The sequence below is a fragment of the Bacillus sp. FSL R5-0416 genome (genome assembly GCF_037975425.1).
Taxonomy (GTDB): Bacteria; Bacillota; Bacilli; order Bacillales; family Bacillaceae; genus Bacillus; species Bacillus subtilis.
The window spans coordinates 1,965,589-2,019,929 of sequence record NZ_CP150252.1; the positions used below are offsets into that span (position 1 = coordinate 1,965,589).

At 34.7% G+C, this 54,341-nt stretch carries 89 protein-coding genes and 4 pseudogenes (1 of these 93 running past the window's edge); 87 read left to right on the forward strand and 6 right to left on the reverse strand.

All coding sequences use genetic code 11. The features are described 5' to 3' along the window. On the forward strand, window positions 1-97 hold the final stretch of the coding sequence (locus tag NYE20_RS10185) for an SLOG family protein (protein ID WP_163136393.1). It extends 527 nt beyond the left edge of the window; only the last 97 of its 624 coding nucleotides appear in the window; its start codon lies off the left edge, out of view; its stop codon occupies window positions 95-97. 411 nt (window positions 98-508) lie between these two features. Beyond that, window positions 509-724, forward strand: a complete 216-nt coding sequence (locus tag NYE20_RS10190; RefSeq protein WP_163136391.1) for a hypothetical protein — start codon at window positions 509-511, stop codon at window positions 722-724. 18 nt (window positions 725-742) lie between these two features. Here NYE20_RS10190 and NYE20_RS10195 read toward each other — a convergent pair whose 3' ends face one another. After that, entirely contained in the window at window positions 743-1,117 is a 375-nt protein-coding gene (locus tag NYE20_RS10195; protein ID WP_163136388.1) for a YoqO family protein, read from the reverse strand. A gap of 117 nt (window positions 1,118-1,234) precedes the next feature. Between NYE20_RS10195 and NYE20_RS10200 the strand changes: the two genes are divergently transcribed. From NYE20_RS10200 to NYE20_RS10215, 4 genes are read left to right on the forward strand one after another with little or no spacing between them, the layout of a single operon-like run. Beyond that, a complete protein-coding gene (locus NYE20_RS10200) occupies window positions 1,235-1,450 on the forward strand; it encodes a hypothetical protein (protein WP_163136386.1) in 216 nt (71 codons plus the stop codon). A 46-nt stretch (window positions 1,451-1,496) separates the two neighbouring features. Continuing rightward, window positions 1,497-2,015 (forward strand): hypothetical protein, encoded by a 519-nt coding sequence (locus NYE20_RS10205; RefSeq protein ID WP_163136384.1) that lies wholly within the window; start codon window positions 1,497-1,499, stop codon window positions 2,013-2,015. A 21-nt stretch (window positions 2,016-2,036) separates the two neighbouring features. Next, entirely contained in the window at window positions 2,037-2,327 is a 291-nt protein-coding gene (locus NYE20_RS10210) for a hypothetical protein (RefSeq protein WP_151262240.1), read from the forward strand. Between the two features lie 51 nt (window positions 2,328-2,378). Beyond that, window positions 2,379-3,131 (forward strand): Rha family transcriptional regulator, encoded by a 753-nt coding sequence (locus NYE20_RS10215; protein ID WP_163136382.1) that lies wholly within the window; start codon window positions 2,379-2,381, stop codon window positions 3,129-3,131. A gap of 255 nt (window positions 3,132-3,386) precedes the next feature. Here NYE20_RS10215 and NYE20_RS10220 read toward each other — a convergent pair whose 3' ends face one another. Continuing rightward, window positions 3,387-4,199: an ATP-dependent DNA ligase gene (locus tag NYE20_RS10220; RefSeq protein ID WP_163136380.1), complete on the reverse strand. Its 813-nt coding sequence runs from the start codon at window positions 4,197-4,199 to the stop codon at window positions 3,387-3,389. A gap of 69 nt (window positions 4,200-4,268) precedes the next feature. After that, window positions 4,269-4,943 carry an SOS response-associated peptidase gene (locus NYE20_RS10225; protein ID WP_128751190.1) on the reverse strand — a complete coding sequence of 225 codons (675 nt, stop codon included), beginning with the start codon at window positions 4,941-4,943 and terminating at the stop codon, window positions 4,269-4,271. 71 nt (window positions 4,944-5,014) lie between these two features. Here NYE20_RS10225 and NYE20_RS10230 point away from each other — a divergent pair, with 71 nt between their 5' ends. The 54 genes and pseudogenes from NYE20_RS10230 to NYE20_RS10495 all read left to right on the forward strand — a co-directional run bounded on the left by NYE20_RS10230 (window position 5,015) and on the right by NYE20_RS10495 (window position 38,958). After that, on the forward strand, window positions 5,015-5,236 hold the full coding sequence (locus NYE20_RS10230) for a hypothetical protein (protein ID WP_163136378.1): 222 nt from the start codon (window positions 5,015-5,017) through the stop codon (window positions 5,234-5,236). A 64-nt stretch (window positions 5,237-5,300) separates the two neighbouring features. Further along, a complete protein-coding gene (locus NYE20_RS10235; protein ID WP_163136376.1) occupies window positions 5,301-6,188 on the forward strand; it encodes a hypothetical protein in 888 nt (295 codons plus the stop codon). Further along, window positions 6,178-6,450, forward strand: coding sequence for a hypothetical protein (locus tag NYE20_RS10240; RefSeq protein WP_032721745.1), 273 nt, complete (start codon window positions 6,178-6,180; stop codon window positions 6,448-6,450). The genes NYE20_RS10235 and NYE20_RS10240 overlap by 11 nt, the downstream gene beginning before the upstream one ends. Window positions 6,451-6,472: 22 nt before the next feature. Next, window positions 6,473-6,619: a hypothetical protein gene (locus NYE20_RS10245; RefSeq protein ID WP_014721243.1), complete on the forward strand. Its 147-nt coding sequence runs from the start codon at window positions 6,473-6,475 to the stop codon at window positions 6,617-6,619. Between the two features lie 5 nt (window positions 6,620-6,624). Continuing rightward, window positions 6,625-7,095: a YopX family protein gene (locus NYE20_RS10250; RefSeq protein ID WP_163136374.1), complete on the forward strand. Its 471-nt coding sequence runs from the start codon at window positions 6,625-6,627 to the stop codon at window positions 7,093-7,095. Between the two features lie 35 nt (window positions 7,096-7,130). Next, the gene (locus NYE20_RS10255; protein ID WP_077722306.1) at window positions 7,131-7,508 is read left to right on the forward strand and encodes a hypothetical protein; all 378 of its coding nucleotides are present in this window, start codon (window positions 7,131-7,133) and stop codon (window positions 7,506-7,508) included. Between the two features lie 98 nt (window positions 7,509-7,606). Next, window positions 7,607-8,433, forward strand: a pseudogene (pghZ, locus tag NYE20_RS10260) (gamma-polyglutamate hydrolase PghZ). Then, entirely contained in the window at window positions 8,430-10,190 is a 1,761-nt protein-coding gene (locus NYE20_RS10265; RefSeq protein WP_160245153.1) for a right-handed parallel beta-helix repeat-containing protein, read from the forward strand. The pseudogene pghZ and the gene NYE20_RS10265 overlap by 4 nt, the downstream one beginning before the upstream one ends. Window positions 10,191-10,275: 85 nt before the next feature. After that, the gene (locus tag NYE20_RS10270; protein ID WP_113712893.1) at window positions 10,276-10,572 is read left to right on the forward strand and encodes a hypothetical protein; all 297 of its coding nucleotides are present in this window, start codon (window positions 10,276-10,278) and stop codon (window positions 10,570-10,572) included. A gap of 62 nt (window positions 10,573-10,634) precedes the next feature. Continuing rightward, a complete protein-coding gene (locus NYE20_RS10275; RefSeq protein WP_019712321.1) occupies window positions 10,635-11,015 on the forward strand; it encodes a hypothetical protein in 381 nt (126 codons plus the stop codon). Window positions 11,016-11,329: 314 nt separating this feature from the next. Continuing rightward, window positions 11,330-11,701: a hypothetical protein gene (locus NYE20_RS10280; RefSeq protein ID WP_072692915.1), complete on the forward strand. Its 372-nt coding sequence runs from the start codon at window positions 11,330-11,332 to the stop codon at window positions 11,699-11,701. Between the two features lie 21 nt (window positions 11,702-11,722). Further along, complete coding sequence (locus NYE20_RS10285; RefSeq protein ID WP_072692914.1) at window positions 11,723-12,637, forward strand: hypothetical protein; 915 nt, start codon at window positions 11,723-11,725, stop codon at window positions 12,635-12,637. Between the two features lie 82 nt (window positions 12,638-12,719). After that, window positions 12,720-13,691 carry an ATP-binding protein gene (locus NYE20_RS10290; RefSeq protein WP_004399537.1) on the forward strand — a complete coding sequence of 324 codons (972 nt, stop codon included), beginning with the start codon at window positions 12,720-12,722 and terminating at the stop codon, window positions 13,689-13,691. 42 nt (window positions 13,692-13,733) lie between these two features. Continuing rightward, a complete protein-coding gene (locus NYE20_RS10295; RefSeq protein ID WP_163136372.1) occupies window positions 13,734-14,204 on the forward strand; it encodes a hypothetical protein in 471 nt (156 codons plus the stop codon). A gap of 14 nt (window positions 14,205-14,218) precedes the next feature. Beyond that, a complete protein-coding gene (locus NYE20_RS10300) occupies window positions 14,219-15,733 on the forward strand; it encodes a replicative DNA helicase (RefSeq protein WP_068947553.1) in 1,515 nt (504 codons plus the stop codon). A gap of 15 nt (window positions 15,734-15,748) precedes the next feature. After that, window positions 15,749-16,885 (forward strand): hypothetical protein, encoded by a 1,137-nt coding sequence (locus NYE20_RS10305; protein WP_068947554.1) that lies wholly within the window; start codon window positions 15,749-15,751, stop codon window positions 16,883-16,885. Beyond that, window positions 16,885-18,615, forward strand: a complete 1,731-nt coding sequence (recJ, locus tag NYE20_RS10310; protein ID WP_163136370.1) for a single-stranded-DNA-specific exonuclease RecJ — start codon at window positions 16,885-16,887, stop codon at window positions 18,613-18,615. The genes NYE20_RS10305 and recJ overlap by 1 nt, the downstream gene beginning before the upstream one ends. 12 nt (window positions 18,616-18,627) lie before the next feature. Beyond that, window positions 18,628-22,557 carry a DNA polymerase III subunit alpha gene (locus NYE20_RS10315; RefSeq protein WP_163136368.1) on the forward strand — a complete coding sequence of 1,310 codons (3,930 nt, stop codon included), beginning with the start codon at window positions 18,628-18,630 and terminating at the stop codon, window positions 22,555-22,557. Window positions 22,558-22,585: 28 nt separating this feature from the next. Continuing rightward, a complete protein-coding gene (locus tag NYE20_RS10320) occupies window positions 22,586-23,302 on the forward strand; it encodes a 3D domain-containing protein (protein ID WP_163136459.1) in 717 nt (238 codons plus the stop codon). 108 nt (window positions 23,303-23,410) lie between these two features. Further along, window positions 23,411-23,569, forward strand: a complete 159-nt coding sequence (locus NYE20_RS10325; RefSeq protein WP_160245158.1) for a hypothetical protein — start codon at window positions 23,411-23,413, stop codon at window positions 23,567-23,569. Window positions 23,570-23,605: 36 nt separating this feature from the next. After that, a complete protein-coding gene (locus NYE20_RS10330; RefSeq protein ID WP_041336515.1) occupies window positions 23,606-23,803 on the forward strand; it encodes a hypothetical protein in 198 nt (65 codons plus the stop codon). 32 nt (window positions 23,804-23,835) lie between these two features. Next, the gene (locus tag NYE20_RS10335; RefSeq protein WP_019712328.1) at window positions 23,836-24,051 is read left to right on the forward strand and encodes a YorP family protein; all 216 of its coding nucleotides are present in this window, start codon (window positions 23,836-23,838) and stop codon (window positions 24,049-24,051) included. Further along, the gene (locus NYE20_RS10340; RefSeq protein ID WP_041338484.1) at window positions 24,044-24,199 is read left to right on the forward strand and encodes a hypothetical protein; all 156 of its coding nucleotides are present in this window, start codon (window positions 24,044-24,046) and stop codon (window positions 24,197-24,199) included. Before NYE20_RS10335 ends, NYE20_RS10340 begins: the two co-directional genes overlap by 8 nt. Then, the gene (locus NYE20_RS10345; protein WP_160245159.1) at window positions 24,199-24,696 is read left to right on the forward strand and encodes a deoxynucleoside kinase; all 498 of its coding nucleotides are present in this window, start codon (window positions 24,199-24,201) and stop codon (window positions 24,694-24,696) included. The genes NYE20_RS10340 and NYE20_RS10345 overlap by 1 nt, the downstream gene beginning before the upstream one ends. A 28-nt stretch (window positions 24,697-24,724) precedes the next feature. Then, the gene (locus NYE20_RS10350; RefSeq protein ID WP_072692910.1) at window positions 24,725-24,952 is read left to right on the forward strand and encodes a hypothetical protein; all 228 of its coding nucleotides are present in this window, start codon (window positions 24,725-24,727) and stop codon (window positions 24,950-24,952) included. 52 nt (window positions 24,953-25,004) lie between these two features. Next, window positions 25,005-25,652 carry an HNH endonuclease gene (locus NYE20_RS10355; protein WP_052475786.1) on the forward strand — a complete coding sequence of 216 codons (648 nt, stop codon included), beginning with the start codon at window positions 25,005-25,007 and terminating at the stop codon, window positions 25,650-25,652. Window positions 25,653-25,704: 52 nt separating this feature from the next. Further along, complete coding sequence (gene dcm, locus NYE20_RS10360) at window positions 25,705-27,216, forward strand: DNA (cytosine-5-)-methyltransferase (RefSeq protein ID WP_250621124.1); 1,512 nt, start codon at window positions 25,705-25,707, stop codon at window positions 27,214-27,216. 43 nt (window positions 27,217-27,259) lie between these two features. Further along, window positions 27,260-27,478 carry a hypothetical protein gene (locus NYE20_RS10365; protein ID WP_114523514.1) on the forward strand — a complete coding sequence of 73 codons (219 nt, stop codon included), beginning with the start codon at window positions 27,260-27,262 and terminating at the stop codon, window positions 27,476-27,478. 2 nt (window positions 27,479-27,480) lie between these two features. Next, a complete protein-coding gene (locus NYE20_RS10370; protein ID WP_032721780.1) occupies window positions 27,481-27,846 on the forward strand; it encodes a hypothetical protein in 366 nt (121 codons plus the stop codon). 39 nt (window positions 27,847-27,885) lie between these two features. Continuing rightward, window positions 27,886-28,113: a hypothetical protein gene (locus tag NYE20_RS10375; RefSeq protein ID WP_163136366.1), complete on the forward strand. Its 228-nt coding sequence runs from the start codon at window positions 27,886-27,888 to the stop codon at window positions 28,111-28,113. Window positions 28,114-28,125: 12 nt separating this feature from the next. Next, the gene (locus NYE20_RS10380; RefSeq protein WP_050496381.1) at window positions 28,126-28,308 is read left to right on the forward strand and encodes a hypothetical protein; all 183 of its coding nucleotides are present in this window, start codon (window positions 28,126-28,128) and stop codon (window positions 28,306-28,308) included. Between the two features lie 66 nt (window positions 28,309-28,374). Next, the gene (locus NYE20_RS10385; protein ID WP_128751171.1) at window positions 28,375-28,572 is read left to right on the forward strand and encodes a hypothetical protein; all 198 of its coding nucleotides are present in this window, start codon (window positions 28,375-28,377) and stop codon (window positions 28,570-28,572) included. A 178-nt stretch (window positions 28,573-28,750) separates the two neighbouring features. Further along, window positions 28,751-28,885: a hypothetical protein gene (locus NYE20_RS10390; RefSeq protein WP_284690861.1), complete on the forward strand. Its 135-nt coding sequence runs from the start codon at window positions 28,751-28,753 to the stop codon at window positions 28,883-28,885. Between the two features lie 24 nt (window positions 28,886-28,909). Next, window positions 28,910-29,377, forward strand: coding sequence for a metallophosphoesterase (locus NYE20_RS10395; RefSeq protein WP_163136364.1), 468 nt, complete (start codon window positions 28,910-28,912; stop codon window positions 29,375-29,377). 142 nt (window positions 29,378-29,519) lie between these two features. Continuing rightward, complete coding sequence (locus tag NYE20_RS10400; RefSeq protein WP_163136363.1) at window positions 29,520-29,699, forward strand: hypothetical protein; 180 nt, start codon at window positions 29,520-29,522, stop codon at window positions 29,697-29,699. Window positions 29,700-29,736: 37 nt separating this feature from the next. Next, a complete protein-coding gene (locus NYE20_RS10405; protein ID WP_017697092.1) occupies window positions 29,737-29,859 on the forward strand; it encodes a hypothetical protein in 123 nt (40 codons plus the stop codon). After that, window positions 29,859-30,179 carry a hypothetical protein gene (locus NYE20_RS10410; protein WP_003231106.1) on the forward strand — a complete coding sequence of 107 codons (321 nt, stop codon included), beginning with the start codon at window positions 29,859-29,861 and terminating at the stop codon, window positions 30,177-30,179. Before NYE20_RS10405 ends, NYE20_RS10410 begins: the two co-directional genes overlap by 1 nt. Before the next feature lie 12 nt (window positions 30,180-30,191). Next, window positions 30,192-30,614, forward strand: a complete 423-nt coding sequence (locus NYE20_RS10415) for a hypothetical protein (protein WP_069322657.1) — start codon at window positions 30,192-30,194, stop codon at window positions 30,612-30,614. 44 nt (window positions 30,615-30,658) lie between these two features. Continuing rightward, window positions 30,659-30,943, forward strand: coding sequence for a hypothetical protein (locus NYE20_RS10420; protein ID WP_163136361.1), 285 nt, complete (start codon window positions 30,659-30,661; stop codon window positions 30,941-30,943). A gap of 7 nt (window positions 30,944-30,950) precedes the next feature. Continuing rightward, window positions 30,951-31,193 (forward strand): DUF1653 domain-containing protein, encoded by a 243-nt coding sequence (locus NYE20_RS10425; protein ID WP_250621123.1) that lies wholly within the window; start codon window positions 30,951-30,953, stop codon window positions 31,191-31,193. 16 nt (window positions 31,194-31,209) lie between these two features. Then, window positions 31,210-31,476 carry a hypothetical protein gene (locus NYE20_RS10430; protein WP_041338464.1) on the forward strand — a complete coding sequence of 89 codons (267 nt, stop codon included), beginning with the start codon at window positions 31,210-31,212 and terminating at the stop codon, window positions 31,474-31,476. Window positions 31,477-31,507: 31 nt separating this feature from the next. Next, window positions 31,508-31,642, forward strand: coding sequence for a hypothetical protein (locus tag NYE20_RS10435; protein ID WP_163136359.1), 135 nt, complete (start codon window positions 31,508-31,510; stop codon window positions 31,640-31,642). A gap of 20 nt (window positions 31,643-31,662) precedes the next feature. Continuing rightward, the gene (locus tag NYE20_RS10440; RefSeq protein WP_004399360.1) at window positions 31,663-31,857 is read left to right on the forward strand and encodes a hypothetical protein; all 195 of its coding nucleotides are present in this window, start codon (window positions 31,663-31,665) and stop codon (window positions 31,855-31,857) included. A gap of 44 nt (window positions 31,858-31,901) precedes the next feature. After that, on the forward strand, window positions 31,902-32,102 hold the full coding sequence (locus tag NYE20_RS10445; RefSeq protein WP_009967463.1) for a hypothetical protein: 201 nt from the start codon (window positions 31,902-31,904) through the stop codon (window positions 32,100-32,102). A 91-nt stretch (window positions 32,103-32,193) separates the two neighbouring features. After that, the gene (locus NYE20_RS10450; protein WP_032721808.1) at window positions 32,194-32,541 is read left to right on the forward strand and encodes a hypothetical protein; all 348 of its coding nucleotides are present in this window, start codon (window positions 32,194-32,196) and stop codon (window positions 32,539-32,541) included. Further along, window positions 32,541-32,936 carry a class Ib ribonucleoside-diphosphate reductase assembly flavoprotein NrdI gene (gene nrdI / locus NYE20_RS10455; protein WP_163136357.1) on the forward strand — a complete coding sequence of 132 codons (396 nt, stop codon included), beginning with the start codon at window positions 32,541-32,543 and terminating at the stop codon, window positions 32,934-32,936. Before NYE20_RS10450 ends, nrdI begins: the two co-directional genes overlap by 1 nt. Next, window positions 32,899-34,998 carry a class 1b ribonucleoside-diphosphate reductase subunit alpha gene (gene nrdE, locus NYE20_RS10460; RefSeq protein WP_163136355.1) on the forward strand — a complete coding sequence of 700 codons (2,100 nt, stop codon included), beginning with the start codon at window positions 32,899-32,901 and terminating at the stop codon, window positions 34,996-34,998. The genes nrdI and nrdE overlap by 38 nt, the downstream gene beginning before the upstream one ends. Window positions 34,999-35,284: 286 nt before the next feature. Next, window positions 35,285-35,893: pseudogene (locus tag NYE20_RS10465) on the forward strand (ribonucleotide-diphosphate reductase subunit beta); the annotation flags it as partial. A 125-nt stretch (window positions 35,894-36,018) separates the two neighbouring features. After that, window positions 36,019-36,657: a GIY-YIG nuclease family protein gene (locus NYE20_RS10470; RefSeq protein WP_061891156.1), complete on the forward strand. Its 639-nt coding sequence runs from the start codon at window positions 36,019-36,021 to the stop codon at window positions 36,655-36,657. 179 nt (window positions 36,658-36,836) lie between these two features. Next, a pseudogene (locus NYE20_RS10475) lies at window positions 36,837-37,271 on the forward strand (ribonucleotide-diphosphate reductase subunit beta); the annotation flags it as partial. Then, on the forward strand, window positions 37,268-37,510 hold the full coding sequence (locus tag NYE20_RS10480) for a thioredoxin family protein (RefSeq protein ID WP_163136353.1): 243 nt from the start codon (window positions 37,268-37,270) through the stop codon (window positions 37,508-37,510). The pseudogene NYE20_RS10475 and the gene NYE20_RS10480, both read left to right, overlap by 4 nt. A 42-nt stretch (window positions 37,511-37,552) precedes the next feature. Beyond that, window positions 37,553-37,915: a hypothetical protein gene (locus tag NYE20_RS10485; RefSeq protein WP_144483839.1), complete on the forward strand. Its 363-nt coding sequence runs from the start codon at window positions 37,553-37,555 to the stop codon at window positions 37,913-37,915. A gap of 70 nt (window positions 37,916-37,985) precedes the next feature. Further along, window positions 37,986-38,414, forward strand: a complete 429-nt coding sequence (gene dutB, locus NYE20_RS10490; RefSeq protein ID WP_163136351.1) for a dUTP diphosphatase DutB — start codon at window positions 37,986-37,988, stop codon at window positions 38,412-38,414. Window positions 38,415-38,508: 94 nt separating this feature from the next. Next, complete coding sequence (locus NYE20_RS10495; RefSeq protein ID WP_163136349.1) at window positions 38,509-38,958, forward strand: GyrI-like domain-containing protein; 450 nt, start codon at window positions 38,509-38,511, stop codon at window positions 38,956-38,958. Between the two features lie 39 nt (window positions 38,959-38,997). Here the strand turns inward: NYE20_RS10495 and NYE20_RS10500 are convergent, their stop codons facing one another. After that, window positions 38,998-39,243 carry a hypothetical protein gene (locus tag NYE20_RS10500; protein ID WP_009967458.1) on the reverse strand — a complete coding sequence of 82 codons (246 nt, stop codon included), beginning with the start codon at window positions 39,241-39,243 and terminating at the stop codon, window positions 38,998-39,000. Between the two features lie 152 nt (window positions 39,244-39,395). Here NYE20_RS10500 and NYE20_RS10505 point away from each other — a divergent pair, with 152 nt between their 5' ends. The 9 genes from NYE20_RS10505 (at window position 39,396) to NYE20_RS10545 (ending at window position 43,863) form a co-directional block, all read left to right on the forward strand. Continuing rightward, on the forward strand, window positions 39,396-39,551 hold the full coding sequence (locus NYE20_RS10505; RefSeq protein WP_041336532.1) for a hypothetical protein: 156 nt from the start codon (window positions 39,396-39,398) through the stop codon (window positions 39,549-39,551). A gap of 17 nt (window positions 39,552-39,568) precedes the next feature. Further along, window positions 39,569-39,862 (forward strand): hypothetical protein, encoded by a 294-nt coding sequence (locus NYE20_RS10510; RefSeq protein ID WP_106021355.1) that lies wholly within the window; start codon window positions 39,569-39,571, stop codon window positions 39,860-39,862. A 142-nt stretch (window positions 39,863-40,004) separates the two neighbouring features. After that, entirely contained in the window at window positions 40,005-40,349 is a 345-nt protein-coding gene (locus tag NYE20_RS10515) for a hypothetical protein (RefSeq protein ID WP_042976089.1), read from the forward strand. A 56-nt stretch (window positions 40,350-40,405) separates the two neighbouring features. After that, complete coding sequence (locus tag NYE20_RS10520) at window positions 40,406-41,245, forward strand: thymidylate synthase (RefSeq protein ID WP_326154144.1); 840 nt, start codon at window positions 40,406-40,408, stop codon at window positions 41,243-41,245. Further along, complete coding sequence (locus tag NYE20_RS10525; protein ID WP_163136924.1) at window positions 41,245-41,766, forward strand: dihydrofolate reductase; 522 nt, start codon at window positions 41,245-41,247, stop codon at window positions 41,764-41,766. Before NYE20_RS10520 ends, NYE20_RS10525 begins: the two co-directional genes overlap by 1 nt. 124 nt (window positions 41,767-41,890) lie before the next feature. Continuing rightward, complete coding sequence (locus tag NYE20_RS10530) at window positions 41,891-42,244, forward strand: hypothetical protein (protein WP_163136922.1); 354 nt, start codon at window positions 41,891-41,893, stop codon at window positions 42,242-42,244. Window positions 42,245-42,256: 12 nt separating this feature from the next. Further along, window positions 42,257-42,997, forward strand: a complete 741-nt coding sequence (locus tag NYE20_RS10535; RefSeq protein ID WP_204267229.1) for a hypothetical protein — start codon at window positions 42,257-42,259, stop codon at window positions 42,995-42,997. Next, complete coding sequence (locus tag NYE20_RS10540) at window positions 42,994-43,173, forward strand: hypothetical protein (RefSeq protein WP_163136921.1); 180 nt, start codon at window positions 42,994-42,996, stop codon at window positions 43,171-43,173. The genes NYE20_RS10535 and NYE20_RS10540 overlap by 4 nt, the downstream gene beginning before the upstream one ends. Before the next feature lie 111 nt (window positions 43,174-43,284). Beyond that, window positions 43,285-43,863 carry a DUF559 domain-containing protein gene (locus tag NYE20_RS10545; RefSeq protein ID WP_041353124.1) on the forward strand — a complete coding sequence of 193 codons (579 nt, stop codon included), beginning with the start codon at window positions 43,285-43,287 and terminating at the stop codon, window positions 43,861-43,863. Window positions 43,864-43,865: 2 nt separating this feature from the next. Here NYE20_RS10545 and NYE20_RS10550 read toward each other — a convergent pair whose 3' ends face one another. Then, window positions 43,866-44,078: an alpha/beta-type small acid-soluble spore protein gene (locus NYE20_RS10550; RefSeq protein ID WP_163136920.1), complete on the reverse strand. Its 213-nt coding sequence runs from the start codon at window positions 44,076-44,078 to the stop codon at window positions 43,866-43,868. 159 nt (window positions 44,079-44,237) lie between these two features. On the opposite strand from NYE20_RS10550, the gene NYE20_RS10555 reads away from it, so the two are divergent. The 14 genes from NYE20_RS10555 (at window position 44,238) to NYE20_RS10620 (ending at window position 51,077) form a co-directional block, all read left to right on the forward strand. Then, window positions 44,238-45,065, forward strand: a complete 828-nt coding sequence (locus NYE20_RS10555; RefSeq protein ID WP_163136919.1) for a metallophosphoesterase — start codon at window positions 44,238-44,240, stop codon at window positions 45,063-45,065. Window positions 45,066-45,074: 9 nt separating this feature from the next. Beyond that, on the forward strand, window positions 45,075-45,296 hold the full coding sequence (locus NYE20_RS10560; RefSeq protein WP_163136918.1) for a hypothetical protein: 222 nt from the start codon (window positions 45,075-45,077) through the stop codon (window positions 45,294-45,296). A 50-nt stretch (window positions 45,297-45,346) separates the two neighbouring features. Next, window positions 45,347-45,652 (forward strand): hypothetical protein, encoded by a 306-nt coding sequence (locus tag NYE20_RS10565; protein ID WP_163136917.1) that lies wholly within the window; start codon window positions 45,347-45,349, stop codon window positions 45,650-45,652. A 38-nt stretch (window positions 45,653-45,690) separates the two neighbouring features. Further along, complete coding sequence (locus NYE20_RS10570; RefSeq protein WP_151262259.1) at window positions 45,691-46,047, forward strand: hypothetical protein; 357 nt, start codon at window positions 45,691-45,693, stop codon at window positions 46,045-46,047. 35 nt (window positions 46,048-46,082) lie between these two features. Continuing rightward, window positions 46,083-46,424: a hypothetical protein gene (locus NYE20_RS10575; protein ID WP_151262260.1), complete on the forward strand. Its 342-nt coding sequence runs from the start codon at window positions 46,083-46,085 to the stop codon at window positions 46,422-46,424. Further along, window positions 46,425-46,844, forward strand: coding sequence for a hypothetical protein (locus NYE20_RS10580; RefSeq protein ID WP_163136916.1), 420 nt, complete (start codon window positions 46,425-46,427; stop codon window positions 46,842-46,844). Then, on the forward strand, window positions 46,834-47,256 hold the full coding sequence (locus NYE20_RS10585; RefSeq protein ID WP_250621133.1) for a hypothetical protein: 423 nt from the start codon (window positions 46,834-46,836) through the stop codon (window positions 47,254-47,256). Before NYE20_RS10580 ends, NYE20_RS10585 begins: the two co-directional genes overlap by 11 nt. Beyond that, a complete protein-coding gene (locus tag NYE20_RS10590) occupies window positions 47,237-47,785 on the forward strand; it encodes a hypothetical protein (RefSeq protein WP_160214986.1) in 549 nt (182 codons plus the stop codon). The genes NYE20_RS10585 and NYE20_RS10590 overlap by 20 nt, the downstream gene beginning before the upstream one ends. After that, a complete protein-coding gene (locus NYE20_RS10595; protein WP_129137703.1) occupies window positions 47,786-47,959 on the forward strand; it encodes a hypothetical protein in 174 nt (57 codons plus the stop codon). After that, window positions 47,956-48,135, forward strand: a complete 180-nt coding sequence (locus NYE20_RS10600; protein ID WP_129137702.1) for a hypothetical protein — start codon at window positions 47,956-47,958, stop codon at window positions 48,133-48,135. Before NYE20_RS10595 ends, NYE20_RS10600 begins: the two co-directional genes overlap by 4 nt. Further along, window positions 48,132-48,347 (forward strand): hypothetical protein, encoded by a 216-nt coding sequence (locus NYE20_RS10605; RefSeq protein WP_129137701.1) that lies wholly within the window; start codon window positions 48,132-48,134, stop codon window positions 48,345-48,347. The genes NYE20_RS10600 and NYE20_RS10605 overlap by 4 nt, the downstream gene beginning before the upstream one ends. A 59-nt stretch (window positions 48,348-48,406) precedes the next feature. Beyond that, entirely contained in the window at window positions 48,407-50,674 is a 2,268-nt protein-coding gene (locus tag NYE20_RS10610; protein ID WP_163136914.1) for a hypothetical protein, read from the forward strand. Continuing rightward, window positions 50,671-50,796: a hypothetical protein gene (locus NYE20_RS10615; protein WP_282281313.1), complete on the forward strand. Its 126-nt coding sequence runs from the start codon at window positions 50,671-50,673 to the stop codon at window positions 50,794-50,796. The genes NYE20_RS10610 and NYE20_RS10615 overlap by 4 nt, the downstream gene beginning before the upstream one ends. 95 nt (window positions 50,797-50,891) lie before the next feature. Next, on the forward strand, window positions 50,892-51,077 hold the full coding sequence (locus tag NYE20_RS10620) for a hypothetical protein (RefSeq protein WP_080333410.1): 186 nt from the start codon (window positions 50,892-50,894) through the stop codon (window positions 51,075-51,077). 1 nt (window position 51,078) lies between these two features. Here the strand turns inward: NYE20_RS10620 and NYE20_RS10625 are convergent, their stop codons facing one another. Then, window positions 51,079-51,321: a helix-turn-helix transcriptional regulator gene (locus NYE20_RS10625; RefSeq protein WP_124058308.1), complete on the reverse strand. Its 243-nt coding sequence runs from the start codon at window positions 51,319-51,321 to the stop codon at window positions 51,079-51,081. A gap of 74 nt (window positions 51,322-51,395) precedes the next feature. Between NYE20_RS10625 and NYE20_RS10630 the strand changes: the two genes are divergently transcribed. From NYE20_RS10630 to NYE20_RS10645, 4 genes and pseudogenes are all read left to right on the forward strand, one after another. After that, the gene (locus NYE20_RS10630) at window positions 51,396-51,995 is read left to right on the forward strand and encodes a Holliday junction resolvase RecU (protein WP_163136912.1); all 600 of its coding nucleotides are present in this window, start codon (window positions 51,396-51,398) and stop codon (window positions 51,993-51,995) included. After that, window positions 51,992-52,138 carry a hypothetical protein gene (locus NYE20_RS10635; protein ID WP_160171069.1) on the forward strand — a complete coding sequence of 49 codons (147 nt, stop codon included), beginning with the start codon at window positions 51,992-51,994 and terminating at the stop codon, window positions 52,136-52,138. Before NYE20_RS10630 ends, NYE20_RS10635 begins: the two co-directional genes overlap by 4 nt. Before the next feature lie 88 nt (window positions 52,139-52,226). After that, window positions 52,227-53,927, forward strand: a complete 1,701-nt coding sequence (locus NYE20_RS10640) for a recombinase family protein (RefSeq protein ID WP_163136910.1) — start codon at window positions 52,227-52,229, stop codon at window positions 53,925-53,927. Beyond that, window positions 53,893-54,318: pseudogene (locus tag NYE20_RS10645) on the forward strand (stage V sporulation protein K); the annotation flags it as partial. The gene NYE20_RS10640 and the pseudogene NYE20_RS10645, both read left to right, overlap by 35 nt. Between the last annotated feature and the right edge of the window lie 23 nt (window positions 54,319-54,341).

Sequence of the window (54,341 nt, forward strand, 5' to 3'; positions counted from 1 at the left end):
CTGTCTAAATTACGCTAGGAAAACATATTTAGGACATCAACTATGGAGACTTCATCCAAAATGTGATTTTGAATTAGATATATCATATACACCTTAATAACCCAGCGGGAGGTAATAAAGCATTGAATCCTTTTAACTACAGATCCGAACAGAGAGGATATGAGCAAGAATACTATGGGGGTTATTGTAATCAAGTGAGAAACCTTGGTTTAAAACCTATCCCATTTCACAGGTTTCAGGACTTTTTAAGGGAAAGCTACAATTTAACAAGAACAAAGAAGGAAAGGATGAGATTTCTAATTAAGATCACAGAATCTCAATAAAAGGATTATTTCATTGTAAGGAGGAAGGCACATAGGTTATTTAAAGCACATAATTAATACAGCCTGGTTTAACTTAGTTTGGTTTAGATGGCATCTTGGAGCTGACATAAGCGTATTTGATGGCTGCGGATGGAATACATATAAATATTTAAAGAGTAAAAATAAAATTAGTGGAGGTTATTTAAGTGATAAAGAGGAATCTGCTTAGCAACCACGTTGATGAGATTATTGGTGAATATTACGCTACTAAAGGATATTCAGTCCATAGCATTGACCACCAGGAAAATGGACAACTGATTGTTGTTACAGAGCGAGTAGCAGAGGAGAAGGAGCCAGCAAAAGTTGATATCGCATTTGATTTCATACATAAAAGATCGCACAGGAAGAAGCGTTTAGCATAAAAAAAGGGCAAAGAGGGATTAACACTCTTTACCGTTAGGTTTCTTTTTTAGACGATCACAGATAAATTTCATTATACTGATAGCTATTGCAACAGATCCAATTATTAATGTGATTTGAAGGATGAATATTACTCCGAAATTTATATTCACATTGTCAAATAAGTCACTGGAAAAGGAAAGAAGCTTATGAATACTCAAGGCAAGTATGAAAAAGGAAAGGCATATTACGACAAGGGATGTTTTGGAATAATCTTTAGCATGGTCAAAATTATAAACTGCTATTGATACAAATAATAAACCCGTAGCGATCTTATGAGATAGCGAATCATTCGCCGAAAATGATTGCGCTACTATGCTGATGATAAATCCAGCAATACCGATTGTTTTACTCAAGGAATCACCCACTCTTATGCAAGTTAGGTATGAGTTTACCAGTTAAAGGGGATTTTCTCAAGGTGATCCACATTAAAGTTAAATTAAAATAACAGATTTTTTAGGAGGTAAAATTAATTGATCGTATACACTACACTAGGTTATTTCCCTGTGCTGAGAAGAAAATTATCCAAAGAATTTAAACGATTAGGTTTAAATAGCCTGAAAGAAAAGCGTTGGTTTTTAGCTAAGGTCTTAGGATATGCACCAAATTTCAAAGAAATGTCTATTGCTGAAATGGAAAGAGTGCTTGATGAGCTTACTAAATACGAAAACTTAAATGAAATTACATAACTAAATCTAAATAAAATCGTGATTTTAAACAGATAGGAGGAAACGGATGAATCAAGATATTCAGTTTTTGAAAGAACTTCAAAATGAATTGAAAACACAGGATCATGACTCTCAAGCTGAGCCTCGCTTTTGGGCAGTTGGGGATTTTAAATGGATCCGGACATCGGAGGATGATGCGGAACGTTATTCTGTTTACATCCCTGAAGATGGCGAATCGTATGAATTGGAAAGTTATCTAAAGGACATTAAGGAGAATAAAGAATTGTCCTCAGAAGCGTTAGAGGCGATGGAAGATATAGAGTGTGAAGTTTCCGCTTTAGAATGGATACATGAGTATGTAGACAGTGGCGCTAATCTAATTCCAGAAACAGAGGTTCATTACATTTGTCAAAATACAATGTTTCTAACTAAAGCGGAGGCAAAACAGCACATCAAACAAAATCATTATCACTATACGAAAAAGGTTCACACGTACGCAATGACAGCTTGGAGGGCACCGAAAGTTGAGCGGCTTTTTAATATACTTGAAACGTTTAATTGGGATTCCATTATAGACAGTCAATAGAATCTACAAGGGAGTGGCAAAATGAATACATACGTAGTCGACAACAGTAAATATAAATGCATTTATGCGGGAATTAACAAAGAAGCTGCTTTTAATAATGAATTTGAAAACGGAACCAGAGTAAGGGTTTGGTTTGAAGGCCACCACATAAAAACGTTTGAGAAAGAACGAAGAGAAGTCTGTGGAGTAGGAGAATGGATCCTTAAGTATGATGCTGCTACTGAATTGCAAAAGGAAGTAAATCGTTTGGAAAAGACATATTTCAAAAAGAAAGAATTGTTAGACACTATTAGACAAGCTGATGAAATCTAAAATAAAAGATAGTTTTTAAAGAAAATAAAAATGAATGGAGAGGAATTTTATTTGAATAATAACTTAACTGTAATTGAGCGAGATGGACAACTTTTAGTGGATAGTCGTGAAGTGAAGGATATGATTGGAAAAGAACATGACCAACTTTTGAGAAGCATTCGAAAATACATAGAATATCTTCACTCTGCAAAAATGCAGAGTGAGAATTACTTCATTCTTAGTGAATACCTAAATAAAAGGAATCAACCTCAGCCTCACTTTTTCCTAACTAAAATGGGGTGTGAATTGGTTGCCAATAAAATGACGGGTCAAAAAGGTTTGGTTTTCACAGCAAAATATGTTGAAGCATTTAACCGAATGGAAAAGGATTTAATGCAACCAAAAACAGAGTTAGAGGTTTTAGCTGCAACAGTAAACAATATGGTGCAACAAGAAAAACGAATAACTGTTATTGAAAATGAGCAAAAAAGAATCTTTGATTTGATTGGATTGAATCCATCGAATTGGAGAAAAGAAATCAACAAAATTATTAGATTAATAGCAAAAGAAAGTGGGTTAAGTCACTCGGCAGTATGGTCTGAGAGTTACAAAACCTTAGAAACCCGAGGGAAATGTAATCTGCAAAGAAGACTTGATAATAAAAGAAATAACATGAAAAAAGAGGGGGCGTCTAAAACAAAAGTAGAAAAAGCAAACTTTATGGATATCATTGATGAAGATCCAAAGCTCACAGAAATTTTCTTAGCGATTGTTAAAGATATGGCTGTGAAGTATAAAGTGACTCTAAAGAAAGAAACTGCATAAAATATTTATTTTAAAGGAAGTGGGTGATCTAGTTATGGTAATAAAAAAGGATTGTTTTACTTGCAGAAGCTGTAATGAAGTGATTTTCTATCCACCTTCGATTGAAACAACTGTTTCATGTCCAAGCTGCCATCAAAAACACCTAGTACAGAGAGAAGTGAATATAATTCCGTTAGAAAACACTAAATGACCAATGTACTAAATTTTCATTAGCTTTTTAATTGCTTGGTGCTAAGGAGTTATGTAACGGAGAGTTTATACTCTCCAGGATTCGAAGGAAGGGATGCGGAGTTTGCCGTGCTTAGTCTTAAATCTGTGCTTAACCTTACATAATATAGGTTCAATAAATACATATTCATCAGATTCAGACTTTACTTGTTTCATAGAATGAAATTTACCACGTTCTGTATTGGGCATGAATTCCATAAATCCAGCTGCAGTTCCATCAGGATAAGACAAAAGGAATTTTATATCCTTTTTGGTGTAGCCGGTAATAAGAACTTCGGTGTAATCGTAATTGATCACTTTCAGCCAATTATGTGAACGTTTATTGATCTCGTAAGGGGAGTCAGCTTTCTTGAGTACGATTCCCTCTAAATTCTTTTCTTTGGCCAGGTTAAAGTAAGCTAGTCCGTTACCTTGAATTCCTTCGATTACAAAGACATTAGGATGATTTAGCTCAAGTGAGTTTAGAGTTATCTTACGCTCAGTGATTGGCTTAGCTGCTATTGACTGACCGTCTTTATAGATAACATCAAAAACACAGTAAACAATCTTATGAGCTGACTTTTTGGACATGAAACGTTCCATTACAGCTTCAAAGTCAGGAGCACCACCTGGGGCAGCTACAATAACTTCACCATCGAGTACTGTTCCATCTGGAATATCTAAGTCCAAGAGTTCTGGAAACTTGTTTGTTACTTCGTTGTTGTGACGAGTGTATAGCTTAATCTGATTATCAAATTTAGAAAGGATGAGTCTGATTCCATCAAATTTGAGCTCAGTGATATAGTTCTCGTCGTCAAATGGCTCTTTTATTGAATGCAATAGCATTGGCGATACAAACAAAATATCACCTCCTACTTAGAACATATTAGCTAAGAGAAGGTGATATATAAAGCGATATGGCAGTGGTACTTAATGGGATTCTATGAGCTCAGGTGAATTGTTTTTAGGTGAATTCACTAAAGATGAAACCTGGTATGCTTCCATGTCATCAGCATCATAAGGCTGCAGTAAGCTTTGTAGGTAATCAGGGTCAGTATTTTTAGGGTTTAGCCATTCCTTTTCGTTCTCATCAGTAAGGATAACTGGCATCCGATCATGAATGTCTTCCATAAGCTTATTAGGCTTTGTTGTGATGATTGTGCAAGTGTACAACGGATTGCCTTCTGGCGTGTTCCACTTTTCATATAAGCCGGCAAAAGCGAAGATATTAGATGATTTAAGCTTAATCCGCATAGGAATCTTAGTCTTTGGATCTAGGCGTTTCCATTCATAAAAACTGTCAGCGGGTATGATACAACGTTTGCTGACGAGCGGCTTTCGAAAACTTGGTTTCTCAGCCAATGTTTCAGCTCGAGCGTTGATCATTTTATAGCCGATCTTTTCGTCTTTAGCCCAAGGAGGGATAAGGCCCCATCTAAGCTTGCCTAAGCGATTATTTGATCCATCATTGATGATTGTCAGGATGTTTTGTGAAGGAGCGACATTATAGCTAGGGTGATATTCATCTTCGGGTAAGAATTGATCTATATTGAATTGCTCAATGATGTCATCAAACTCAGAAAATAAAGTGAACCTGCCACACATGTTCATCATCCTTTAGGGTTTTTTGAATATTGTACAGGCTTGGTACATGAAAATCAAAAAGGAGGAATGTGATGCTGCAGCAAACAATTGAGGTTAAAGAAGTTGATGTGTTGATCAGGGGAATATGGAGAAAGAAAAAGTTCACCGATATTCAAAAGGGACAAACCTTTAAGATTGAGGAGAACGGAAGAACAAAGAAATACATAGCGAGAACAGATCCTTATTGGGATGACATGTATGAGACTTACATTATTGATTTGTTGGATAAAAATAAAATTAGAAGAAGTATGTAAACAGAAATCTAGATAAAACAGAGATTTTATAAGGATAAAAATAAAATTAAAAAGGGGAATTTTGATGAAGCTAATTGGTATTAAAACAAGTAACTGTTTTTTGGTGTCAGACAATATTGAGGGCAAGAGATATTTTCATAGTCAATTAGATGAATTGTTATTCGATGGGAAACGAGCATCTGAAACGTATAAGTCAGACTGGTTTAAGCTAGATAAGGAGCCAAGAGTTATTGAAAAGCAATTGCCAGCTAAAAAAATCAATCATAGGTATGAATTAAAAGAGGGATTCCAAGAATCTGAATTAACTCCTAAAGTAATTAAAGATTCTTACATAGGTGAAGACAGTGAATACTATGAAGTGAAGGGGCTATATGATTTGAAATTTGAAGAAGTCCCACAACAGAACCAAAAAATTGAATTCGAAATGAATGTAATTGAAGAAATTGACGGAGAACTTAAGCTACAAAGTCAAAATTTTAACTTGAATTATAACTTACTGGATAGAATTCAAACTCATCCAATGCTTCTTGAAACAAAGCCGTGTTACTTGTCCCATGAAGAAAGCTATAAGATTATCAGAAACCATATAAAAGCCAATATAAACCCTAAATTTGCAAGAATCACGAGTGATTATGATTTCTGTTTAACTGTGGTCAAGGTTCTGGAGCTTTACAAACCTCACGAGTATATAGTTGATCTTAATGCAATGTACAAACGGAGAAAGCCTAAACTTGAGAAAAGGTTTCAAACAAAGCGGGAAGTTGAAATTTACAATGTTGCACCTAAAGCCTATCAGAGCTACCCAATTGTAGAGCCTTTTAGTGGTAAGGACGTTGAGGATTTGAAGAGTAATATTAAGAAATTTTTAGATGATCTGATGGCTAAAATCAACGAGCCTTTAGTCGAATGTAAATGCTGCAAAGGAAGAGGGGTTATTTTAAATGAAAATTAAATTGGACAAAGATTACATGGTAAATGAATTGGGACTGCCGGAATCCTCAATTTTAGAAGAAATCACTGACACGTCTAGGTGGAGCATTCACTATAGAATTGTGTTCTCATATCAGGGGCGCTTTTTTGAAACTTTCTATAGCAAAGGCGCAACTGAAAACCAGTATGAAAGCCCTTGGGAATTTGAAGAACAAGTGGATTGTTATGAAGTGGAGTTAAAAGAAGTGAAGGTTAGAAAATGGATAAGAAAAGAATCTAAATAAAAAATCAAATGGAGGTAGCATAATGAGATACAAAGCGAAAGTGAAAGCGGTAGCCGAAATGGAAGTATGGGTACATGAAGATGCAGCGGGAAATATCGAAATAGAATACGTTGAATATGTTGATGACATAGAGGATTTTGAAAATGTTAGACCAATGGACGGGAGGTAAGGGGAATGAGGGAAATTAAGTTCAGAGGAATGGGTATTAACGGTGAATGGTATTACGGCAATCTATCAATCATCAAACAAAGAATCAAGAGCATGGGCATTGATCCTGGTTCTTATATCTCTAATAAAGCTGGTGTTCCATTTGCTTACAAAGTGAGGCCGGAAACAGTTGGGCAATTCACCGGATTGAAGGATAAGAACGGCCGGGATATTTATGAAGGGGATATACTTCGTGTATGGGAAGAGAATGAACATGTTCCAAATCGTGATAGTGGTGGCGGCATTATCGACTTTGACATAATCGAAGGGTTTTCACAGTTAGGAGTAGTCGACTTCAAGAGTGCTTGGTTTACTTATGAAACTAAAAAACATCAAAAAGGACGAGAAGAAGATATCTTTGCACCAATAGATTTTACTAATAACTATGAAGTCACTGGGAACATCTATGAAGATTCAGAGCTTATAAAATCTAAATAAAAACGATATTTTAACCAGATAGGGAGAGTGTTTAAATGACCTCAGAAGAAGCAAGAAATTATTTTGTGCAAAAGGGACTTAGTTATGAAGACATTACGGAGGGAGATATTTGTGCTTTAGTTATGCTGCTTAATAAGCATGTTAAACAGGCAGTTAAAGCACATACAATGTCTGTTGATACAATGAGAATGAGTCAGAAAATAAAAAGCAAATACAAAACAAATGGAACTTTAAAAAGTTGTTATCTTTACATAAACAGTCACTATTTTACTCAAAGAGAAGCAATTAGCTTTAATCCAGATGGTTTTATTGGTTTCGCAGGGTGGGCAGATTCAGGCAATAGACAACCTATAATTAGTGCTTTTACTGAATGGGTTGATTATATGAGTGAACAGTTAAGACAAATCAGTTAAAAGTAATTTTTTATTCGGATAAGGGGGTGGTACTAATGTGACTGCTTATAAGATGAAAATAGGGAATAAATATAAAATTATATAAGGAGAGTTGTTAATTGTTGAAGTTCAAAAACAGAATAGAGGAAAAAGAGATTAAGGGGGCAGAGAAGGCTAGCTTTGGCGGGCCTGACCTTCTCTACCGCACACTTCGCAAGGTTACGAAGCTATATAAGTATATCACAGCCAAGAAGTCTTTTCCAATCCTAGTAACCTCACTGTTTGCATTGTTTAATCAAAGTTCAGTTCTAGCTGCAGATAAGTATAGTAATTTTAAAGAGTTGAAAGCAAATGAGTCACCTTTGAGCTATAACATTCTAACTACCGATGTTGATAGGCGTGTGCTTATTTTGGCTCCTCATGGTGGAGGTATTGAAGGAGGGACTAGCGAGCTTGCAAAAGAACTAAGTAAGTCTTATTCTACCTATCTATTTGAAGGTTTAAGAATACCAGGAGCTTCTGAGTTGCATATTACAAGTACGAATTTTGATGATCCTCAAGCTTTAGATTTATTAAGTAAGCATGATTTAACAATCTCAATTCATGGGTATGCATCAAGTAAGAAACACACACTTTAGTTGGTGGGACAGAAAGAGAAAAAGCAGCTAAGATTACATCGTTGCTTACCGATGCAGGCTTTTCTGCAGAATTGCTGTCTGAAGATTCCCGTTTAGCTGGCACAAATGAGCAGAACATTGCTAATAAAAATAGCACTGGTATGAGTATTCAACTTGAAATAAGCACTGAACAACGAAGAGAAATGTTTAATACTTTTACACTGGCTGGACGCAATGGAACGAAGAATCAAGTTTTTTATGACTATATTGCTGTTCTAACTAAATTCATTAATGAAAATGTGTATTGTATTGCTGGAGTAGCACCATGATATTGTTGAATAAATCCATGCGATACTATGTTGACTTTGATCAATGGGGAATAAATGCCTTTAACTCGAATCCAAATGAAACAACTAAAGGGTTTAATGAGGCTCTTATATACGCATCAAAAAATAATTTCCCTATTGTGGAAATTCCAAAAGGGAATTTTATTATTGATTCAGTAAATACATTAAATCAACGCAATCCTGAAGTGGGCGGGGGAATTAAAATCCCATCAAATATGGAGCTCCTTTTAGATCCAGAAGCAGTATTTCAAGTTAACCCCAATGGGTATCAAGGCTATTCTTGTTTTTATATTGGGCTTGCAGAGAACGTAATAATTAGAGGAGGTCATATTATAGGTGATCGATATCAACATGATTATTCTCTAATTGATACCGATAGAAAAACACATGAATGGGGATTCGGAATACATGTTCATGGGAGCAAAAACGTTTTGATTGAAAATGTAAAAATCTCAGATTGTATAGGAGACAACATTTGGATTGCAGCACACGGAATGATGAATTATCCAGGGATGGCTTATACACCTTCCAAAAGTGTGACCGTAAGAAAATGTGAACTGAAAAGAGGGAGACGGAACAATTTAGCTACTAACGGTTGTGAAGGGTTATTGGTTGAAGACTGTGATATAGAGGAAGCTGGAGGAGATACAATTGGCCCTCAACTAGGTATTGATTTAGAGGGCTACGGAGAAAACGGAAGAAAGTATGATCATCCTTATGAGTTAACGATATCGGATTGCAGGTTTAGAAAAAATGGTCGTGGTTCGGTTACTGCTCATACAAGCGGTAAAGTTTCCATCAAAGATAACTACTGTGACAATGTTATTTCATATGGCTACAGTACAGATGTGAGTATTAAGGGTAACAAGATAATAAATGAAGGGGAGTCTAAAGAGTATGGAATAGACTCTGTAGGCGTTTCGAGCACTGAGACTAGCAACAGAATTCAAATAACTGATAACAATATTCAAGGGTTTAAAATAGGCATGATGATTAGAGGAAAAGGGGTATCGATTGATAATAATACCGTAAAGAACGCTTCAAATTGTGCAATAGCAACACATATGGCCGAAGATGTTTCCATTTCGAACAACAGAATACAGGACAGCGATTGTATTCAGATCCAGGTGAGGAATTCATCAGATATTAAAGTGAGCAATAATAAAGGGAAAGGTACAACTTCAGCATATGCAATTAAAGTGATGGATTCGAATGACGTTAAATTCTTAAATAATACGTTCTCCAATCTTTACGGAGGTCTATATTGTGAGAGATCTCAAGCAGTTAGAATTAAGCTAAACGATTTCTTATTGAGTGGAAAAGGTTACGGTATATATTGGGATAAAGATTCAGAAGTCTTCCTAACAAGGAATGAGATATTTGAACCAAGAAATGTTGCAATTATGGGGGCAGCTGATATGTACAATATCAGAATAAGTGATAACCAGATATATAATTGCAAAGCAATCATTGCGATCCACTTTATAGGCGGTTCTGAGCATATGGTTAGAGGAAATGAAATCGTGTTTAACAGAGATTCAGATCAAGGCTATGGAATATATTTAAACGGGACAAAAAAGGTTCGATTAATTAGGAACGATGTTCAAGGTATTGGTTCAAGAATTCTTTCGCACCCATTTGCAACGTTTAATGCTTCCAGTACAACTTTAATACATAATACATACGACAGCGGGACACCTAGATTAGCCTTAGATGATACACTAATCGATTATAAATAAAAAACTCAATAAGAACACTTGTTCCCTTTATTTGTTTGGTATATAATTTAGAAGTACCAAAAATTTCAAAACAGGGGATGAGACTATGAGTGAGCAGAAGCTTAGAATCGGAGAAATACGGTATGAGGTTTTCGATGATTATGATCCATTAACAGAGGAGTATTTAGGAAAGAACCTAGCAAATGCTTATTTTATTGCTGAAATTAAAAAGGAAAATGTAGTTCAAGTAGGGAATAGGAAAATTAATTACTCAAGTGATGTTAAAATTGGTTTTGATGCATTCGGGGAAGAAACAAAAGAGAAAATCAAAGAGCATCTTCTGGCTGCCTATAGTCTAATAGCAGAAGGGGCTAAAGACGATGGTCTAGTAGAATATTTATAAGGCAATGCTGGGCTAGTCTCTAAGATTAGCCTAGTTATCATACGAATAAAGGGGTTAACTGAATGTCAAACATCATTTCTAAAGAGCAAGATGAAGCAATTAAATACTTTAGAAACAAATTAAATTTATCAGACAAAGACTTATACATACCGTTGATTAATTTTGAACTACTTAGAGACAAGAACGAACAATATGCGAACATTCTTTATGAGCTGTATAAAAATGATCCCTATTTGTTTATTAGAGCTTTAAAGGAAGGTTATGTGGTTAATCAGCCAATTGCATTTGATGAGGCCATTGTGCGTTTCTTTAATGGAGAAGAACTGGCTATTGTACATAAAACAACCGGAAAGAGATTTAATGTTAATATAAAAATGAAGAAGCTGCCTGATGGATTTACATTGCAAACAATGGATATGTGGTTATGGAGTGAAATTGTTTAAATATTATGAATCCATGATATAATTCTCTTTAATCCTAAGGGAGAGTATTAAAAAGGTTTTGGGGGTTAAAAAGTGATTAATATTATTGGGGGATGAGCTAATATGGAAGTTAGAGTCGGAGGCTGATCAACTCAGGAGCTGCCATTGTGTGGCTCCTTGACCCTTGTAACTCAATAAAATGATAATTTTATTCGAATTAGAAAGATTGCGAATGAAACACAAAAATAAAAAATATAAAAGTTTATAAAACATATAGACAAAGATAAAAAATATGTATATAATAAAATCAAGTTAAAGGGAAGGAGGCGAACTACTTGGAGGTACTGGGGATAACAGAGAAGGCATTAAGCTATTACAGAGAAAACGTTAAAGGCAACAAGTCAATTACTCCTGATCAGGCACTGTTAAAGATGATAAGGAATGTCTCACTTGTCAAAGAAACTCATCCTGAGCGAGTTAAAAAACGTTTATTTTGCACAGAGTACGCTTATGGAAATATGATAATCAAAGTTAACAGAAAAAAGCAGGTATTTGAAATTGTAAATAAATCAGGATGCTTTTCTGATCAAAATGATTGGAAGTTCCCAAAAAGAAGGTACATAGAACTTAGTAAAGAACTTGGAATCAAAGACTGCAAGTTTAGCAAAATTACATATTCAAAGAAAAATCACAATAGACAAAAATAAAAATAGAGGATGATTAAAAATATGACAGAAAACAAAACGGTATTACGTGAAGCATCAAACGTTGTAACACTTGAAGGAACTCTGGCAGAAGTAAGACACACTGAGTGGAAAAATGGAAATGGACTAAATATTGAATTAGATATTGAGGTTGCACCTAACGAAGTGCATACAGTTAAAGGCTTTTCAAAATATAAGAAAGCTGATGGTACAGATAATGCTATTGCCAAAGGGTATCAAACTATCATAAGTGATTATAAGTCCATCGCAGAACATGGAAGAGATCAAGCTGATAAAGTGAGAATCACCCAAGGTAAGATTGGATTAAATGAATATTACTCTCAAGGAGTATTAAAGGCGTACCCACAGCTAACCACTAACTTTGTAAACAGACTGGATGCTAATGAAGAATTTAATCCTAAAGCTGAATTTGATGTTGAACTGTTTGTTAAAAATGTAACTGAAGAAAAAGTAAAAGGAGAAGAAACAGGAAGAGTTAATTTAAATGGTTATATCCCTTTGTATGGCGGGAAAGTCATTCCTTTTACATTTGTAGTGACTAAGGAAGGTTCTCAATATGTTGAAAACAATTATGAAAAAGGATCTACGGTTAATGTCTTCGGAAAGATTATTAATTATAAAGAACAAAAAGTAACAACCAAAACTGCTGCATTTGGAGAAGACAAAAAAGAAATCACCTCCATTACAAAAAGAGAGTATCTAGTTACAGGTGGGAACGATCCTTATGATGAAGATAGTAAAAATGCTTTTAATCCAGAAGTAATTAAAAAAGCATTGACTGAAAGAGAGACTTATCTAGAAGGACTTAAGAACGAAAGCAGCAATGAAAACAATAAAAAGTCTGGCTTTGGTGGAAGTGCTCCTAATAACAAGCCTTCAAAGCCGGTTGAAATTTCAGATGATGATCTCCCTTTCTAAAATAAAATAGATCATTAATCTAATACATAACTGGGGTGAGCTCCGACTCACCCAACAAATTCAAAATAAAAGGAGAACTATAATGGCAATCGATATTTTCAACCCACAAGTTTCTGTAGTAGCAAAAGGATTAGAAGGAAAAGTTATCACAATCTACGGTTCTAACAACTTAGGTAAAACTAAGCAAAGCACTCGGATGAAGAAACCGTTATATCTGCCATTCGAAAAAGGATTAAATGCCATTGCCGGTGTCCAATTCATGCCTATCAATAGTTGGGCTGATTTTAAAAAGGTGAACAAACAGTTAACTAAAAATGCTGAAAAAGCCAAAGAAATGTATCAGACAATCATTGTTGATGAAGTAGACGCTTTTGCTAAATATGCGACTAGATATGTATGCGAGCAATATGATGTAGAACGGATTAAAGATGGTAATGATGGGTTTGGCCTTTGGAAAGAGTATGAAACTGAAGTATGGGAAGAAATCAATAAATTAATTGGCGTAGGATTTACGGTTATCTTTATTGCTCATGCTGCTGAAGACAAAAAAGGCAAAGTATATCCGAAGGGGGATAAACGAGTTTTAGCTCCAGTAATTGATAACAGCGATATTGTTCTTTATCTAAGTTCTAATGGTGTTGATGAAGATAGAAAAGTAATCAAATCAAGTGCTTGGTTAGCTGAAACTGAAGAGCATTTTGCTCGTAGCCGATTTGATTACATTGACACATACCTTCCTGAATTTACTGCAGAAAACTTAGAAAAAGCAATTATTGAGGCAGTCGAAAGACAGGAGCAAGCAGAAGGAATTGTCGCTGTTACATACGAAGAGCAAAAACAAAACAACGCTTCAGAAGAACTTGATTTCAACTCATTAATGGATCAAATTAAAGAAATTGGCATGAAGCTTAATGAAGAAGGCCGTTTAGAAGAAGTTAATGAGATTACAGAGAAACATTTAGGTAAGGGTGTAAAAGTTACTGAGTGCAGCCGTAAGCAAGTAGGTGTCATGTCTGTAATTCTAGATGATCTAAAAGACCTTCTAGCAGAATAAAAGAGGAGGGATTATTCTCTCCTCCTTATTAGGAGTGATTATTTGGGGAGACAAGTTAAATGTCCTTATTGCGAGACCAAGTTAGACAAAGACTCAGCAATTCCTTATAAAAAAAGATATTACCATGAAAAGTGTTTTAATACATGGAAGCAAGAATCAGATCACAGAAAAGAGTTAATTCAATACATATGCAATCTATATGGTCTTACATCTCCAACTGGCATGATGTTGAAACAAATTAAAGAGTATCAAGAGGAATATGGGTATAAACTTAAAGGCATTGAGCTAGCACTTAGGTACTTTTATGAAACTTTGGATAATAAACCCAGAGAAGGAGATGGCATTGGAATCGTTCCATTTGTTTATGATGAAGCAAAGCGGCATTACATTAGACAAAAAGCCATTCGAAAATCAGCTGAAGACCCAAAGAATCATAAAAGAGAAGAAATTACGTTAGTCATAAAAAAAGGAATGAGAAAGAAAAGAGGGCTAGTTGATATCTCAACGCTATAGGAAGGAGAGTCCATTTGCTACAAGACAAACAGGCAATAATTCAAGTTTTAGGGAGCATTTTAAAAGATCCCACAATCTTGTCAGAGAGCAATAAATATAAGATAACTTCGGATGATTTTCCTTCAAGGTTTCATTCAATATTATTTTTTGCCATGAGCAACCTATTTCATCAAGGAACTGAAGTATTGAATGACGTTGAAATAGATGGATATCTAAAGGATTACGATATTCAATATAAAATTTTCCATGATAATAAGGGTCTTGAATATATAGAAAAAATACAAGAGTTGGCAGTTGTCGAAAATTTTGATTACCACTATAAAAGATTAAAAAAGTTTAGTCTGCTTAGAGAAATGGATGGCTTGGGATTCGATATTAAGGAAATATATGATGAATCTCTGATTGACCCAAAAGAACAAGAAAAGATGCAAGAACAGTTTGATAAGAAGTCGATTGATGAAATTTTGACAGCTTATGAAATGAAGATTGTAAACATAAAAGAAAAATTCAGAACTTCATCTGAAAGTGTGGGAATCCAGGGTGGAGAAGGTATTAATGAATTATTGGATTCATTCGAAGAGTCGCCGGATATTGGAGTTCCATTAAATAGCGAAATGCTTACTTCAATTTTTCGGGGATCACGGAAGAAAAAGTTCTATCTGCGCTCAAGTATTACAGGTGGCGGTAAAACAAGAAACATGGTCGCTGACGCTTGTCGCTTAAGTGCAACCGAACTTTATGATCCTAAAAAGAAGGAATGGGTATCAAACCCATGGAGTGAAAGTTCTACGGTTATTTCAACAGAAATGATGGCCGAAGAATTGCAAAGCTTAGCACTTGCCTACATTAGTGGTGTAGAAGAGAAAAAAATCCTTAGAAACACAATCAATGAACAAGAAAAACAACTTGTGCGTAAGGCTGCTAAAGTTCTTCAAGAGTCTAACATATGGTTCGAACATCTGCCTGATTTTAATATTCAGGAGATTGAAAGAACAATTGAAAAGAACGTCATTAAAAACAATGTAGAGTACGTTTATTTCGATTATATCCACTCATCAGTAACCATTTTTTCAGAGATGAGCAAAAAAAGTGGGGTCAACTTGAGGGAAGACCAAATTCTTTTACTTATGTCGGATAAGTTAAAGGGCTTATGTAACAAATACGATGTCTATATGATGAGTGCAACTCAGTTGAATGGTGATTGGAAAGAAGCATGGTTAAAAGGACAAGTAATAGATGCTTCTTACTTGAGAGGAAGTAAGGCCATTGCAGATAAAACAGATGCTGCAATGATAATTCTTCCTTTAAGTAAAAAAGAGAAGGATGCAATTGATCCAATCTTAAAAGAAGGATTTTATCCAGAGCCAAATTTTGTTACACATGTATTTAAAAATAGGGGAAATGAGTATGACAAAGTTAAAGTCTTTTCTCATATCAATATGGGTAACATGCGGATTAAGGACTGTTTCACAACAAATCTTGACAATGAACTAATCACAGTTGAGAAATTGAATATAAAAGCAGGATGAGGGGTGTAGCGCCCTTTGAAGTATGATAAAGACAGAGTAAAAGAAAGCCTGACCATTGAGGATATACATAAGATTTTAAAAGATTTAGGTAGTGAGAACAATCAGTGGGATCAACAAGGAAATCCAATCTACAGAACCGTTTGTCACAATGCTTCTGGTGGGAGCTATAAGCTGTATTACTATCATGAAGCAAAACAGTTTCACTGTTATACAGAGTGTGGAGATAATTTTGATGTATTTGAACTTGTTATAAGAGCAAAAAGTCAAAAAGGTATTAATATCTCTTTTAATCAGGCTATCGAATATGTTGCCAAAATAGCAGGAAGAACATTTGGATTTGGGAATAGAGAGACATACATAAACAATGATTTGATTGATGACTGGGAATGGATGGGGAAGTTCAAAAAGAAGAAAAAAATACATATTGAGCTCCCCAGCTTTAATGAAACGGTTCTAGATGTATTTGTGCCTTATCCTCACCAATTGTGGCTAGGTGAGGGAATAAGTCACAAGACATTAAAAGAGTTTGAGATTGGGTACTATTTTAGACCTCATACAGAAGGGATTACCATTCCTCATCGAGATTTAAATAATAGGTTGATTGGTATACGTAGGCGCTCAATGATTAAAGAAGAAGTAGATGCAGGCTATAAATATATGCCTTTAAAAGTTGGCAATACCTTATATAACCATCAAACAATGATGAATCTATATGGATTACATAAAACAAAAAATTCGATAGAAAGGTTCAAGAAAGTATTGATTTTCGAATCAGAAAAATCAGTATTAAAATGCCAAGATTTTTACGGTGAATCAAACTTTACCTGTGCTGTTTGTTCAAGTAATATATCTAATTTTCACCGGGACATTTTATTGTCTCTTGGTGTTGAAGAAGTTTTTATTGCTCTTGATAAATACCGACCACCAAAAGAACATGAAACAGAGGAGAAATATCAAGAAAAATTGGTTGAATATCAGAAGAAAATTCTAAAGCTCGCAGCAAAATTTACTCCTTATGTTCGTGTGTATGTTTTGTGGGATTATGAAGGCTTACTGGATTATAAGGACAGCCCAGCTGACAAGGGAAAGGAAACTCTAGAGGAGCTAATGAGAAGGAAAATTGAGATTGGCACAGATGAAGGGGGAATTTAATGGAGTATAGACTAATTGGCGACAATGATTATAATTTCGATCCTTTAGCTACTATCTTAAAAAATAGAGGCATAGAAGATCCAAAGTTGTTTGTTAATGTTGATCAAAGTTCAGTTATTCATTATTCAAAGCTAAATAATATTGATAAAGCTGCAGATTGTCTTATTAAGCATTTAAATAATAAAAATAAATTGTTTGTTCAGGTAGACAGTGATGTTGATGGATACACATCCAGCTCAATCATTATAAACTACATAAAGAAGATTTGTCCGAAAGCTAATATACATTACAGAATTCAAGATGGGAAAGAGCATGGGATTTTTATTGATACAATTCCTGATGATGTTGACTTAGTCATAATCCCAGATGCAGGTTCAAGTCAATTTGACGAACATGAGGCTCTTAATAAGAGAGGCGCAGAAATAATTGTTATTGATCACCATGAATGTGAACGAGTGTCTGAACATGCGATCGTAGTAAATAATCAACTGTCGCCTAATTATCCGAATAAAACTCTGACAGGTGCAGGAATGACCTATAAATTTTGCCAGGCAGTTGATGAAAAGCTAAATAAAAATGAAGCTGAACAATTCTTAGACCTTGTATCTATTGGTAACATAGCAGATTCGGCTGATTCAAGAAACCTAGAAACCAGGTATTTTATGAATGAAGGTTTGAAGAAAATTAAGCATCCATTATTAAAGAAGCTATTTAAGAAGCAAGAGTTTTCAACCAAGGGTGACAAGAACATACAGAATACACAATTCTTTATTAACCCCTTAATTAATGCTGCCATTAGGGTTGGAAGCAGTGAAGAAAAAGATCAAATGATGAGAGCATTCCTCCTTTCTAAAGAAAAGGTACCCTACAAAAAACGTGGACAAAGTGAAACTGAGCTTGTGTCAATACATGATGACACAGTTAGGATTCTAGGAAATCTAAAAGCAAAGCAGAAACGGATTGCAGATGCAGCTGGGGCTGAAATTAAAAATAGAATAGAGGAGAAAAGTTTAACAGCGAATAAAGTACTGATTGTTTACATTGAAGGAATTCTAGATAAAAGCCTAACTGGACTGGTGGCCAATCAGCTTGCAGAAGAATATAAAAAGCCGGTCTTGTTAGCCAGAAACGATCCCGAAAAAGGTAAAGATATCTTGAGTGGCTCTATACGAGGATATGATAAAGGGTTTATAAAGGATTTTAAGAAAGAGCTTATAGATACTGGATTATTTGAGTTTGTTGAAGGTCACCCAAATGCAGCTGGCTTTGCAATTAAACGACAGAACTTAATCCTGGTGAACAAAGTGCTGAATGAAAAATTTAAAGACATAGATATCGAAAAAGATATTCAGAATGTTGATTTTGAGATCCCAGCAAAACGATTGAGAAAAGAATTTATCCTTCAACTTGATGGTTACAAAGACTATTGGGGTTACAAAGTTGAAGAACCCTTAATAGCTATAACGGATCTTGAAATTGAAGTCGAACAAATTGAGCATTTAGGGAAAAAGAATAAGACAACTGTTAAATTTAAGCATGGGGATATTGAATACATAAGGTTTAAAAGTGATGAGAACTACTTTAATCAGCTTACAGAAACAAATGGAACATTAATCATTAATGTAATTGGTAAAGCAAAGGCAAATGAATACAAAGGTAAGAAAACACCTCAAATAGAGATTTATGAATTGGAGGTGGTTCGTACAAAACAAAAAGAACTTGTGTTTTAAGGAGGAAGAAAGTTGATAGGATGTCACTGTCACACTGATAAAAGTAACATAAGACTACTTGATTCAACAAACTCAGTTGAAGAATTGCTTAAGACAGCGGTTCAGATGAATTATAAAGGATTAGCTATTACTGATCATGAGGTTCTTTCAGCACACTTAGAAGCAATTAAGACTGTCAGAGAAATGAAGAAGAAAGGGGATATGCCTACAGATTTTAAACTCATTTTGGGGAATGAAGCATATTTAGTCGATTCATTAGAAGAAGTCCGTGATAACTATAAATCGGGAGTGACAAAATTTCCGCATTTCTTGATGTTGGCAGTTGACCCTATAGGACATGAGCAGCTAAGAATACTGTCTTCACTAGCCTGGGAAAATTTATTTTACACAGGAACGATGGAAAGAGTGCCCACAGTTAAAAATGATGTAGAAGAGCTGCTTAGCAAAAATCCAGGTCACATTATTGCTACAACAGCTTGTCTCGGCTCTGAGGTGAATATCAATTTACTCAGAATCAAAGAATGCGAAGAAAGCGGAGATATTAAGTCAATCAAGCAGCACAAATTAAAAATTCATGAGTTTATTACATGGTGTATTAAAGTCTTTGGGGAAGATAAGTTCTTTATTGAGCTTCAGCCAGCCTTAAGTGAAGAGCAGATTTATTGTAATAAGAAACTTGTTGATATAGCCAACGGCTATGGATTGAAGATAATTGTCACAACTGATGCACACTTTCTTAGACCGGAAGATAGGGCAATTCATCAAGCCTTTTTAAACGCCAAGGATGGAGAAAGAGAAGTTGATTCCTTTTATGAAGCCTGTTTCGTTCAAAACGTTGATGAAATTCATGAGAGAATGAACTACATGGACAAAGAGATCATCAATGAGGCCATTGAAAACACATTGCTAATAGGAGAGATGATTGAAGACTATACTATTGAGCACGAACCAATTATTCCAAAAATGGCTTTACCTGAGTTTGAATTATCCCATTTGTTCAAGCCGGCTTATGAGAGATATAAATATATAAAATTAATGGCAGAATCTAATGAAGAACAGGACAGGTATTTGTTAAAGCTAATTGAAGATGGTTTTAAGACAAAGTTAATGAAAAAGGATATGTCTAAAAAAGAGTTGCACTCAATTTTAAAACGGATTGATTTAGAGTTGGGTGAGCTATGGGAAATTAGTGAGAAGCTAAAACAGGCCATGTCATCTTATTATGTTACCGTCCGAGAAATCATCAATACAATTTGGGATGATGAATGTGGAGGAGACAGCTTAGTTGGAGCAGCAAGAGGGAGCGCTGCAGGTTTCTTAGTAAATTACTTGTTAGACATTACGCAAATTAACCCAATGGAGTACAACCTTCCTCATTGGCGCCACATACATAAATCGAGACCAGATTTGCCGGATATCGATATTGATACTGAAGGATCTAAGCGTCCAAGAATCTTGAAAGCATTAAGGGACAAGTTTGGAGAAAAAAGAGTACTGCAGATTTGCACTTTTGGAACTGAAAAATCTAAATCTGCACTTCAAACTGCTTGCAGAGGTTTAGGGATTGATAACGATATTTCTCAATATTTAAGTGGAATGATTCCATTTGAAAGGGGAGCCAACTGGACTCTCTCCGATTGCTTCTTTGGCAATGAAGAATTAGGAAGAAAGCCTATTAAGGAATTTATTAGAGAGGTTGAGGGATTTCCTAATTTGAAAGAAACCTGTCTTAAAATTGAAGGTTTAACTAACAAGCGATCTTCTCATGCAGCTGGTGTTCTAATATTCAATGATGAATATACCAAATCAAACGCAATGATGAGGACACCAAAAGGAGCATATATCACACAGTTCAATATGGGCGACAGTGAAGCAATGGGTTCAGTTAAATATGATCTGTTGACTATTGAAGGCTTAGATAAAATTCGAGTAGCTTTAGATCAGCTTATTGAAGACAATCAAATACAATCTCAAGGAACTTTAAAAAGAACTTATAATAAGTATCTGCATCCAGATACTTTGGAGTATAACTCTAAGAGAATATGGGAAATGGCTGGCGAAGGAGAAATAATGGATTTGTTTCAGTTTGATACAGAAGTGGGCAACCAATCCGTTGTTAAAGTTAAGCCGAAAAATTTATTGGAAACAGCTGTAACGAATTCTTTAATGAGACTGATGTCAGAAGGAGAAGAACAACTTGTAGATACATATGTAAGATTTAAAAAAGACATCAACCAATGGTATCAAGAAATGAGAAATCACAATTTAAGCTCAAAAGAAATAGATGTACTAAAAAAACATCTATATAAACCAGAAGAAGGTTTATACGGGATAGCAGATACACAGGAATCAGTTATGATGCTATCCATGGATAAAGAAATTGCTGGATTTAGTATTGAAGAGTCTAATAAGCTAAGAAAAGGGATAGCCAAAAAAATCAAAAAAATGATTGATGAAATAAAGAAAATGTTTTTTGAGAAAGGGCGAAGCTTAGGAACATCTGAAAACATGTTGAAATATGTTTGGGATGTCCAATTTAAAAGACAATTCGGATACTCGTTCAGCACTCTTCATACACTTGCATACTCTATTATCGCTCTTCAAGAATTAAACCTTAACTATAAATACAACCCATTGTATTGGAGTACAGCGTGTCTAACTGTAAATAGCGGTGGTATTGAAAGCGAAGAAGATCAGGCTACTAAAAAATCAGCCGCCACAAACTATGGGAAAGTGGCCGCAGCTATAGGGAATATTAGAAAAAGAGGAATCAAAGTTGATTTACCTGATATTAATAATGCAAATTTTGGTTTTAAAGCAGATATAGATAGTAATTCTATTGTATTTGGGTTAAAAGGAATGAATGGAATCGGAGACGATGTTGTTCATCAGTTAATTGCAAATAGGCCATACAGTGACTTTAACGACTTCATGGAAAGAATGTTTAGAAGTCGTATCCTTAAAAAGGGACAAGTAATCCAACTAATAAAAGGCGGTTGTTTTGACTCTTTTGGTAATAGACAAGAAATAATGAAATCTTTTATTGGACAGATATCTGAGCCTAAAACCAAACTTACTTTATCTAATTTAAAAATGCTAATTGAAAATGATATTGTTCCCCAAGAATATGCTTTAGAAATTAGATTCTTTCGTTTCAAAGATTACATTAGCAAAAAGGTATACAAGACAGTGAAATCTCCAAAAGACAGGCTTTTCTTATTAGATGATATGTCATCCAACTTTTACAATCAGCATTTCAGCGAGAGCGGAATTGTTGACATGATTAATGGACAGCTAGTTGTATCAGAAAGAGTGTTTAAAAAAGAATATGACAGCAAAATGTCCAAAATCAAAGACTGGATAACAACAGAAGAGCCACTGAAGAAACTGAATGATTGTTTATTAATAAAAGAGTGGGAAAAATATGCCGATGGATCATTAGGTAAGTGGGAAATGGATTCATTGAGCTATTATTATAATGACCATGAGCTTTCTGGAGTTAACTTTGCCAAGTATGATATTGCTGACTTTTATAAACTGCCAGCAGAGCCGGTCAAAGGTAAACCTTATCAATGGAGAGGGAAAACTCTCTATGAATATGAGACTACACGGATTATAGGCACTGTTTTAGATAGGGATAAAAACAAACATACAATTACTCTTCTAACACCAACAGGGGTGGTTACAGTTAAACAGTGGTCGGGCAGCTTTAGTCATTACAATAAACAGATTTCTAGATCCATTGGTGGCGGAAAGAAAGAGGTAGTCGAGAAATCTTGGTATACCAGAGGAACATTGCTCATGTTTACTGGTTTCAGAAGAGGTAACAATTTTATTCCGAAAGTCTATAAAAATAGCATATATAATCACACAGTCTGCAGAATAGATTTTGTTGATAATGAAGGAAGTATGAGTTTGACAACTAAAAGGGCAGAAATATAAATTTTAGCTGATGATAGGAGAGATGAAAATTTTCAAAAAACTTATAGACAAACATAAAAAATATGTATATCATAGAATTAACGAAATGACACTTTTTGCTACAATTGGTTTGTTAGGAATAGGGCTAGTGTACAGTGCTAAAAATTTGTATACACATCAAGACAATCAAGTCTTAATAAAAGAGTCATTTTATCTAAATAAAAAAGAGGTGAGGCAAAAACTTATTCATGAAATTGACGTCCCAAGAATCCTTCCCAGGCTAAAGAGTGAGGATGAAAAGCAGGCTGAAAGTAGAAAAAAGTATCTTAAAGTGACGATTACATATCTAACAGAAGAAAATAAAAAAGCAGCAAAACATACAAAAACAAAAAAAGTGCAAAAAACCAACAAAAAGAGAAGTGTAAATAAACCAACTTCAAAAAGTACTAATGCTAAGGCAATGAAGAGTCATGAAGTTGTTGCCACTGCTTACACAGCGTTTTGTTCTACAGGCTGCACAGGGAAAACAAGAACCGGCTATGATGTATCAAACACATCCTATTACAATGGAAAAAGAATAATCGCTGTTGATCCAGAAGTAATTCCTCTGTATTCATTAGTTCAAGTTTCATATGAAGGGAATAGCTTTCAAGCATATGCAATAGATACAGGAGGAGATATTAAAAACAATCGTATTGATATTCTAATGGACAGTGAGCAAGAAGCAAATGCATTTGGTCGTAAAAATGTAAGAGTGAGCTGGTAAATCGATCCAAATAACTGAAAGGTATAAACATTTCAACAATTCGTTCGATGCAATACATAACATGAAATTTATCCCAAGGAAAACTATTACATAGAGAGAGTGAAGAGGATGTTCATTTTAGATAAAGAGGCCAGGGTCAAATCAACTGGGGAGTGCGGGGTTATTGAAGCCATTTACCATGAAACAAAGACAGTGGAACTTTGTTATTATGATGGAACTTATGATGAAAGGAGTTTTGATGATGTTGTTATGGCATCAAGTAGTTAAAATTTCAAGACAAAATTAAAAAATAGGGTGAGATAATTGAAGTGTATTCAAATTGAAATGTCATTCACAGACGAATATGGACAGGTTACCAAATTAAATAAGACTTATAAACCGTCGATTATTGAAGAACATAAAGGGGAAATCCCTGGATTGTTGTTAGATGATTTTAAGAGGTTCTTGTCGTCCCTTGGGTTTAATGAAAAACAGGTTTCTAGAATAGTAACAGAAGATTAAGAGGTTTTTTATTGAGGGGAGGTGGTATTAAATTGCCTAAATACTGGAGTTATCCTGTTGGGCTAGCTGTAGAAATTAACAATAATGCACGATACGGATGCCCACATCATGTGGGGAGAAAAGGAAAGATTATCGAGCATTTACATTCAGCTACATATGACTATGCAGTTAGCGATGAAACAGGTGACATTACTTACTTTAAAGAACATGAATTAACGCCACTAAAGGGAGGATTAACTTATGTTTAGAAAAGGTCAAAAGGTAATTGTTGATTTTACAGATGAGATTGGAGCTGTTGCGAAAGTTGATTACCGATACAACCAGGTAGAAGTGAAGTATCCTGACGGTACTTATCAGGTTGTTGGATTTCATAAAATAAGAAAGGTGGAGGATTAATGGCATTAATTATCTTGGAGGGGCCTGATTGCTGCTTTAAATCAACAGTTGCAGCAAAGCTAAGCAAAGAACTGAAGTATCCAATTATCAAAGGTTCAAGCTTTGAGTTGGCCACAAGTGGAAATGAGAAATTATTTGAACACTTCAACAAATTAGCTGACGAAGACAATGTGATTATCGACCGGTTTGTTTATTCTAACTTGGTTTATGCAAAGAATTTCAAAGATTATTCGATCCTTACAGAACAGCAGCTTAGGATTATTGAGGATAAAATTAAAGCAAAAGCCAAGGTTGTATACTTACATGCTGATCCAAGCATTATTAAGGAACGGTTAAACGTACGGGGTGATGAGTATATAGAAGGAAAAGACATTGATTCAATTTTAGAGTTGTATAGAGAAGCTATGAGCAATGCGGGGTTACATACATATTCATGGGATACTGGACAATGGAGCAGCGATGAGATTGTTGAAGATTTAATCCAATTGTTTGAGTAGAGATTCAAATAATAAAGGGGGAGAAAAATTGAAAAGGATGTTACTTGAGTTACAAGATATAGATGGAAATGTTAACGAAAAGAAAATCATAAATGTAAATGAAAAAGACAAGGTAATCGTAAGGTTTGATGAAACCGTATCTCAGCAGCAAGCGGGTATGATTTTTAATTCCTTAGGTACTGCGTTGCAAGATGAACACAACAATGTAATTGGAATTCCTAAGGGCATAACGTTAGAGGTATTGAAAATAAACTAGTCATGCACTAGTCATGTTCCCTTGAAGGAGTTGAGTTTAAGTAGAAAAACCAGTGAACAAAAAGACATGTAGTGTTTGTCTTACTGAAAAAGATTTCGAACACTTTTATAAGCAAGTCAAAAGGAAGAAAAACGGAGAGAGTTATGTCTATTTAAGACCAGATTGTAAAACTTGTTGCAAGCAAAAGTCAACAACGTGGATTAAAAACAATAAAGAGCAATTTAAAAAGAACTTAAAAAGGTATAAGGATAAGCCTGAACTTAAAGAAATGCAGCGAAAATATAATGAAAAATGGCGGGGAAGCGGTGGCCTAAGGAAATGGCACATTAATAACAAAGAAAGATTAAAAATCTATTCACTGAAACGGAACACCAAGAATCATGAAATTACTGTTGATGAATGGATAGCGTGTAAAAATTACTTTAACTATAGCTGTGCTTATTGTGGACTTTCTGAAAAGGAGCATAGAATAAAGTTTAGACAAGACCTGCATAAAGAACATGTTAAACATAACGGCGCAAACAATTTGAGTAATTGCGTGCCTGCTTGTAAAACATGTAATAGCTCAAAACAAAATAGTAGCTTGCTTCGATGGTACATTGAAAAAGGATTTTTTAACTTTGAAAGTTTAAAAAAGATTAATCAGTGGCTGCTACATGATTATAAGCAATTTATTCGTAACAAGAACAAGGGTATCTAAATAAAAGATCAATTTTATTTAGAATAAAAATAAAATAAATGGAGGTTGTTTATTGAGTAAACTACGAGTAATGAGTCTTTTTAGTGGAATCGGTGCGTTTGAAGCTGCACTAAGAAACATTGGGGTTGAATATGAACTGGTTGGCTTTAGTGAAATTGATAAATATGCTATTAAGTCATATTGTGCGATTCACAACGCTGATGAGCAATTAAATTTTGGTGATGTAAGCAAGATTGATAAGAAAAAACTGCCTGAATTTGATCTTTTAGTAGGAGGATCTCCTTGTCAAAGCTTTAGTGTAGCCGGTTATCGGAAAGGGTTCGAAGATACTAGAGGGACATTGTTTTTTCAGTATATAGATACCTTAAAAGAGAAGCAGCCGCGGTATTTTGTTTTTGAAAATGTTAAAGGATTGATCAATCATGATAAAGGAAATACATTAAATATTATGGCTGAATCTTTTAGTGAAGTTGGGTACAGAATTGATTTAGAGCTACTTAATTCAAAATTTTTCAATGTTCCTCAGAATCGTGAGCGTATATACATAATTGGAGTTCGTGAGGATTTAATTGAAAATGACGAATGGGTTGTCGAAAAGGGAAGGAACGATGTTTTAAGTAAGGGAAAAAAGAGATTAAAAGAATTAAATATAAAAAGTTTCAATTTTAAATGGTCTGCACAAGATATTGTTGGAAGGAGATTGCGAGAAATTCTTGAGGAATATGTAGATGAGAAGTATTACTTAAGCGAAGAAAAAACATCTAAACTGATTGAACAAATTGAAAAACCAAAAGAAAAAGATGTGGTGTTTGTTGGTGGCATTAACGTAGGAAAGAGGTGGCTGAATAACGGAAAAACATATTCCAGAAACTTTAAACAAGGCAATAGAGTCTATGATTCAAATGGCATTGCAACAACTTTGACATCCCAATCGGTCGGTGGTCTTGGAGGGCAGACTTCGCTATACAAAGTGGAAGACCCGATCATGATTGGTCACATTGATCTAAAAGGACATGATGCAATTAAAAGAGTGTACTCGCCTGATGGGGTGTCACCAACATTAACAACTATGGGAGGAGGTCATAGAGAACCTAAAATTGCTGTTGAGTATGTTGGTAATATTAATCCTTCAGGAAAAGGAATGAATGACCAGGTTTACAATTCAAATGGGCTAAGTCCAACCTTAACAACAAATAAGGGTGAAGGGGTGAAAATTTCTGTGCCAAACCCTGAAATAAGACCCGTCTTAACTCCAGAAAGGGAAGAAAAAAGACAAAATGGCAGACGCTTTAAAGAAGACGATGAACCAGCCTTAACTGTTAATACAATTGATCGTCATGGTGTAGCAATTGGCGAATATCCAAAATACAGAATTAGAAAGCTCACTCCATTAGAATGTTGGAGGCTGCAAGCATTTGATGAAGAAGATTTTGAGAAAGCTTTATCAGTGGGAATTAGTAATTCGCAGTTGTACAAGCAAGCCGGCAATTCAATTACTGTAACTGTACTTGAGTCAATATTCAAGGAATTAATACATACATACGTTAATGAAGAATCTGAATAAAATTTGTCTTTTATACAAATTTAAAATTAGAGGAGTAGATCGATTGGATAGTTACCCAGAGTTCCTAAAAAAAGAGACAGAGGAGATTAAAGAGCGTGTTAGGAATGGAAATATCAAAGAAGACAGGATTAAAGAAATTGCAGAAACGACAGTTGAGTTTTTGAAATCAGAGGAGAAAAGACATAAATATTTTTCTGAAGTTGCTGCAGCTATGGCTGATAACTTAAGTGAGTTTTTCAAATCTTATTTAAAAGGAGAGTGAATATGCTAACTGATCAAGAAAAAATTGACTTGGTAAACGCTCTTGATTTTGTAGTTATTGAACCACATACACAAAGCATTTACGTACATAACGATGAAAAGACCAATGGAGTATTAGCTAGGGTTTTGCACACTATTTCAGTAGATGAGTATATTGAGAGCTTTAAAAAAGGGAGTCTAATTGATATCTTTCCAGCAGCAATGCAAGAAGCCGGTGCGGAAGGATTTAAAGATGGCCAGTTTGTTATTATGCCAAAGAAATTTTATGTTGATCAATGTTATGCGATGAGTAAGGAAATCGAGCGGTTAACTAACCTAATCACTCTACACAATATTAAACCAAATACATATCAAGGCTTGATTCATTAAATTGTTTCAAGAAAAAATGAAAGGATAAAGGGATGTTTATTGAAAAAGTATTATGTAAGGTGTAAAGACAGCAAAGGTGAAAATACGTCTCTAGTTATTGAGGCGCTATCACCTGAACATGCAAAAGAACAAGCATACGAAGTACATGAGGTAAGGGATATTTATAATGTAAGTCTGGGAGAAGGAAAGTCAAGGAACTATCTTGCCCGAAATCATTCTCCGTACATAAAAAATGACAATGGAAAAGCAATTATCATATTTTCATAAGGGGAGGATATCATTAAGGATATTGTAAGAGATCTTGTTATTGATGACATTGATGCTGCCGAAGAAGTATTAGATAAACTCTATGTTTATTTAGAAAACACTTTAAGGCCTGAAGAAAAGCGTGTTTGGGAGCGGTGTGATAAAGATATAATGTCTGTTTTTGCAAAGCTGAAAAATATTAAAGAAATTATTTAAAAACCGATAGACAAATACAAATAATATGTATATAATAAATTTACATTAAGACAAAGGAGAGTGTTAATGAATCACATATGTGACATCTGTAAAGAGTACATAAGCGGAAAAACAATTTGTCTTAGGATCAGCGATGAAAAAACTTATGTAGACTTCAATTGTTGTGAAGGTTGTGCAAAGGGTTATTCCGATAAAGTGAAAAATGAATGCAGCAATTTAAGTGTTAAGAAGACATTGGAACATTTAGGATTAAATAACAAATGAAAAATAAGAGGATAAAATATTCCTTTTATCGAGAATGGAGAGATGATGAGTGAATCAAGAAAAATGGGTAATCGTAGTTAGACGTGATGGAGATAAAAACAATGGAAAAGTATATAACAATTTTGTTACTGGAGAAAATTTGATTTTCACAAACCTGTAAGAAGCAGAAAAGTTCGCATTGAAAATTGAAACCGAAGGTAGAGGGTTATGGACATTGGTTGAACCATATGAAAAGCATGTGTTAACTGAAAAAGCTTTTGATGACAGTTTTGTCGCTACTATGAAAGCTAATCGTGAATCAACCCATGTGTAAGCGATAAGGAGAGGAGACAATTTAATGACAAAGACCTGGTTCATCAGCGATCCTCACTTTGGCCATAAGAATATCATCAAATATGAAGGTAATAAACGACTATTTAAAGACACTGAACATAGGGACAATGTGATTATTGAGAACTTCAATAAAACAGTTAGCGAAGGTGATACAGTCTTTTGGCTTGGAGACATGTTCTTCTGTAATTCAAAAAGAATTGAGTACATAGTGAGTCGGCTAAAGAAAACTAGAAACATTCTTATTAGAGGAAATCATGACAAAGGAATTTCAGATACAAAGTTTAGAAGACTTGGTTTTGATCCACATAGGATGTATCTCTATGAGGATTACATACTTACTCATGAACCAATTTCTCAGGTGAATATGAACAGATTAATTGAGGAATTTCAACTTTGCTGTAATGTACATGGGCATACACACAGTGAGGAAACTGGTCTCGAAAAGCTAAGTCATGTTTGTGTAAAGTGTTGAAAATACCGACTTTAAGCCAGTAACGATGGATTGGATTAACTCGAAAAGGTGGGAAGGTGTAAGAAATCCTCATTGGAAATAGAAATTAATTTCCCGGGCAAGCGCAGTATGCGACAAATCAAAACAAATAACGAGGAGTGACATGGTGCAATTAGCAATTAATATTCTTGAACTCATCGGTCTTTTGTTGATTGGACTTGTATCATTAGATACATATGGATCGAAAAGGAGAATAAAACCTCAAATCGCTTTTGGAATATTAGTTATAGCTGGAATGTCATTCTTAACCGGTTTGGGTTTATTGATTATAAGTAATATCTAAATAAAATTCAATTTTTATCGTGAAAGGAGCAACTGAAATGCAGGATAAATTAACGTCAGCAGTTCACTTTATTGAAGTCAATCGGGATGAAATGGGTGACAAGAAATCACTAAATATGCTTCTAAAAGCATTAAAGAAGATCATCAATGAGGGAAGATAATGAAGTTTCATATTCTTGAAGATAAACAAATGAGGGATATTGGTTTTACGGATCATGTGAAATCAAAGTGGTACTTCATAAAGTCAATTCAACCCAACATCACATTTAATTTAACAATACATAAAAAGAGTCTCAAGGGTGAAATTGACGTATTAGATGAAAGATACTTACAGCCATATGATTATCAATACTATATGAAAGCTTGCACAAGAGCGGAACTTGAATTCCCATACGTTACTAATGATAAAGTGCAAGAAATTATGGCTAATTTTATTGAACAAGGAATCATAACAGAATATGAAATGGGGAGCTACATTTAAGGAGGTGAATAAGTGGGGAGACATCAAGCTAAGTTTGAAGGCAAGATAATCAATAAATCATATGGATTGGACGCACTCGGTCGTTTTTCTGAATATGAGAAAATCGAACTCAACTGTCTCTTTGAAGGAATAATTGACTTAGATCCAATTGAAGTTGGGGGCAAAGTATACATTCCTGGTTTTAATGAATATGTAGTTGTTACTGACAGACAACGCAACACAAATAATGAATGGACGTATCAGACTGATAAAATCATTAAAACAATTGAAGACAAAGAAAGCCTTGAAAAGGCGCTTCAAGAGCAAGCAAAACTTGAAGAAGAATGGCAACAGCGTGTAAGACAAGAAAATCAATGTGTTAAAGAAGAAAATGATAAGTGCAAAACTTCCTGGTGGAAACGTCTCTGGAGATTCATTAGAGCCGATGAGATTTAGAGATCTAAATAAAAGTTTTATTTTAACGTAAAGGAGAACAAGCAGTGGAAATTAAAAAACGTGTTACTTTCAAAGACAAAGAGTTATTTATAACAATCTATGCTGAACCGCTTTATATGAAGGGGTGGGAAGTTAATAGCTTTACAGTTAAGCAAGTAAATAATAGTGCCGAGTACATTAAACGGGAGTCTTTATCGTATATAGGTATGACAATAAAACAAGTAGTGTTAAACATTGTTGAAGAAGCTAAAAAATACTTCGCCAGAAGTGAAATAGCTGAGAAAGAATTAAAGGAGTTGGATGATTGGGATGGAGTATTGAAATTTTAATAAAAGGATGATTTTAAAGAGAAAGGAAACGTATAAGATAGATACATACGAAGTGGTTGGTTGTCGGTTTAAACATTATAAAGGCGGTCTATATAAGGTTATTGGAGAGGCAATTCATACTGAGACAGAAGAGAAGCTTGTTACATATGAAGACATGGATGGCATTCTGTGGGCAAGGCCTAAAGAAATGTTCTTTGAAAAAATTGTTGTTGATGGAAAAGAGGTAAATAGGTTTACAAAAATCAATTAGGAGATGATGTAATAAGATGAAATTCTTTGAGGTGTGTGACCCATACTACGCATTAATTAAAGCAAATACAAAGGAAAAGGCAATAAAACTATATACAGAAGAAGTTGCGGATGATGACGGGAACTTAAGAGATGAGATCAAAGAAGTTGGTATGTTGTACGCAGCTGTTAAACACAGCCGAACAGTAACCGAGGATCAGGAACTGTCCCCAATATCAGATGTTCTCGAAGAACTTCAAAGTAATGAAGAAAGAGTTTTGATTATGGATGGCAGCTTACTTTAAAGATTAAAAATAAATTAAGAGGATGATGAAGATGAAAATGAAATATGGACTTTATTGTATGGGATCACTTGTTAATACTTATGAGGATGCAATTGAGGCTCATAATGATGCAGTATATGCTCAAGAAGAAAGCGGAGTACCGCATGAAGTAAGAGAAATTCAATAAAAATAAGAGGAGGATATTATATGATTCAAGGGTTTTATAAAGATCAGAAACTTCATCTTCTAGAAGATCCTATGCAGCAGTACACCGTCATGAAAGTTGAAGAAAATGCAGTATGTGTTTACCGGTGGATCGATGATTATAGACACAAGATTGAAAGATTCACAGATGTTGAAGAGGCTAAAAAACTCCTTGGAGAAGGGTGGCCGAAACAATAGAAGACACGATGAAATTTATACAGAAACAATTGGAGGACGAATAGATGTCGCAAAGTAACTATAGGCCGTCAGTTCCTAGATGGGTTGGCGATATACTAGAGCTAGACAAGAAAAGAAGACAAAATCAGTACAGAGGCTCACTAACGTCAGGTCAAGAGAAGAAGGACTGGGACGAGTGGAAGCGTAGATATTCAAGAAAATTAAAGTACGCAAGATTAAACGGATGGACGATCGAAGAAGAGTGACAATTCCTAAGGAGGACGAATAGGTACTGCTTGAATCTAGATAAAATCACAGCTTTATTCAAAATAAAAACAAATAATAAGGAGATGTAAAATGGGGGCAGCTAGACAGCTATACGTAAAGCGTAATGATCTGGTGACTATGGAAGAAGCAAAAGAAAATAAGAAGATACATATGCAAAATGGTGAGTCATTTACAGTATTTAAGGGAGAACTTATTGCAACTGACTTAGAAGGACACCAAATGGTTATTCCTCAAAGCCAAAAGGATAACTATATCCCTGTTGAATTAGAGGAGTTGTCTCCATATGAGGCTCAAATGGCCAAAGGTTATGCTGAGATGGGAGCTATTAATAGTGAAATAGCTGAAGCATATTACCATGTTGAAAATGAAGCTGAATCTGCAACTACAAGATTAATTACAGGAGCATATAACGATTAGTGATCATTACATATGAGAGTAAAACTGGCAATGTAAGAAGGTTTGTAAAAGCGTTGCAACAAGAGTTAGACATTGAATCAATTGAAATAACTGATGATACGATCATCACTCAAGAGTTCATACATATTACATATACGATAGGCTTTGGGGAAGTACCTGAAAGGACTTTGAATTTTATCAAAAAGAATAAAAATAAAATTAGAGGAGTTGTTGTTAGTGGTAACAAGGTTTGGGGTGATAACTATGGTTTAGCTGGAGACAAGCTTTCGGCTAAGTTCCACATTCCATTGTTATTAAAGTTTGAACTTAGTGGAACGAAACAGGACTTACAGAAGATTATTCAGGAGGTAAAACTTATTGAAAAACACAATACCAAAGTGGATCAAGCTCAATAATGAGATCATGATTCAGAAAGATGGGAAGTATCAATTCGAAAAGGATAAGGAGGCCGTACATAGCTACTTTGTTGATTATATAAATCAAAACACAGTCTTTTTCCATGATTTAAAAGAGAAGCTGGATTATCTGATTAAAAATGATTATTACGAAGAAGAATTCTTAGATCAATACACATTTGAACAGATTAAATCAATTTATAAGATTGCTTACAGTTACAAATTTAGATTCCCATCTTTTATGAGCGCGTTTAAGTTCTACAATGACTACGCATTGAAGACAAACGATAAAACAAAGATCCTGGAAAGGTATGAGGATCGTGTCTCAATTGTGGCTTTATATTGCGCTGATGGTGATTATGAGAAAGCTGTTGAGGAAGTACATACTATGATGAAACAAGAGTATCAGCCGGCAACACCTACTTTCCTTAATGCTGGACGTAAGCGAAGAGGTGAAATGGTGAGCTGCTTCTTACTTGAAGTAGGCGACAGTTTGAATGATATTTCACGTGCTATTGATATCTCCATGCAGCTTTCTAAGCTAGGTGGAGGAGTAGCATTAAATCTAAACAAACTAAGAGCCAAAGGTGAAGCGATTAAAGACGTAGAGAATGCGACTAAAGGTGTCGTAGGTGTTATGAAGCTATTGGATAATGCTTTTAGATATGCAGATCAAATGGGACAAAGACAAGGATCAGGAGCAGTTTATCTAAGTGTATTCCATCCAGACATTACAGATTTCCTAGATACCAAAAAAATAAGTGCTGATGAAGATGTCCGAGTTAAAACATTATCTATTGGTGTAGTTGTTTCAGATAAATTTATTGAACTTGCAAGGGAAGACAAGGATTATTACATGTTCTATCCTCATTCAGTATACAAGGAATATGGGCAGTATCTTGATGAGATGGATATTAATGAAATGTATGATGAGCTTGTTGAAAACCCTAGGGTTAGAAAAGCTAAAGGGAATACTCGAAAGCTGTTAGAGCAATTGGCCATTCTAAGAAGCGAATCAGGCTATCCGTATATTATGTTCGCTGACAATGTAAATAAAGTGCATCCAAATGAACATATTTCAAAAGTGAAGTTTTCAAATTTGTGTTCTGAAGTCCTCCAATCATCACAAGTATCAGTTTATACGGATTACAATAAAGAGGATGAAATTGGCTTAGATATCTCCTGCAATCTTGGCTCAATGAACATTGTAAATGTAATGAGTAATCAATCAATTGCTTCAACAGTAAGAATAGCAATTGACTCATTGACAACTGTCACAAGGAAAACAAACATTGTAAATGCTCCAGCTGTTGCAAGAGCAAATACATTAATGAGATCGATTGGCTTAGGACAGATGAACCTACATGGATTTCTAGCTCAAAATAATATTGCTTATGAAAGTGAAGAAGCTAAAGATTTTGTTAATACATACTTTATGATGATTAACTTCTACTCACTGCAGCGTTCTATGGAAATTGCACGAGAAACAGGGGAGACATACTACAAGTTTGATGGTTCAACTTATAAATCAGGTGAGTATTTCGAAAAGTACGTAACAAATGATTATAGCCCTCAGTTTGAAAAGGTTAAAAAGCTATTTGGAGATCAACATATTCCTAACATTGAAGATTGGACGAAACTTAAAGAAGATGTAATGAAATATGGCTTATACCATTCGTATAGGCAGGCTATTGCACCTACGGGAAGCATCTCATATGTTCAATCATCTACAGCAGGTGTAATGCCAATTATGGAGAGAATTGAGGAACGTACATACGGAAACAGTAAGACATATTATCCGATGCCAGGTTTATCGGCTCAGAATTGGTTCTTTTATAAAGAAGCTTATGACATGGATATGTTTAAGGTAGTTGATCTTATTGCAACGATTCAGCAGCATGTCGATCAAGGAATTTCATTTACCTTGTTCCTGAAAGATACGATGACAACAAGAGATTTAAACCGGATTGATCTCTATGCTCATCATCGAGGAATTAAAACTCTCTACTATGCTAGAACAAAAGATACAGGCCAGGAAGGTTGCTTGTCATGTGTAGTGTGATCATAGCTTGCGCCTTCTATTATTAGCAAAGTGATCAATATACTGAGATTTGCTAGGCTTACGGAGTTTTGCAAAAGTTCTCTTTATTAACTTCCATACTAGTTTAAAAAACAAACCAATACTCATTTTTAGCAGATACCCTGGAAGGAAGTCCAGTACATTTTTAAAAACAATTTCTATTAATCTCATATAACTCACCTCTTTATTTTGGTGAGTTATATAAGTTCTTCCCCATCAAAATCATTAACAGAAGAATTACGATTTACCTATTGAAGGAGGCAAATAATTGACAAAACCAAACACAATCTACACAGCAGCAAACTGGTCAAAGCATGAAGATGATTTCACCCAAATGTTTTACAACCAAAACGTAAAGCAGTTTTGGCTTCCGGAAGAGATCGCATTAAACGGCGATCTTCTAACTTGGAAGTATCTTGGAACAAAGGAACAAGACACTTATATGAAAGTTTTAGCCGGGCTTACATTATTGGACACAGAGCAGGGGAACACTGGCATGCCGATTGTGGCCGAGCACGTAGAAGGGCATCAAAGAAAAGCAGTATTAAACTTTATGGCCATGATGGAGAACGCTGTCCATGCGAAATCCTACAGCAACATCTTTCTAACTTTGGCTCCAACCGAGAAGATTAATGAAGTCTTCGAATGGGTGAAAAACAATAGGTTTCTTCAAAAGAAAGCAAGAACAATTGTTTCAATTTATAAAGCAGTTGAGAAAAACGATGACATTTCCCTATTCAAAGCAATGGTTGCATCTGTGTTTCTGGAGAGTTTCCTTTTCTACTCAGGTTTTTATTATCCACTTTACTTTTATGGACAAGGGAAACTCATGCAGAGCGGGGAAATTGTGAATTTAATTATCCGTGACGAAGCCATTAAGTGCTAGTGGCATTTAGCAGTAATGTTAAATGAAAACCTATCTAAAAAGGGGAAGTCTTATAGCTAAGATAATCCTTTGCTAAATTCTAATCATCATTAAATTCAATATTTAGGAGTGTTGCCTTGTATTATGTCTATATGATAATGAATAAACAAAATAAGAAGATTTACATTGGCTTAACCAAAAATGTTAACAACGCTGACGATAGATTTAAACAACATATTCGCTATTTAAAAGGAAACTATCATCATAATCATAAATTGCAAAGAGACTTTAACTTGCATAAATGCACTGATATGTATACACATCACTTATTATGCAAATGTTCTAGCATCAAACTTGCTGAAAAAATGGAGAAGTTTTTCATTGCATACTATAACAGTAAATATTGTGGATTTAACCTAAATGACGGCGGGCTTTCAAATAAAGGATACACGCAATCTGATTATGCAAAAAAGGTTGCAAGTGAAGTTCACTCTAAGCTAATTGGAGAAAAAAATCCTTTCTTTGGAAGACGACATTCTGAGAAAACAAAAATGATTATTTCTAAAAAGAACAAAGGGAGAAATAAAGGTATCCCTAAGAGCGATAGTCATATAAAGAAAATGATTGAAAATAATGCTAGAGCAAAAAAAGTCTTCGTTGGCGGTCAAATATACAGCAGTTGTTCGCAAGCTCAATTACATACGGGCATAGATAGGAAGAAAATATCAAAGCTTGCATCAGACGATTCAATAACAAACATATACTTTATAAAATAAAAACAATTTTAATGATGATTAGATAAATGCCCAACGACTATTCCATTGGCGGTGGAATTCCGCAACAGAAGTAGGGCGCAAGTGATTGGCGTGGGTGAGAATCCCTTAAATCGAAACGGTAGGAATCCTAAATTAGGATTGTGATATAGTCTGCTCTGCATGGCGACATGCAGCTGTGGTTAGTCCACGCTTTAAGTATAGCGAACTTAAGGGAACATCAAGGACACGGCGTATATGTCGGATTGTTAGCTCAGGAGATATACAAGAAACAACCTCCTCAGAAGCAAAAAGAACTGTTTACATGGGCTTTAAGCTTGCTTCAAGAGCTTTATGAAAATGAATTGGAGTATACAGAAGATATTTATGATCAGGTTGGCTTAGCCCCAGATGTAAAGAAATTCATCAGATACAATGCAAATAAAGCATTAAACAACTTGGGCTTTGATCATCTGTTCGAGGAAGAAGACGTTAACCCAATTGTTATTAATGGATTGAGCACTAAGACCAAATCCCATGACTTCTTTTCAACTAAAGGGAATGGGTACAAAAAAGCAACGGTTGAACCATTAAAGGATTCTGATTTTATTTTTACCGAGAAAGGATGTATTCAATGAGATTGGTTAAATTAGAGCAGCCTAATTGCAATCCATGTAAAATGGTGTCCAATTACTTAGAACAAGTAAATATTCAATTTGAGACTGTTGATGTTACACAGGAACCAGAAGTAGCAGCAAGATTTGGTGTCATGGGAGTACCGGTAACCATTCTGCTGAGTGATCAGGGAGAAGAAGTAAACCGAAGTGTTGGTTTTAAGCCTAATGAACTTGATGAGTTACTAAAGGAATTACGATAAAAGGGTAATTTTAATCAAACTTAAATTAAAAGGAGCCAATAAATGTATTTCATTGAAACTCAGGAAGGATTAATTGGAAAGGAAGTTGCTTATGTTTGGGCAAATCAGTTTTGTGAGCAAACAACAATTATTACTAAAGATGGGGGCGTATTTATGGCTTGTCAACAAACTGACTGGGATGATGGCTATGAGACAAGAATTTTATACCCACATGAAGCAAAGAAGATCTTACACCCTCTGAAAAGAGAATTACATGAAAAAGGAGTGATCAATGAAACAGAGTGGGAAGAGTATGAGAAGGAGCTAAAAAAGAAGCAAGATGCTGAAAGAGAAAAGTATCTCAAAGAGAAAGAAGAAAGTGATCGTAAACTATATGAAGAGTTGAGGGCAAAGTTCGAACAATAATGAGTTGTTTGTTTAACTGAGCCAAACAACATAAGAATGGGCATATATTAAAAAAAGGAGTTAATACATAATGCAAATTAAAATCAAATACCTAGACGAAACACAAACAAGAATCAGCAAAATTGAGCAGGGAGATTGGATTGATCTTCGTGCAGCTGAAGATGTAGCGATCAAAAAAGATGAATTTAAACTTGTTCCATTGGGAGTGGCCATGGAATTGCCTGAAGGTTACGAAGCACATGTCGTTCCTCGTTCGAGTACGTATAAGAACTTTGGTGTGATTCAAACAAACTCAATGGGTGTTATCGATGAGTCTTATAAGGGTGACAACGATTTTTGGTTCTTTCCTGCTTATGCGTTACGTGACACAAAGATTAAGAAAGGGGATCGAATCTGCCAGTTCAGAATTATGAAGAAGATGCCGGCAGTTGACTTGATCGAGGTAGACCGTCTTGGCAACGATGACCGAGGTGGGCACGGATCAACTGGAACGAAGTAATTGGATTTTGTATTTGAAATATAGATTATTTTAAAAGTCATCTTGAAAAACATTTTTAATCATATTACCTTTTTCTAGGAAAGGGGATTAAAATATGAAAATAACTATTGAAGAATTACCTGAATTAAGGATTGCTTATTTCCGAAACGTTGGAGAGTATGGTGGTAAGCAAAACAAAGAACTAATGGAATCTTTTAAAAAGTGGGCACAGTTGAATGGTGTATTTCATAACTCTGTAATTTTAGGAATTCCACAAGATGATCCAAGTATTACTCCTAAAGAGGAATGCCGTTATGATGTTGGTGTTGTATTAAATGAAGATTTTAATGTGCTGCAACCAGCTCAAGTTGGTAAGTTACCTGGAGGGAAATACGCTGTTTTCTTGCTTGACCATACAAAAGAGGCAGTAAGTGAATTTTGGGGCATTATTTTCTCTGAAATAGAAAAAAATAGTCTAACTTTGAGAGGAGAACCAATTATAGAGAGATATACTTCACAAATGATTGATAATCACTTATGTGAAGTATTAGTTCCTATCCAATAAAGAAGGTGGGAAATTTCCCACCTCCTATATATGTATAAGTTAAATGCTCTGAATTAACTCGTTTATTTTATCAAGATTAATGGTAATGTTGCATATTGCAATTACGAAGTATAGAGTACCTTGGTATCGTTCTTTTTTAACAAAACAGTTAATTCCAAAACCAATCAAAAATGCAATTATGATTAGCTGAACGAACACAAATAATTGTGAATTAGGACTGAAGAAAGAATAAACCAATAATAACAATAGAATCAGTAAGCTAACGATTTTTAATATTTTTCGCAAATTAACACTCCTTTAAATACATTGTTTTTAATTTACCATAAAAGATTTTTGTTGGAAATATTTCTGAATAAAAGAATACTTTTATCTAATATTTAAGGAGGAAAGAGATCATTAACGGCAAAGAAGGAGATTTACAAGCAAAATATGACGACATGCTTTATAGGAACGGTCTTTGCTTTGGGTTTCTTCAGTTACGAGGACTTGAAGATGAATTTATTGAGCACATGAGACGAGTTGCTGAGTATGAAAAAGATCTGAGATACAAAAAGGCAGCGTCTAATTTCTTGAAGATGATCGACCATAATTAAAATAGGTGGGTGATTAATTGTTAAAGTATAAAAATAAAATATTAAAGAGTATTGAAAAGATCAACAAACTTGAAGAAGGGTTGTCACTATTTGAAGAAGGTGACGAAGAATATTTAAGTGTATTAGTGAAAATTCAGGGGCTATATGATGAAATCTCAGATACTGCTTTAGAGTGTTTTAAAGAGATGACTGCAAAAATCAGGAAAACTGGTCAGAAACGGATTGTAAAAGGGATTGATCAGTTACCACATGCAATTAAAGAAAGTATTACTGATCAAGTGAATGGTTTAAAAGGGGAGCTATTTGAATAAAAGCAAATATGAATGGTGTTGAATTTGAGGGTGATTAATAGCTAATCAAACACAAATATAAAATTAGGAGATGTTTATTATAACATATGTAACTTTATTTCTAGCAGCTTATCTAATTGCATTAAACATTAATGAGGTCAGATTGATTGTTCGAGGAGAAGGTAATGCGTATAGAAAAGTAAAGAATGTGGTCGATAATTCATCATTAGAAAATATGAAACGAAATAAGAATTTGATTTACCTGTTTACTTTGCTCAAGGGGATATCTTTCATTGTCCCTTTGGCTTATATCGGATTAATTATGCATGATAACATTCTAATGCTTGCTTGGACAGCAGTTTCACTTATTTATGTTGTCCTTAGTATGTTTAAAGTTTTAGATGTATTAGACGGTGAAAGAATCAAGCAAAACACATATTTTTACTTGTTATTTGTTTGTGGGAATTTTCTTTTTGTTGTATTTTATTTGGCAGATATATTCGTATAAAATATTTAATTAATGCTTTACTTTTTCAAATACTATTTCCAAAAGGACTGAGAAACATGACGCAATTCGATAAACAATACAATTCAATTATAAAGGATATTATCAATAATGGAATCTCAGACGAAGAGTTTGATGTAAGAACCAAGTGGGACACAGATGGAACACCGGCACATACTCTAAGTGTAATGAGTAAGCAAATGAGATTCGACAACTCAGAGGTTCCGATTTTAACGACAAAAAAGGTTGCCTGGAAAACAGCCATTAAAGAGTTGCTCTGGATTTGGCAGCTGAAATCTAATGATGTTAATGATTTAAACAAGATGGGCGTACATATTTGGGATCAGTGGAAACAAGAAGACGGCACCATCGGACATGCATATGGATTTCAGCTGGGGAAGAAAAACAGAAGTCTAAATGGAGAAAAAGTGGATCAGGTAGACTATCTTCTTCATCAATTGAAGAACAACCCGTCTTCACGCAGACATATTACAATGCTGTGGAATCCTGATGATTTAGACGCAATGTCCTTAACGCCATGTGTATACGAAACTCAATGGTATGTGAAGCAAGGTAAGCTCCACCTCGAGGTAAGAGCACGGAGCAATGACATGGCATTGGGAAATCCATTCAATGTATTCCAGTACAATGTGTTGCAGCGCATGATTGCTCAAGTCACTGGCTATGAGCTTGGTGAATATATCTTTAACATTGGGGATTGCCATGTGTACACACGTCATATAGACAATTTGAAAATTCAAATGGAAAGAGAACAGTTTGAAGCACCTGAACTATGGATCAATCCTGAAGTGAAAGATTTTTATGACTTTACCATTGATGATTTCAAGTTAATCAACTATAAACATGGGGACAAGCTTTTATTTGAGGTAGCGGTTTAATGCTATCTCTTATTGCTTGCTGTGATAAAACTCTGGCCATTGGATATCAAAACAAATTATTGTATCATTTGCCTGCTGACATGAAACACTTCAAAGAAAAAACTGAGGGGAAAATATGTATTCAAGGAAGATCAACATACGAATCAATTATTGGTATGACAGGTAAGCCTCTACAGAATAGGAGGAATATTATACTTACTAGGGATCAGAACTTTAAGCCAGATTATTCGTCCTTTGTTTATCATTCAATTGAGGAGGTTTTAAAACTCATTCAAGGACAAGTTAACACTGATGAGGAAGTGATGGTGATAGGGGGAAGTATGATTTACAAAGCATTCTTGCCCTACGCTGATAAAGTGTATTTGACAATTGTTGACTCAGCGTCAAGAGAAGCAGATTCATATTTTCCTATGTTAGATGATCGTTGGAAATTGACTGATAAACTGCATAATAAAGCCGATGAAAAGAACAAATACAATTATTCCTTTCTAACTTTTGAAAATAAATATAGACAAAGGTAAAAAATATGTATAATATGATAATAAGAGGGTGATGAGATAACGGTTTTTTATTTAAATCACAAAAACAAAAAATATGCATTTTGATAAAAATAATATTTTATTCAAACTTTAAGGAGGTGATTTATTGGAGACGGGAAATAAATCACATAACGCAAATGAAAAGATAGCAGCCTTGAAGAAAAAGAAATACAAATTTGAAACAATGCAACTTGAAACACAGAGGGAATTGTTAAGACTTGAAACACAGCAAAACAAAGAGAAACTAGAAATTCTATTCGAACTTGGTGAAATCCTAAACCAGATAGTAAATGAAGAATGGGTAAGCTCAACTATTGCGACTAAAATTATTAACAGGAATAGAAAAGCATATCGGGATCTATTTTTGTTTAGGGAAAATAAAGCATACATAAATAAGGAAAAATTCAAAGAGTTAAATGATCAATTTATTCATCTGACGCAAAAATTAAATGATATCTAAGGAGTTGGCGAATTGGAAAATAAATTGCTGATTAATAATGCGAATACGGTATTTGAAAAGAAGGACGATAAATATTTCGGTTATAAATCTCGTTTTGGAGATATCGTTATTGGCGGAGCATATTCTTATAGATTCGTAGTTCACTATGCAAAAACGAATCAAGACGTTGTTATTGTACCTGGCGATGTAAATACGGTAACGACTCCGGTTTGTACGACGCTAGAGGAACGTTTATGGAAGCCAGAGAAAAGCGTCCAAGCCCACCGTGATGAAATCGTTGAGCAGGCGAAGGTGGATATCGAAGTTTTAAAATCGCCGGGAAGAATGGTGAACGGAAATACTTCGGATTACAAAGTCGATCTCTTTGGTGCGAATGCGGAGTTCATAGTAAATCGAGAAAAGCGGACAGTAGTCGCCTTATTAAAGGGAGCTTATAGCCGTACGGTCGTCTTAGCACGGGGCATCGCCAAAGCCGCCCCTGACGACTGCTTCAACGTTCATATCGGTAAAGCAATCGCGCTAAGACGTGCGCTAAGCCTGGCGGTGCCGGACGAATACTTGAACGCGCCGCAGCCGACTGAGGTTCGGGTGGGCGATTTTATATCGGATGATAGCGGGGTTCACAAAGCACTAGTTATTGAAGACGACAGTTGGCCGCCTTTTTCCGGTGGTGCAGCAATATACTTGAAAGATGCTCGTAAATACGGCTATAAAATCATCGACGACTCACGCGAAGAGGCGGGCGGTGAGTGACGTATCATAGACGCCTGAAGACGACGGTGTTTAAAAAGTATAGCGGATATAATTGGACTTACGACGGAATGTTTGAAAAAACAAGAGTGAAAGGCAGCGATAAAAGAAAACGATCGAAACATGAGCGAACAATCCGAAAAGTTATGGATAAAAAAGAAATTAGTTATTACGTTTAAATTAATATAAAATCTGTATTTTAACTAAATTGAAAGGGAGGGGTATTTACGCACCAGAAACTTAACATTTTCTCTTATAAAGGTTCTAAAATTGCTATTGCACCGGAAGTAATGCAGATTGAAGGTTATAAAGATTTGAGGTCGGCTTGGAATTCATTTAAAAAACGATTTGAATTACAAAAAGGCATTGACTATGAAACTTTTATAGGGGCTGAACTTAAATTATTTAAAACTTTAATGAAAAACAGCGATGAAAATACACCTATTTATGAAAAGTATAAGACCGTACCAAGACTCGATGTTCTGTACATGGACAACTTTAAAGATTTTGGTTTTTCAAATACTAAGGAGGGCATGATGAGGAGGTTTAGACGAAAACGATTTGAAGAGGAAACGATTCCTTTTATAATCGACATTTTCAAAGACATTTATAAAATAGATTATCAACTTAAGGTAGGAAAGTATTACATAGATGCGTACATAAAAGAGTTAAACTTGGCTATTGAATGTGATGAAATGAATCACCGGAATTATAAGAGCGATGATGAAAGCAAACGCGAAAAATTTATTCGGACAACATTAGGCTGTGAATTTCTTAGATTCAATCCCAATGATTATAGATTTGAAATAACTAAAATCATAAACCAAATATGTAAAATTGGAATGCAGAGGGGAACGTTCCCCTCATAAAATTAATGAAATTGGCCATTCATGCTTTGTTGAGCTAGGCGAACTAAACGTTTTGTAATTTCTCCACCTACTGAGCCGTTTGCTCGGCTAGTTGTCTCAGGCCCTAAGTTTACGCCGAACTCAGAAGCAATTTCAAACTTCATTTGTTCAAGTGCGCCAGCAGCTTGAGGAACAAGTAATTCATTGCTGTTGTTTGATCTGTTTTGTTGAGCCATTTGATCATCTCCTAAAGTAGTATGTAAACAAGTTTGTTCAATTGTATTGTGTGGAGATGTTTTGAAAATATACACATTAAATTTGAAGTGAGGTGATTTAAATGTCAATTGGTGATGGAGCATGAGTGAGCACGTACTTAAACAAAGAAGGGGGATAAAATGAAAATCGATTATGTTTCTGATCTTCATATTAATCACTGGATACCTTGGAACAATAACCAAATCAAGTGGGAAAAGCGAACAAGGGAGATTGTTAGAAGGTTAATATCGAATGGAAATGGTGAGGTATTAATCATTGCCGGTGACTTTACTGAGTGGAATCAACAGACACTGTGGGTACTTGATGAAGTAGCAAAGCAGTATGATAAGGTTTACTTCACATATGGTAATCATGATCTTTATTTACTCAGTAAAAATCAGCAACGAAAATATTCCGATTCATTGGGAAGGGTAAAAGATTTAATTCAAAAGGCTGTAGACATCAAAAATGTCACTCCATTAATAAAGTCTACGGATACATACAAAGGGAAAGTCTTTGCAGGAGATGTTATGTGGTATCTTCCAAAAGGAAATGAAGGGTGGAACTTCTTCAAAGGTGTCTCTAATGATTCAAACTATATCAGCCTAAATGGATACAACAAAGAAGATGGGGTACGAGCAATGTGGAAAGAATCAATGGACTGGTATGACACTCTTGAAAACTCTAATATTGATGTATTTGTATCTCATGTCCCACCTGTTCACAATCCTTTTTCTCCGTTTGAACCTAACAGCTGCTATATGGTTGAAGTACCATTCATTAACGCAAAACATTGGATTTGTGGCCATGATCATTTACAAGCTGAGTTTGAAAAAGATGGAACGAGATTTCACATGAATTGTATCGGATATCCGTATGACTATGATAATTACCCGAGTGTCAATGTGATACCAGATAAGCAAGTTGATACATATAAAACGTTTGAGTTGAAGACATTTGAAATATGAGGTGAATTCGTGAAGAAAAAATTAGATGATGTGTGGACAGTTGTATATAAAGATCATGATGAAGAACCTATGGCCTTTTCATACTATTCCAAAACAGATGCGGAGATTGCAAAACAGACAATTGAAAAATCAAACGGTACTCATTTAGTTAATGAAAAGGAAGAAGTCGTTGGGTATATTCATTTAGACTGGGTCTATTTAATCCATGGGAGGTTAATTAAAACCGACTAAGAGAGAGAAAATAAAATTCTAATTTTATGCAGAAAAGAAGAACGATCAATATGGGCAGTTATGGTTATAAGAGAAGTGAAAAATTCGAAGAACTTAGAAGTATACTACGTCATTCTTTACCCAGTAGGACAATGCTAAACAATGTTTCAATCGGAGCAATTGAGATAAATGGAATGTTGATTATTTTGAAAAATCGTTATGACGTATATACTTCTCATAACATTTCCTTCATTCATTACAATGAAAAGCATGACCTGAATTATCATTACAACGAATTAAAGGGAAGAGATGTAATTTTCGATATTGAATTATTGAACAGAGCAGGAAGAGATGCGTTGATGGAGTTTTATTATTGATAAAATGTTGATTTGATTCAAAAAAAGGAGGGGATGACATGTTCCTTAAATGGGTTGAAAAAAGAGAGAAGGATAAGATGATGGATGACCTAAGTGCATTCATCGACAATCTAATCAATGAAAGGGATTCCCTTGTAGACAAGGTAAGAAAGCTCAGCAAAGATGAGGAAATCGCAAAATTGTTAAAAGAAAATGATAATCTTAGAAATAATAGCCTTCATACTTTATCAGAAAAAGAAAGAAATGAAGCAGATGCTTTTAGGGATGAACATTTGGGGAAATGCAAAGGTAGCATAGCTTATCTTTTGACAGGAGTGAGTATGGGTACAGCTGTAGAGGTTATTTGCTCCAAATGTAAAACCAAAAAAGACATTACAGACATTAGTACGTGGTAAACAAAGTAGCGAAGTGATTTAAAGGAGATGAACTCTTGACTGTATATGAAAAAATTATGAGCCACCCTGAAAGCAAAAAGGCAGTGTTAATCAAGTTTGGTTTTGGGCAATTGTCCCCGATTAAAGTGGAAAAATGGTTTAAGTCATACAATCCACCCAAATACTACGAATTTAGAAAAGCAGCTAACCACAGAAAGGTTACTGACCTACATACTCAAGCAATGACAAAGGATCAAAGGACGCATTTATTAAACTTGGAAGAGGTCTTTAATGATGAAAAGTCTAGAAATGCGTTATTAAAATTAGCAGAACAAAACACTAAGAGAAATAAGGATGGACTGACTATTATCGAAAAACATGATCCTTGGAGGGGCTAAATGCAGGCGAACATTACTAAGGAACTGTCGTGGTGGGGAGTTACTTTGACTGGAAGTATGAAAACCGTAAAATCTTTAAGCGAGCTGATGGAAATAAACAAAGAACTGTTCGAGAATCTCTACAAGGTGCAAGCAGACTCAATTGAAGAGCTTGTAAACAAATTATATGAACAGTTTCCTGAGTATGAGAAGAAGTTCTTGAAGTTTGTAAGTGAGCAGTTACCTAATCTGAAGAGGTGCTTACAGTTCGAACTGCCTTATAATTCTCAACTAATATCCAGCATAGAATATGAAATTTTCATATCCGGTGCCGAAACTGATTGTGAATATCCGTATGATGCTAGGGATTGCATTATTACTTTCTTTCAACGGATACCAGAAATAATCGGTTCATACAAGGAGGGATTCAGTGCAGAATAAATTAACTTGGTTTGATTTAAATTATAGAACTGATTCAGAGTCTAAAATTAGCTGTTGTTTACTGCGAGTGTTTGACCTTATAAAAGAGAGCTTGCGCATATACTTCAATATAGAGAATTCTAAAGATATTTATGATTTTTTGTCCCAGGCTAAAAGACAAAGCAAGGATAACCTTTTTGTTGAATGGTTTTTAAATAAAGGAATTCCTAAATTAAGGAGTATTGACTTAAACAACTTGCCAAAAGATGACCGTTTTCTTGCAATGTTGGAACTTGATGAGTATGTCTTAAAAAGTGAAATGGACTTTGCAGATCTAGAAGAAATAAGAAGCTGCATAATTTCATTTGTAAGTAGTCTTCAACAATACATTGACCTATGTAAGGAGGAGTTAAATGAAAAATGCAGAGTTTAATATAACAAGTTTCTTAGATGAATATAAACGAAGAGACCAGATGCGAAGAGATTTTATTATTCATGAAGGCTGCACTGCTATTGAAGAGATCATTAAAGAAGTTAATAAAAGGGGATCACTAAATGAGGCTGATATTTATTACGGAACTCCTAAACCTCAACTAAGTTTCTCGGACGTTGAATTAGGCTACATGCTTACTTCAATGATGGAATATGCGACAAATCATGTAGGAAACCCAGTTGATGAGAAATGTGAATTTGAAAATAAGCTGGCTTATTTTGAGTATAAGGACGAGATTCTTGAAATTTTTGAAGTGTATGGCCAAGGTACTGAAAGCTGGTTTTCCAAACCAAGTGACGATACCATCGATAAATTGAATAACACAGCTTACGGAGTGTATTTAATCCAGTTCGATGATTTCATTAATTACACTAAAAATAATGATAGTAAGAGTGAAAAGCTGTCCCCAAGCAGCACAATCTTAAATGACATTACGGGCGGATATACAGTTGGAAGAGGTTCTAAGTAGATGATTGTAACAGCTTGGGTTTTGTTGATAATGTTTGGTTTATTCGCTTTATCAGATTTGAACTTAACTGAGGATGAAACAAAGCATATAAAATTCTTCATTATAATGAAATTTGTTTCTGTCTTTATAGCTTCTTTAGCTGCTGGAGTGATTTGGGGAGGGTTATTTCAATGAAAAAAGTTTTCAAATGCCGTACTTTTCCTAAGGAAGACAGAATTACTTTTGACAAAGGAAAAGATCATGTCTTAATAACTATCGAAGACAAAAGGCACAACAAGAGAGTTTCGATATGTTTGAATAATGATGACTTAAAGAAAATAACAGATTTTTTAGGAGGTAAATTTAATTGATCGTATACACTACACTAGGTTATTTCCCTGTGTTGAGAAGAAAATTGTCCAAAGAATTTAAACGATTAGGTTTTAATAACCTGAAAGAAAAGCGGTGGTTTTTAGCTAAAGTCTTAGGATACGCACCAAATTTCAGTGAAATGTCTATTTCTGAGTTGGAAAGAGTAATCGATGAGCTTACTAAATACGAAAACTTAAATGAAATTACATAAATAAATCCAAATAAAATTGGTCTTTTATTTAGAATGAAAATAAAATTAGCGGAGAGTAAGTGGAAACCTTATTTGGTTTACATAAGGAAACACTTGAAGGTAAGCTATTGAGGTTTTTGATTGAAATACACAATAAGGAAGAGGATACAGACTATAAGGAAATAATAAAAAGTTTGAAAGATAATTATTGTATAAACGGATCTATATGGGATGAATATGTTGAGCAAAGGACAAGAATAATTAAAGAAAGAGGAGGGGAGTCGGTGTCTTTCGAGAATGTAAAACAGTGGTTTGCAAGAGATATTGATAATAGAGTTATAACCATTGACAAAATTAATAAATTTAATAAAAAAAGTACATTTTTCTGTCCGATTTGTGGATCAAGTTTAATCCCAAAAGCAATTGAGTCTAAGAAAGTAACACCTCATTTTGCTCATGTTGATTTATCTAGTTGTAATGCTGAATCAATGGTTCACTGGTGGTTTAAAAATAAATTCATAGAGCCTGGTGACAAGTTTTACATAAAGACAGACGATGTCATTGAATATGTGTGTAAAGAAATCAAGATTGAACCTGTTTATAAGCTTTCTAATGGGAAATACAACCCCGACATTAGCATAAAGACAGAGTGCAACCAAGAGATTATTATTGAAATGCAATATAGCAATAAGAAGAATGTTGAGGACTATATTGATTATTGGCTAGAGCTTAATAAAACAATTGTGGAAGTTGATATAAAAAGGCTTAAACATAATGATGAAGTTTATACACTTGCCCCTTTATTTCACGATGGGAAATGCAGATACACAAAAAAGAATGATCTGTATCATAAAACTATCGGGCAGTATAAGGAAGAAATCTTTAAAACAGTAAACTTAAATGAATATAAAATGAGAATAGAAAAATTAGATTGGTTTTGGCAAGACGTTTTTAGATACAAAAAAGATGAAATAAGTATTGAAGAAATGGTATTGCTTATTGATTCATTTGATGAACAAGATAAAGAAATCATCGAATCAATATTGGATAAAAAAAGTTGCAATGGATTAAGGACTGATTATCTGCAATTTAAGAATGAACAACGGATTAAAGATGAAATTCATAAATTCAAAGTGACATTCAATAAGGACAACAATGATTTTTCAATGAAATATAAGACACTTGAAAATTCTCATATAGAGTTTACTGTGTCGAGTGTTGAAAAATTAGACAGTGACATAGAAACCATCAAAGATTCTATTAAAATAAGTTCTTTCACTGCAGGAAAAAGCGTTGAATCCGTAGCAAGAGATTTGGTGGATATGTTAAAAATAGAACAAATTAAAACTAGCCGTTGCTTTATTGAAACTCTATCTGAAATGCAAAAAAAATATAACGACGATTTGTATGAAGTTCTTTATAAAAGGAACGGTCTTTACCTTTATTACAATAGTTTTAAATGTTTAACTGTTTGTGAAGATGTCTGGTCACAGATAAAAAAACTTAAAAACGCAGAGAAATTATTTAAGGTTTTCGATAAGAGGATAATGAAATATATGAAAAATCTTGTACCGATTCCGTCTCCTGAAAAATTGTGCGGATTTTTAGAAGAGAAAGAACAAACCCTTAAATTTATTAGAGATCAAATATCTGATCAATCCATCTTTGTAACGCTTGATTGGCAGAAACCATCCGAAGAGGAGATTTGTATATGGATTAAAAGGAAATGTTGGGATAGGAGTCAGATTGGAAGAATTTTAATTAAAAAGGGAATATTAAAAATTTATAAGGGGGTTAATTGCAACTATAAATTGGATAAAACCCTAAAAGTCCACAATCTTGATGAAGAGCAATATTACTTGAAATTCAAGGGAATCATTGAAGCGGCAATCCTGCCATATGAATACACTTGTGAATGTGCAAAGGTCAGAGCTACATTAAATGATTTTGTTAATGCTGTTCAAGGTGATGAGAATATGCACAGGCATATTGAAAAGTCTTTAGCAAAAAGATGTGAAGAATGCCGAGAATATAAAAAGAAACAGATGAGCTTAGAAAAAATTGAACACTATGTTTGTAAGGTGTTATTGAACTATAATTTAGATTTCTCAATTAAAAGGGACTATTGCGGAGCGGGCACTGATGATAGTGATTGGATAGTCTTTACAATACCCACCCGTAACACAACATTTTTTATCAATATTTCCGATATGCTCGTTTCTTTTTATGAAATTGATGAGCATTCCAAATTCGAGGAGGACTTTGATTATACCTTAGGAAATGGCTTTGAAGAACTATTTGAATTTTGTTCTAAAAAAATAAACCAAATTAAGGAGCTTACACAATGAACACAACATTGAGTGATAAAGAGTTTAAAGGTTGGAAAACAATGTTCAGTACAATTGAAGACCAACTTTTCTCCTCTAGCGAAATTGTTAGAGACTTCATGGGGCCAGATTATCTACAGTGATAATGAAAACGAGAAATATGAACAGTTCGTTAAACAAGTCAGCAGAATGGTTATTGATTACAAAGATAAAAACCAAAAAATGATGGGTGAGAAAAATTAACGAGGCATATCATTCAATTCAAACACTGTATAACAAGATGGATAGACAAATGAAAACAGTAAAGGAGGCCATTGAAGAAAAAGATTTGCAAAGAGCGCATCGTAACTTAATTAACTTAGCTGACAATAATGAGGAATTAATGCAAGAAATCAGGTGGATCAAAAAGGGAACCACCTTGTAAGTTATTTGACCAATTGTCTGCGCTCTTTAAAGTTCCATACATAAAGCTCTTCGATAGAGCAACCTATGGCATCAGCAAATGTCATTGCTGTTCCGATATTCATATTTGATTTAAAACCACTTACGTAATCATTAATACGTTGCTTAGGCAATCCAGTACGCTCAACAAGATCTTCAATTGAAACGCTATATTCATGCATGAGTTCATTGAGTCTTGAATCAACTGGTTTCCATTGTTTTTTCACTATGCACACCTCTTTCAGCAACGATTTTAGCACATACATAATTTACCTTCAATATAGATTAGGAGAGTGATTGATTGGGAGTAAACAATCAAGGGAAAGTTTTTGAAGCGAACATTGAAAAATCTGCAGCGGATCAGAAGTTGTTCTTTTACCGAATTAAAGATGTTAATCCAATGTTCTTGAAAAGAGGGGCAGCAGTATCGAAAAACAAATATGACTGTTTCTTGCATTTTAACGGATACTTATTTCCCTTTGAGCTTAAGTCGACAAAGAACAAGTCCATTTCCTTCAGTGAGAAGATCATAAAAGGGCAGCAGATTAAACATTTAAAAGAGGCAGCACAGTACCCAAACATAATTCCTGGTTTTCTGTTTCAGTTTAGAGAGCCTGAGAACAAGGTTTATTTCGTACATATTGATGAATTTTTGAAATACAAAAACATAGCCGAAAAGCAGTTAGAACACACATATAATAATAAAGTTAACAAGTCCAGTATCCCGATAGCAATTTGTGAAGAGATCGGTACAGAAGTGCGCTGGATGAAAAAGAAAGTGAATTATACATATTATCTAAACAAACTTTGCGATGAATTGATAAAGAAATCCAAGTTATTGGACAAACCACTTAATTCATACATTGATGACAAGTCATCTATGGGAGTGGTGCATCAATGAGCAAAAGAAGAGAATGCGCAGAAAACTATAAGGTAACCACAGTTATTAATCAGGATGTAGAAAATTGGGTTGAAGAGGTGATATCAACTAAAGAATTTTATGATTTTGCAGCTACATTAATGTACAAGTATAAAAAAGCATAAGGTAAAACAAGTATACCTGTTTTTCCCATGGTATACTTGTGCTTATATACAGACATAAAAGATAAAGCAATATGGAGGTTATGATCTATTGCTTATATTAAAGGGAGATCAAAAGCTAAGTACGGACAATATAATGCATTTGATTGGCAAAATTAATGCATTGATTTATGCCAGAGTATCAACAACAGATCAAGCTAATAAGGGTTTTTCAATTGAGTCACAAATAGAAAGGTGTAAAGAAAGAGCAATCTCTAAATTTGGATACAAGGAAAGCGAAATAATTGCGTTAGTTGAACCGGGGGGCATGGGAGATGATCCAAACCGGCCAGCTCTTAATCACGCCTTATATTTATTAGAAAAAGGACTAGGAAAAAAATTCATAGTATTACACCCAGATCGTCTAACTAGAGATAACACCTTACAGGGTGTGGTATCAAGAAGAATATGGGGTATGGGTGTTGATATCGAGTTTATTGAATTTGAAGTAAATCCTCATGATCCTGAATCAATGCTGATGTACAACATTCAAGGTTCAATTGCACAGTACAATAAGGCGAAAATTCATGCTAACTCAAAGCGAGGAAGATTGGCTAAAGCAAAGAAAGGTGAATTTCCTTCATTTAAAAGGTTGTATGGGTACAAATTTAATACAGTGACAGATCTTCCTGAGTATAACGAAGAAGAAAAAGAAATTTTGCTTGAAATGAAGGATATGCTCTTAAACAAAAAAATGTCCTCGAATGAAATTGCTAAAGAGCTTTCAAGAAGGGGAGTTGCTGCTCCTAACGGAAAGACTTGGTATCAGGCAACTGTAAGTAGAATGTTGCAGAATGAAGATTACACAGGTGATTTTTATTATGGAAAGTCAAAAGTTGTTCAAATTAATGGTAAGAAGAAACAGGTGCCGACAAACAAAGACGAATGGATATTGATAAAGATTCCTCCAATGTGGGATAAAGCTACACGAGAGCAAATCATTGAGCGATTGAAGAGCAACTTTAAGGGAAGAAGTCGAGCTACTAAAGACTATTTGCTGAAAAACAAGGCGAAATGCGGCCGTTGTGGAGGGGCATGTGGCTCAGGAATAACTTCTAAAACTAAATCAGGCGTATATAAGTATTATTCTTGTAGAGCCAAGACTGCAAAAGGATATCAAAATGGCAAGAAAGTTGTTTCATGTGAAGGTAAGAACTGGAGAGTCGATATCGTTGATGAAGTTTTTTGGAACTGGTTTATAAAACTCATGAAGAATCCAGAGAGATTTCTAGAATCATTTTTAGAGGAAGCGTCTGATCAAAAGAAAATCGATGAACTCAAAGCTAAAGCAAGTCGATTAGAAAAACAACTCGGTGAGATAGATGAAGAAATTGCAAATTATGTAATTCTTTTCGGGAAAGGGAAAATTAAAGAAAGTATGTTCGACCAACTGTCTCAGCCATTGGAACAGAACAAAGAGCATATTGAGAATGAGATTAAAATAATTAATTCACAATTGGCTGCAAATAAACAAACTGAAGACAAAAAACAAAAAATGATCGAGTATATTGGCTCGTTCTCTAAAATGATTAAAAATGAAATTACAATAGAAGAAAAACGGCAATTCCTTGATTTTTTCATTGAAAAAGTAACTCTGTTTGATGATGATCACATGGAAGTTGTATGGAAAAGTTCTTCACTTAATAATGAAAACAGCCATGTGGATTTTCTTAACGGCGAGCAGGGAGGGGAGTTTATAAACTCGCATAAAAGACTAAACCATATTCAAGCATATGGAAGACAAACAGCATGAGTTTATTTTGATACTCGCCGGATATTCACGGGAAATGGATCATTTTCTCTCGTTAAATCCCGGTCTCCAATCAAGATTTCCCATCTCCATTGATTTTCCGGATTACTCTGTGACCCAGCTCATGGAGATTGCGAAACGAATGATCGATGAAAGGGAATACCAGCTCAGTCAAGAAGCTGAATGGAAATTGAAAGATTACTTAATGACAGTGAAAAGCACGACAAGTCCCATTAAATTCAGCAATGGACGTTTTGTCAGAAATGTGATCGAAAAATCGATCAGAGCACAAGCCATGAGGCTTTTAATGGGAGACCAATACTTAAAAAGCGACTTGATGACCATCAAAAGCCAAGATCTTTCCATTAAAGAAGAAGCATCTGGATCTGCATAGACCTCTCAGTTTTTGAGAGGTCT

Bases quoted from the DNA above. Each gene is read 5' to 3' on its own strand.
- NYE20_RS10205 (WP_163136384.1), top strand. From the start codon at position 1,497: ATGAATCAAGATATTCAGTTTTTGAAAGAACTTCAAAATGAATTGAAA.
- NYE20_RS10210 (WP_151262240.1), top strand. From the start codon at position 2,037: ATGAATACATACGTAGTCGACAACAGTAAATATAAATGCATTTATGCG.
- NYE20_RS10225 (WP_128751190.1), bottom strand. From the start codon at position 4,943: ATGTGTGGCAGGTTCACTTTATTTTCTGAGTTTGATGACATCATTGAG.
- NYE20_RS10230 (WP_163136378.1), top strand. From the start codon at position 5,015: ATGCTGCAGCAAACAATTGAGGTTAAAGAAGTTGATGTGTTGATCAGG.
- NYE20_RS10235 (WP_163136376.1), top strand. From the start codon at position 5,301: ATGAAGCTAATTGGTATTAAAACAAGTAACTGTTTTTTGGTGTCAGAC.
- NYE20_RS10240 (WP_032721745.1), top strand. From the start codon at position 6,178: ATGAAAATTAAATTGGACAAAGATTACATGGTAAATGAATTGGGACTG.
- NYE20_RS10245 (WP_014721243.1), top strand. From the start codon at position 6,473: ATGAGATACAAAGCGAAAGTGAAAGCGGTAGCCGAAATGGAAGTATGG.
- NYE20_RS10250 (WP_163136374.1), top strand. From the start codon at position 6,625: ATGAGGGAAATTAAGTTCAGAGGAATGGGTATTAACGGTGAATGGTAT.
- NYE20_RS10255 (WP_077722306.1), top strand. From the start codon at position 7,131: ATGACCTCAGAAGAAGCAAGAAATTATTTTGTGCAAAAGGGACTTAGT.
- NYE20_RS10265 (WP_160245153.1), top strand. From the start codon at position 8,430: ATGATATTGTTGAATAAATCCATGCGATACTATGTTGACTTTGATCAA.
- NYE20_RS10270 (WP_113712893.1), top strand. From the start codon at position 10,276: ATGAGTGAGCAGAAGCTTAGAATCGGAGAAATACGGTATGAGGTTTTC.
- NYE20_RS10275 (WP_019712321.1), top strand. From the start codon at position 10,635: ATGTCAAACATCATTTCTAAAGAGCAAGATGAAGCAATTAAATACTTT.
- NYE20_RS10285 (WP_072692914.1), top strand. From the start codon at position 11,723: ATGACAGAAAACAAAACGGTATTACGTGAAGCATCAAACGTTGTAACA.
- NYE20_RS10290 (WP_004399537.1), top strand. From the start codon at position 12,720: ATGGCAATCGATATTTTCAACCCACAAGTTTCTGTAGTAGCAAAAGGA.
- recJ (WP_163136370.1), top strand. From the start codon at position 16,885: ATGGAGTATAGACTAATTGGCGACAATGATTATAATTTCGATCCTTTA.
- NYE20_RS10325 (WP_160245158.1), top strand. From the start codon at position 23,411: ATGTTCATTTTAGATAAAGAGGCCAGGGTCAAATCAACTGGGGAGTGC.
- NYE20_RS10340 (WP_041338484.1), top strand. From the start codon at position 24,044: ATGTTTAGAAAAGGTCAAAAGGTAATTGTTGATTTTACAGATGAGATT.
- NYE20_RS10345 (WP_160245159.1), top strand. From the start codon at position 24,199: ATGGCATTAATTATCTTGGAGGGGCCTGATTGCTGCTTTAAATCAACA.
- NYE20_RS10370 (WP_032721780.1), top strand. From the start codon at position 27,481: ATGCTAACTGATCAAGAAAAAATTGACTTGGTAAACGCTCTTGATTTT.
- NYE20_RS10385 (WP_128751171.1), top strand. From the start codon at position 28,375: ATGAATCACATATGTGACATCTGTAAAGAGTACATAAGCGGAAAAACA.
- NYE20_RS10395 (WP_163136364.1), top strand. From the start codon at position 28,910: ATGACAAAGACCTGGTTCATCAGCGATCCTCACTTTGGCCATAAGAAT.
- NYE20_RS10400 (WP_163136363.1), top strand. From the start codon at position 29,520: ATGGTGCAATTAGCAATTAATATTCTTGAACTCATCGGTCTTTTGTTG.
- NYE20_RS10405 (WP_017697092.1), top strand. From the start codon at position 29,737: ATGCAGGATAAATTAACGTCAGCAGTTCACTTTATTGAAGTCAATCGG.
- NYE20_RS10410 (WP_003231106.1), top strand. From the start codon at position 29,859: ATGAAGTTTCATATTCTTGAAGATAAACAAATGAGGGATATTGGTTTT.
- NYE20_RS10425 (WP_250621123.1), top strand. From the start codon at position 30,951: ATGATTTTAAAGAGAAAGGAAACGTATAAGATAGATACATACGAAGTG.
- NYE20_RS10430 (WP_041338464.1), top strand. From the start codon at position 31,210: ATGAAATTCTTTGAGGTGTGTGACCCATACTACGCATTAATTAAAGCA.
- NYE20_RS10435 (WP_163136359.1), top strand. From the start codon at position 31,508: ATGAAAATGAAATATGGACTTTATTGTATGGGATCACTTGTTAATACT.
- NYE20_RS10440 (WP_004399360.1), top strand. From the start codon at position 31,663: ATGATTCAAGGGTTTTATAAAGATCAGAAACTTCATCTTCTAGAAGAT.
- NYE20_RS10445 (WP_009967463.1), top strand. From the start codon at position 31,902: ATGTCGCAAAGTAACTATAGGCCGTCAGTTCCTAGATGGGTTGGCGAT.
- NYE20_RS10450 (WP_032721808.1), top strand. From the start codon at position 32,194: ATGGGGGCAGCTAGACAGCTATACGTAAAGCGTAATGATCTGGTGACT.
- NYE20_RS10480 (WP_163136353.1), top strand. From the start codon at position 37,268: ATGAGATTGGTTAAATTAGAGCAGCCTAATTGCAATCCATGTAAAATG.
- NYE20_RS10485 (WP_144483839.1), top strand. From the start codon at position 37,553: ATGTATTTCATTGAAACTCAGGAAGGATTAATTGGAAAGGAAGTTGCT.
- dutB (WP_163136351.1), top strand. From the start codon at position 37,986: ATGCAAATTAAAATCAAATACCTAGACGAAACACAAACAAGAATCAGC.
- NYE20_RS10495 (WP_163136349.1), top strand. From the start codon at position 38,509: ATGAAAATAACTATTGAAGAATTACCTGAATTAAGGATTGCTTATTTC.
- NYE20_RS10505 (WP_041336532.1), top strand. From the start codon at position 39,396: ATGCTTTATAGGAACGGTCTTTGCTTTGGGTTTCTTCAGTTACGAGGA.
- NYE20_RS10520 (WP_326154144.1), top strand. From the start codon at position 40,406: ATGACGCAATTCGATAAACAATACAATTCAATTATAAAGGATATTATC.
- NYE20_RS10525 (WP_163136924.1), top strand. From the start codon at position 41,245: ATGCTATCTCTTATTGCTTGCTGTGATAAAACTCTGGCCATTGGATAT.
- NYE20_RS10545 (WP_041353124.1), top strand. From the start codon at position 43,285: ATGCAGATTGAAGGTTATAAAGATTTGAGGTCGGCTTGGAATTCATTT.
- NYE20_RS10550 (WP_163136920.1), bottom strand. From the start codon at position 44,078: ATGGCTCAACAAAACAGATCAAACAACAGCAATGAATTACTTGTTCCT.
- NYE20_RS10555 (WP_163136919.1), top strand. From the start codon at position 44,238: ATGAAAATCGATTATGTTTCTGATCTTCATATTAATCACTGGATACCT.
- NYE20_RS10565 (WP_163136917.1), top strand. From the start codon at position 45,347: ATGGGCAGTTATGGTTATAAGAGAAGTGAAAAATTCGAAGAACTTAGA.
- NYE20_RS10570 (WP_151262259.1), top strand. From the start codon at position 45,691: ATGTTCCTTAAATGGGTTGAAAAAAGAGAGAAGGATAAGATGATGGAT.
- NYE20_RS10580 (WP_163136916.1), top strand. From the start codon at position 46,425: ATGCAGGCGAACATTACTAAGGAACTGTCGTGGTGGGGAGTTACTTTG.
- NYE20_RS10590 (WP_160214986.1), top strand. From the start codon at position 47,237: ATGAAAAATGCAGAGTTTAATATAACAAGTTTCTTAGATGAATATAAA.
- NYE20_RS10595 (WP_129137703.1), top strand. From the start codon at position 47,786: ATGATTGTAACAGCTTGGGTTTTGTTGATAATGTTTGGTTTATTCGCT.
- NYE20_RS10600 (WP_129137702.1), top strand. From the start codon at position 47,956: ATGAAAAAAGTTTTCAAATGCCGTACTTTTCCTAAGGAAGACAGAATT.
- NYE20_RS10615 (WP_282281313.1), top strand. From the start codon at position 50,671: ATGAACACAACATTGAGTGATAAAGAGTTTAAAGGTTGGAAAACAATG.
- NYE20_RS10635 (WP_160171069.1), top strand. From the start codon at position 51,992: ATGAGCAAAAGAAGAGAATGCGCAGAAAACTATAAGGTAACCACAGTT.